The following is a 55,638-nucleotide window of genomic DNA, read 5'->3' as shown; positions in this document are numbered from 1 at the left end:
GATGAGGCGCCGATGATATGGACGTCATGCTGGACCGCCAGTTTCGCGATCTCTTCCGGTGTCTGGAACATCGCGCCGACAGTGACGTCGAAGCCGAGATCGGCGAAGGCCGTGGCGATCACCTTCTGGCCGCGGTCGTGGCCATCCTGTCCCATCTTGGCAACGAGGATGCGCGGTTTGCTGCCGTTCTTCTTCTCGAAAGCTGCGAGCTTGTCCTGCAGCCCGTCGACCAAGGGACTGTCGCCAAGCGCCTTGCGATAGACGCCGGAAATGGTCTGCACCGTCGCGACGTGGCGGCCAAAGGCTCTTTCGAGCGCAAACGAGATCTCGCCGACCGTGGCTTTGGCGCGCGCGGCGCGTATGGCGAATTCCAGCAGGTTCTCATTGCCCTGTGCGGCGCGGGTCAGCGCATCGAGCGCGCTTTCCACGGCAGCGACATCGCGCGTGCCCTTCAGCCGCTGCAGCTTCGACAATTGCCGGGCCCTGACCTCGGCATTGTCGATCTTCAGCACGTCGACCTCGATGTCGTTCTCGGGGCGATGCGCATTGACGCCGACCAGCATCTGCTCGCCGGAATCGATGCGCGCCTGCGTGCGCGCCGCCGCTTCCTCGATGCGCAGCTTCGGAATGCCTTGTTCGGTCGCGGCGGCCATGCCACCGAGAGCCTCGACTTCCTCGATATGGCTCAGCGCGCGCGCCGCCAGGTCGTGCGTCAGCCGTTCGAGATAGGCCGAGCCGCCCCACGGGTCGATGATGCGTGTGGTGCCGGATTCCTTTTGCAGGATGAGCTGCGTGTTGCGGGCGATGCGCGCCGAATGGTCGGTTGGCAGCGCCATCGCCTCGTCGAAGGAGTTGGTGTGCAGCGACTGGGTATGCCCCTGCGTCGCGGCCATCGCCTCGATCATGGTGCGGATAATGTTGTTGTACGGGTCCTGCGCCGTCAGCGACCAGCCGGACGTCTGGCAATGGGTGCGCAGCGACAGCGAGCGCTCGTCCTTCGGCGCAAAATTCTTCTTCATCAGCGTCGCCCACAGCAGGCGCGCCGCCCTGAGCTTGGCCACTTCCATGAAGAAGTTCATGCCGATCGCCCAGAAGAACGACAGGCGTGGCGCGAAACGGTCGATATCGAGCCCCGCCGCGACACCGGCGCGGGCATATTCGACGCCGTCGGCGATCGTATAGGCGAGTTCCAGATCGGCCGTCGCACCGGCTTCCTGCATGTGGTAGCCGGAGATCGAGATCGAATTGAATTTCGGCATGTTCTTCGACGTGTAAGAGAAGATGTCCGAAACGATCCGCATCGAGGGCTTTGGTGGATAGATGTAGGTGTTGCGGACCATGAACTCCTTCAGAATGTCGTTCTGAATGGTCCCGGCCAGATCCTTCTGCGCCACGCCCTGTTCTTCCGCCGCGACGATATAGAGCGCCATGATCGGCAGCACCGCGCCGTTCATCGTCATCGACACCGTCATGTCACCGAGCGGAATGCCGTCGAACAACTGCCGCATGTCGAGGATCGAATCGATGGCGACGCCCGCCATGCCGACATCGCCGGCAACGCGCGGATGGTCGCTGTCATAGCCGCGATGCGTGGCGAGATCGAAGGCGACCGACAGGCCTTTCTGGCCGGCGGTAAGATTGCGCCGGTAAAACGCGTTGGACTCCTCGGCCGTCGAGAAACCGGCATATTGCCGGATCGTCCAGAGCTGCTGGACATACATGGTCGGGTAGGGGCCACGCACGAAAGGTGGCAGGCCCGGATAGGTGTCGAGATGCGGCAGACCCTTGAGATCGCCCTGATTGTAGAGATGCTTGACGACAAGGCCTTCTGGCGTCACCCGCTGGCCCTTGACCTCGACCGGCGCGCGGCGCGGCGGCGCCCAACCGACCTGACTGAAATCCGGAATCAAGAGGCGGCCCCGATGGATTGGTCGATGCGAACAGGAGGGAGAGGTTCGCACAGCACGACGCCTTCGGTGAAGGCAGGCCGCTGCTGTGCGTCCAGCGTCTCGACCGGACGCTCGGTCTTCTGCGGATAGAGCGTTGTGCCGATGATCGCTCGCTCACCGGACTTGAAGGCGGCGTCGCGACGAGCGGCGGCCGCGCGAACGCGCTTTTGGATATGCCCGTCCCGAAGGCTGGACAATACGCCTCCTTCGGCCTCGATCGTCTGCAGTTCCGCCCAGGCGGCTTCGCAAAGGTCCGCTGTAAGCGCTTCGACCGCACCGGACCCATAGGCGGGATCGGCGACATGATCGACATGGCTTTCATTGGCGATGATCAGCTGCGCGTTGCGTGCGACGCGGCGGGCAAAAGGCGCTGGCAGGCCGTGCGCGATCGTGTGCGGCAGGATGGAGATCGAATCGGCTCCCCCCGCCGCCGCGGCGAAACAGCCGATCGTCGTGCGCAGGATGTTGGTCTCCGGGTCGAGTGCCGTCATCATGCGAAAGGAAGTCTCGGCATGGATGTTGGCCGTGGAATTGGGGATAGAGCAGGCCTCCTGCACCCGTGCCCACAGCCTGCGCAACGCCCGGACCTTGGCCATGGAGAGGAACTGGTCCTGGTCGACGCTGAGCGCGAAGCCGATATGGGGCGCGGCATAGACGAGTGGCTGCCGCGCCTTCTCGAACATTCTGAGATAGGAGACCGCCGAAGCCAGCATGATGCCGAGTTCCTGCGCCTCCGTGGCGCCGGCATTGTGGAAGACGCGACCGTCCGCCTCCAGAAGCACGCCGGGAACGCCCATCGAGAAGAAATGCGCCAGCGATTGCGGCATCGATTCCTGCAGCGCCTCGATGGACATGCGCAGCCGGCCGGTGCCGGCAAGGATCGCCGCCGGGTCGATGCCGAAGGACAGGTTGAGTTTTGCCGGATCGGAGCGGCGCTTGCTCAGGAACGCCACCAGCCAGTCGGCCATGGGGCGGCTCCACGGATGGGTGTCGATGCGGATCTGGACCCGGTTGAGGGGCACGCCCTCCAGCACCGTCTCCAGCGCCTGCGCGGTTCTCGGCAGGCCGTAGCCGAATGCGTTCGGGGCGCCTTCGAAGACGAGCGACAGTCCCGTCGCGCCCTGTGCGATATCATCCAGGACCTGCGCCTTGGCGCGATCGACATCGGGATCGTCGACGCGCTGGCTGACGATCCAGGGCGATCGGGGATTCGCGCGCACGATCGGCTCGGCCCCGGTAGAACGGTCGTAGAGCGGCTCGATGCGGATGGCGTCGTCGGTGTGCGAAACCAGCTTTTCCTCAAAGGATGCGCCGGCCAGCGCCTTTTCCGCCAGGGCCAGCCATCGCTGGCGCTCCGCGTTCACAGGTTCAGCATCCCTAGTCAAGGCTCCGGCGCCCATCCATCTTCCTCATTCATGTGGCCGCACCAGCCGGGCGGTTCAGTCTACGGTCCCCGGTCGGTTATCGCAATGCACGTCCGGGGTCCGAATGCGATCCATTGGATATAGGTCGGCTTGCGTGGACGAACCATGAACGATTGCCAAACACCAGCGAAATCCGCAAGTTCCAAAATCCGATTTGAGCGATTGGCCCGCTTTGGACGATAGGCCCCAGTTTGGACAATTGTCATTGTCGCTGTGCGACAGCCTCACTATACCTTCGGGCAAAGGCTGGCTTTTGACACATCAATTTGCGGAGACCCTGGATATGGCTGACGACACCAGTATTTTCATCGGCGCCAGCCGCAAGCCCGACGACAGCTATCAGCGCCCCGAGGAATTGCTGCTGCAGTACGGGAATCGGCATGGTCTGGTGACCGGAGCCACCGGCACCGGGAAGACCGTCTCCTTGCAGATTCTGGCCGAAGGGTTTTCAAATGCCGGCGTGCCGGTGTTCTGCGCCGATATCAAGGGCGATCTGTCGGGCATCGCGATGATGGGCACGGCGCAGGATTTCCTGGTCAAGCGGGCCGCGCAGGTCAAGCTCGACCCCTACGACTTCCAGGAATTCCCGGTCATCTTCTGGGACCTGTTCGGCGAGCAGGGCCACCCGATCCGCGCGACCATTTCGGAAATGGGGCCGCTGCTCCTGTCGCGGCTGATGAACCTGACCGACGCGCAGGAAGGCATCATGAACATTGCCTTCCGCATTGCCGATGAAGAGGGCCTGCTGCTTCTCGATCTCAAGGACCTGCAGGCGCTGCTGGCCAACATCGCCGAGCGCGCCGAAGAGATCAGCGCCCGCTACGGCAATGTCACCAAGCCATCGGTGGGTGCCATTCAGCGCACGCTGCTGGTGCTGGAGCAGCAGGGCGCGGCCAACTTCTTCGGCGAGCCGGCCCTGCGCATCTCCGACATCATGCGCACCACGCGTGACGGCCGGGGCGCCGTCAGCGTGCTGGCCGCCGACAAGCTGATGATGAACCCGCGGCTCTACGCGACCTTCCTGCTCTGGCTGATGTCGGAGCTGTTCGAGGAACTGCCCGAGGTCGGCGATCCCGACCAGCCGAAGCTGGTGTTCTTCTTCGACGAGGCGCATCTGCTTTTTGACGAGGCGCCGAAAGTGCTGATCGACCGTGTCGAACAGGTGGTCCGCCTGATCCGCTCGAAGGGCGTCGGCGTCTATTTCGTCACGCAGAACCCGCTGGATATCCCGGAAAAGGTGCTGGCCCAGCTCGGCAACCGTGTTCAGCACGCGCTGCGCGCCTATACACCGCGCGAGCAGCAGGCGGTTAGGACGGCGGCCGACACGTTCCGGCCGAATCCCGATTTCGACTGCGCCACCACCATCACCCAGCTCGCCACCGGAGAGGCACTGGTCTCGACACTAGAGGACAAGGGCATTCCGTCCATGGTTCAACGCACCTTGATCCGTCCGCCGTCGTCGCGGCTCGGGCCGATAACCCCCGCCGAGCGGCAAAAACTGATCGCGGAGAGCCCGGTCGCCGGCCAGTACGATCAGGTCATCGACCGTGAATCGGCCTTCGAGATCCTGCAGAAGAAGGCCAAGGAGGCACAGGACGCCGAAGCGCAGGCGCAGCAGGCCGGCACTGGCGGTTCGCGCTGGACGATTCCGGGCTTCGGCAATGATGATCCCGCGCCGCAGTCCGGCGGCCGGCGCGCGCCGGCGCCACGCCCGTCCAATCGCCAGACGGTGGCCGAAGCCGCGATCAAGTCGGTGGTGCGCTCGGTCGGCTCGTCGGTCGGACGCGCCATCGTGCGCGGGATTTTAGGAAGCCTGTCGCGGGGGCGTTGAGCCCCAGGCCGACAGCGTGTCGGGCGCTGCCCCCTAGATGTTTTCGCGGGTGTAGATCTCGAAGGGCAGGATGTTTGTAAAACTCCCGCCTTCGTTCGGCGCTGAGACAGCGCGAATCATGCCAGCCAAGGTCTCTTGCGCGATGCGGGCGAGGGGGTGTGAGATGATGAAGGTCAGCGTGCCGTCGAGCAGCGCCGGGCGGGTCGACTCCATCAGTTCATAGCCGACAACGACGAGGCTTCCGGCCCTGCCGGTGGAGCGCAGGGCGGCAATAGCGCCGGTGATGCCGCCGCCGGCGACATAAAGCCCGGACAGATCGGGATTTTCGTTCAGAAGCTTTTCGGTCATTTCCTGCGCGATGGCGCTCGATTCGAAGGTCAGCAGCGGCTCGAGCAGGGTGAAGCCAGGGGCGTGCTCGCGAAAATAGGAGCGAAAGCCACTCTCGTTCATCTCCTGGCAGCGGTAGCGGTGGTTGCCGACAAGGATGCCGAGCTTGCCGGGCGCCTTGCAGACATGCTCGAACACCCAGGCCGCCGTGCGCCCGACCTTCCAATTGTCCAGTCCGATGTAGCGCACATGTCCGGTCGCCGAAATCTGCGAGATCAGCGCAAACACCGGCACGTTGCGGGCATGCAATGTGTCCACCGCCTGGGTGACGAGAGGATGCACCGCTGCAACGACGCCGACGGCATCGCATTCGGCGCCGAGCGCCAGCATGCGCGAGGCGACGTTCTGCGGTGACAGATCGTCCAGAAACTCCGTGCGCAGCTCTATCTCGCAATCGGGTATCGTTTCGGTTGCCAGGCGCAGCGCCTCGGCCATGTTGCGGTAGAAGGCGCGGCCAGGCTGGTGCAGCAGGAAACCGAACCGGTAGCGCTGCCGGGCGGCCGCCACGCGGCTGCGCAGCGCGCCCATGCCGTAGAAGCCGATTTGCTCCGCCGCCAGCCGGACGCGCTCGCGCATGCCCTGGCGGACGGCGCCCGAGCCGCTTAGCACGCGGTTGACGGTGGCCACCGAAACATTCGCCTCGGCAGCTACATCCTTGATCGTTGGCCGCTTGTTCTGATCCATTTCGTTTCATCCGCTTGGTGCAATTGATACTAAAATATCATTTATCGTGCCAGATTGATATAAATGACACAATCCAATTGGAACAAACATTCTATTCTTGCTTCATTTTGGATCAAGATGTTTATCTCGTCAAAAGCGAGCAAGGCGGACGCACCGCCAGCCCAAGGATAGCAGCAGCGCAGACGGTTTTTCGCCCACCGCTCACAGGCGGTGTGAGGCAGCGTGCGCGTGTGGCCCATCCCAAGGCGTTGCGGGTGCGGCATTGCGGGTGGAGGAATTGCATGGACGATCTCAAATATGGCGTGCGCGACAAGCGCGGCGACTGGAAGCCGAACGGACGCGTCGAGGGGGCGCCCTTATGGAACTGGCCGCCCAAACTGCCGAAGATACTGGCGTGGCTGCCCGGCTATATCTGGCCGTGGAATGCCTTCCACATGGCCACCGCTCTGCTCTACTGGTTCTATGTCGTCCCGAGCGTCGAGACGATGAAGGCCATCGGCTGGGGTTGGGCGCTATGGCTCTATGCCGTCAACGCCGCGGCGATCCTCGTCTTCTACGGCATCTTCGAGCTGCGCTACTACATCAAGCGCGCCCAGGCGACGCGGTTCAAATACAACCACAAATTCCCCGCCGATGCGCCCTCCGACGTGTTCTGGTTCCAGAGCCAGAACCTCGACAATTTCCTGCGCTCGTTCTTCATCACCATCCCGTTGTGGACGCTGGTCGAAGTCGTCTTCCTCTGGTGCTTTGCCAATGGCTACGTGCCGTGGGTCGGTTGGACGGATCATCCGGTCTACCTCGCGGCACTGGTGCTGGTCGCGCCGGCCATCCACGAGGTGCATTTCTTCTTCATCCACCGGCTGATCCACTGGGGTCCGCTCTATCGCTGGATCCATTCGGTCCATCACAATTCGATCAACCCGTCGCCCTGGTCGTCGCTGTCGATGCATCCGGTGGAGGGGTTCCTCTACCACGCGGTCGCCTTCTGGCACCTCGTCATCCCGTCCAATCCGATCGTCGCGCTGTTCCAGCTGCATGTCGCCGGCTTCGGCGCCGTCAATGGCCATCTCGGCTTCGACAAGCTCGAGGTGACCGAGGACATGGCCGTCAACAGCCACGCCTACACGCATTACCTGCACCACAAATATTTCGAGGTGAACTATGGCGGCGACGGGCTGATCCCGCTCGATCGATGGTTCGGCACCTGGCACGACGGCACCCGGGAGGGCGAAGCCATGATGGACGCCCGCTTCCAGAAAAAGAAGGAACGCATGAACGCCAGGGCGTGAGCAACGCCGCATTCGCAACGCGCGCAATCGGGAGAGAGGCGCGATGGAGCGAGCCACTGTTTTTCTAACCCGTCTGACGACGGCAACCGGGAGGAATGAAATGAAAACGATCACGAAACTGCTGACGGCGATCATGCTTGCGGGCGTGGCGGCGACATCGGCCACGTCGGCAATGGCTGACGGGGCGAAAATCTTCGTCATCGGCGGCAAGGCGGACGATCCGTTCTGGTCGAAGGTCAAGAAGGGCGCCGACGATGCCGGCAAGGTTGCAGAGTTGACCGGCGGCTCGGTGACCTGGCTCGGTCCGCAGAACTACGACAATCTCGGTCCGGATGCGGCCAAGCTGATCCGCACAGCGCTCAGCCAGAAGCCGAGCGCCATTGTCGGCCCCGACTGGGTGCCGGAGGCCATGGACGAGGCCTTCAAGGAAGTCGTTGCGGCCGGCGTGCCGCTCATCATCTACAATTCCGGGGGGATGGACGCGGCCAAGCGCCTTGGTGCCATGAACTATGTCGGCAACGAAGAATACGCCGCCGGCCTCGGTGGCGGCAGCTATTACGGCAGCCACGGCGCCAAGAACGTTCTGTGCGTCAACACTTTGCCGGGCGCCACCAACACAGAAGACCGCTGCAAGGGCATTGCCGATGCCATCGCCAAGAGCGGTGGCAAATCCAGCCAGTTGCCGCTGCCCTCATCCAGCTTCGGCAACCCGACCGCGGTCGCCGAGGCGATCAAGGCCGCCGTGCTGAAGGACAACAGCATCGACGGTGTCATCACCATCAGCGCCGGCGACGCCAACAGCGCCGCCAACGCCATCAGCCAGGCCAATGCCGGCGACAAGGTCAAGCTCGCTTCCTTCGACATGGACGAGACCGGCCTGCAGCGCATCAAGGCCGGCACGCAGATGTTCGCTGTCGACCAGCAGCCCTATCTGCAGGGCTATCTCGCGGTGTCGCTGCTGAATGGCTTTGTCAATTACGGGCTCGACCTGCCGACCAGACCAGTGCTGACCGGACCGGGGATCGTCGACGCCGCCAATGTCGACGCGACAATGGCCGGTGCGACTGCCGGCGCCCGCTAGCGCTGAGCCTCCCCTTCTCCCCTTGTGGGAGAAGGTGGATTGGCGCGCAGCGCCGAGACGGTTGAGGGGTGCGTGACGGAGCGCCGTCATTGCCAAGCTGGAACACCCCTCATCCGTCGCCTGTGGCGACACCTTCGCCCACAAGGGGAGAAGGGGGAGCCTTATCTCAAGCCACAATGCCAGGGACATTTCGATGACATCCCAAGCCCATCACCAACCCGCCATGGCTGCCACCGCGCCGCCCTCCCAGCGCTCTTCGATGCCCTCGATCGGCAGCCTCGTACGCCGGCCCGAGGTCGGCTCGCTGATCGGCATGATCGTCGTTCTGGTCTTCTTCTCGATCTTCGGCGGCGCCAATTTCATGTCGGCCGGGGGTGCCGCGAGCTGGCTCAACGTTGCTTCGGAACTCGGTATCATCGCGCTTCCCATCGGGCTGCTGATGATCGCCGGGCATCTCGATCTCTCCGTCGGCTCGATGGTTCCCGCCAGCTCGATGACCATTGCCATCCTGTCGGGCCATTACGGCCTGCCGATCATCGTCGGCATCCTTGCAGCACTTGGCCTGGGGCTCGGCGTCGGCTTCATCAACGGCGTGCTGGTGATCCGCACCAAGGTGCCGTCCTTCGTCGTTACGCTGGCCACGCTGTTCGCACTGGCCGGACTGACGCTCGGCCTCTCGGTCATCCTGTCCGGCAGCACCAGCGTCGCGCTGAAGAGCGGCCCCACCGCCAAGCTCCTGTTCGGCGACTATCTCGGCGGCAAGTTCGAGGTGACACTGTTCTGGTGGATCGCAGCCATCCTGATCGTCGGCTTCATCCTGAACTTCTCGCGTTTCGGCAACTGGATCCTGGCCATGGGCGGTGACGCCGTCAGTGCCCGCAACGCCGGCATCCCGACCGACCGGGTGACCATAGCGCTGTTCATGAGCAGCGGCCTTTGCGCCTCCTTCGTCGGCATGTCGCAGGCGATCCTCTACAACAGCGCCCAGGTGGCCGCCGGGCAGTCCTTCATCTTCAACTCGATCATCGCGGTGGTCATCGGCGGCGTGCTGCTTACCGGCGGCTATGGTTCGGTGGTCGGCATCGTCTTGGGCACGCTGACTTTCGCCATCGTCAACCAGGGCATTTTCTACACCGGCTTCGACGCCAACTGGGCGAGCCTGATCATCGGCGTCCTGCTGCTCGCCGCCGTGCTGATGAACAACACCTTCCGCACCGTGGCGCTGACCTACGCACCACGTGCCAAACCGAGGGCACGCTGATGACCACGCCCCTGCTCAAACTAACCGCAATCAACAAGTCGTTCGGCCCGATCGACGTGCTCCACGACATCTCGCTCGAGGTCAACCGAGGCGAGGTGCTGTGCCTGCTCGGCGACAATGGCGCCGGCAAGTCGACGCTGATCAAGATCCTCTCCGGCGTCCACAGGCCGACATCGGGCACGATGGAAATGGACGGTAAATCGGTCGCCTTCGACAGCCCCCGTGATGCCAGCGACCATGGCATCGCGACCGTTCACCAGTTCGGCGGCACGTTCCCGCTGATGAGCATAGGCCGCTCCTTCTTCGTCGGCGCCGAGCCGACGCGGCGCTGGGGGCCGCTCATCATCTACGACCGCAAGCGGGCCAATGAGATCGCCGTCACCGAGATGCGCCAGCTCGGCATCACCCGCATCGACGACGGCGATCGCCTCGTCGGCGGACTGTCGGGTGGCGAACGCCAGGCGCTGGCGATCGCACGCGCCGTGCATTTCGGCGCCAGCGTGCTAATCCTCGACGAGCCGACGGCGGCGCTTGGCGTCAAGGAGGCGGCGCATGTGCTGCGCATTGTGCTCCAGGCGCGCCGCAAGGGCATCGCGGTGATCTTCATCACCCACAATGTCGTCCATGCGCTGACCGTCGGCGACCATTTTGCCGTGCTCATCAGAGGCGCCAAGGCCGCCGATTTCCGCAAGGGCGAGAAAAGCCGCGAGGCGATCACCGACCTGATGGCCGGCGGCGAGCAGATGGCCGAGCTCGAAGCCGAGATCGAGAGCTTCTCCGCCACCGATGACGGGCATGCACCGCAGGGCGCGAGCCATGCATGACCAGCGAAGACGCCCATCTCTCCTCCTCCCGGGCATCTTCCTGTGCGGTCGGCGGAAATCCCGCCGGCCGCCCTTTTTCAACCAACCAAAGAACAGACGGCAGAGTGACAATGGCAAAGTGGATTGATGCGTGCGCGACCGATGACATCGACGAAGAGGACGTCATCCGCTTCGATCACGAGGGCCGGACATTCGCCATCTACCGCAGTCCCGACGACGCGTTCTTCTGCACCGACGGGCTGTGCACGCATGAGAAGGTGCATCTGAGCGAAGGGCTGGTTATGGAACACAGGATCGAATGCCCGAAACACAGCGGTGTGTTCGATTACCGGACTGGCGAGGCGCTGCGCGCACCGGTCTGCGTGAACCTGAAAACCTACACCACCAAGGTCGAGGACGGCCGCGTGTACATCGAGGTCTGACATGTCCGATACTTTCACCCTTGCGGCTTGCGTCGAAATGCTCTGGCGCGACCGGCCGATGGAATGGCGCGTCAAGCGCCTCACCGAAATGGGTTTCCAGGTCGGCCTCTGGAACTGGCCCGAGCACGATCTCGCAATGCTGGAGAAATCCGGCGCGACCTTCTCGATCATGAACGGTTATTTGCGTGGCCGGCTGGCCGATGACGAGGGTGCCACCGAACTTTTGAAGACGGCGAAGGAGACGGCGGCGGTCGGCAAGCGCCTCGGCGTCGCCCGGCTCAATCTGCACGGCACCGGGCTTGGCGATGGCGGCCTGCCTGTCACGCCCTGCGAGACCGTCACCGGCGCCATGTGGCTCAAGGCGCGCGACACGCTGAACCGCATCGCCGACCTCGCCGAGGCGGAAGGCGTGACCTTTACGCTGGAGAATCTGAACCTGCCGGTCGACCATCCCGGCGTACCATTCGGGCGCGCGCAGGATACGCTGGCGCTGGTCTCTGATGTCGACCGGCCTGGCCTGCGCCTCAATCTCGATCTCTACCATGCGCAGATCGGCGAAGGGAATCTGATCGAGCTGTGCCGCGCCTGCCTGCCATGGATCGGCGAGGTTCAGGTGGCCGACGTGCCCGGACGCATGGAGCCCGGCACCGGCGAGATCAATTACCGGGGCATTGCCCATGCGCTGAAGGACATGGGCTATCGCGGGCCGGTGGGCATGGAGGCATTCGCCTCCGGTGACCCCGAAGCGGCCCTGCAGGCCTTTCGCGAAGCTTTCACTGTCTGAGGGAAAAAGAATGGTCACCAAGAACAGCCGGCCCACCGTTGCCGACATCCGCGCCATGAAGGGCCGCGGCCAGAAGATTTCCATGCTGTACGTCACCTCGCTCGAAGAGGCTGCGGCAGCCGACGCCGCCGGCATCGACATGCTTTCGATCGAGGGCCGCTTCTTCTCGCCCGAGATGCGTGAGGCGGCCGGCCGCTGCTTCGTGCAGGTCGGGCTTCCCTACGGTCCCGCGGGCAATCTGGTCACGGCGGAGGACTATCTGAAAACCGCCTACCACTTCATGCGCATCGGCGGCGACTGCTTCTACTGTGCCGCCTCGCTCGACATCCAGAAGACGCTCTGTGACAACGCCGTGCCGGTCGTCGCCCATGTCGGCCTGATCCCCTCGCAATGCACCTGGACCGGCGGCTTCAAGGCCGTCGGCAGGACGGCCGAGAGCGCGCGTGCTGTGTGGGACCACGTCAAGCGTCTCGAAACCATCGGCTGCTTCGGCGCCGAGCTGGAAGTGGTGCCGGACCGGATTGCCGAACTGATCACCCGGAGCACGCCGATGATCATGCTTGGCATGGGCGCCGGACCGCATGCCGACGCGCAGTACCTGTTCAGCGAGGATGTGCTCGGCCACACCGCAGGCCACAGACCGCGCCACGCCAAGACCTATCGCAACTTCGCCGCCGAATATGAGCGGCTGCAGCGCGAGCGCATCGCCGCCTATCGCGAGTTCATCTCCGACGTGAAGACCGGCGCCTATCCCGAGCCGCAGCACCTCGTCTCGATCGCCGACGAAGAACTCGCGGCTTTCAAGGCTCCGCTTGGCCTCTGACTGAAATCGTTTTGGGCGCCGACAGGCGTGGCAGGAGCGACGGCTGTCCGCCGCTCCTTCAATCGGATCAGAAGATCGCGTTCGTGACCGCTTTGACCGGCCCGAGCAGCACCGATCCGTCGGGCACGCCGGCGTCGATCGGGATGGCCTTGTGGTTCGCCGTCGCTGCCGCCACCTGCGGTTGGCTGGCATCGCTGGTCACGATGACAGGAGTCTTCGACGGCACGCGGTCGTAGAGATCGATGATGTCCTGGTTCATCAGGCGCACGCAGCCGGATGAGACCGACTTGCCGATCGACTTCCATTCCGGCGAGCCGTGCAGGCGGTAAAGCGTGTCCACATTGCCCTGGAAGAGGTAGAGCGCTCGGGCGCCGAGCGGGTTTTTCAGCCCGCCGGGCATGCCGCCATTGTCGGCGCTGTACTGCTTCAATTCCGGCTGCCGGGCGACCATTTCATCCGGCGGCGTCCATTTCGGCCATTTCTGCTTCCACTGGACGACAGCGTCGCCCGACCATTCGAAGCCGGCGCGGCCGAGGCCGACGCCATAGCGGATCGCCTGACCGCCTGGACGAACCAGATAGAGGAAATGGCCTGTCGTATCGACGACAATGGTTCCCGGCTTCTGCCCGGTCGGGTCGGGAACGATCTGGCGCAGGAACTGCGGATCGATCCTGTCGACGGGGATGGCCGGCAGGTCGAAGCCGCCATCGCTGACGGCCGCGTACATCGACGCATAATCGGCAAGCGGCGGCTCGACATAGGTTGGCGGCGGTGGCTCTACCGGGCCCGGCCCGGTGGTGGCGCATGCGGAAACCGCGATCGAGGCGGCGCCCAATGCTGCGGCGTTGAGGAAGCCGCGACGGCTCAGGCGATAGGATTCGATTTCGGTTATGGACATGACTGCCTTCTTTAAGACTCAAATCGCAACAAAGCGTCAATACGCCGATCGCCGTTGCAGGTGCCTGACAACACCTGGGGCGATAGGCGGTTCCGATTCTGGCCCGAACGTGGACAAACAAAGGCGAAGCTGTGACTGCGCCGCCACTGTGGCGCCAGGGCCACAGGCCTAGCTGCCGGACACCAATGCTTCGAGGGTCGGCAGGATCAGGGCCGGTGGGAAGTCCCGATATTCCTCGGGCTGGTTGGAGCGGTTGATCCACACCGTGCGAAAGCCGAATTTGGTGGCGCCCGCAATGTCCCAGCGATTGGAGGACTGGAAGGACACCGCACCGGGATAGAGCCGCCAGCCGGTGGCGACCATGTCGTAGACCGCTGGATCGGTCTTGAAGCGGCGTACCGCATCGACGGAATAGATGTCGTCCAGAACCTGGTCGAGCGCGGCCGATTTGACCGCCGCTTCCAGCATTTCGGGAGAACCGTTGGAAAGGATCGCCAGCCTGGCTCCCGAAGCCTTGAGCGCCTTCAACACGGCCGGCACTTCCGGGTAGCAATCCAGTCGCCAATAGGCTTCCAGCAATTTTGATCTGAGACCGGGATCTGCCGAAGGGACCTTGCGCAAGGCGAAGTCGAGCGCCTGTTCTGTCAGTTGCCAGAAGTCGGCATAGGCGCCCATCAGTGTGCGCACCCAGGAATATTCGAGCTGCTTGGCACGCCAGATTTCGGACAGCAACTGGCCGTCGGGTCCGATCTGGTCGGCATGGCGGCGCACGGCGGCATGCACGTCGAACAGCGTGCCGTAGGCGTCGAAAACATAGGCGGCGTATTGCATGGCAACAGTTTTGAGGCGAGGCGGGCCAAGGTGCAAGCCTTGATTGCATCGCGCCCGCCGCTGGCCTCAACAAAACTCCCCTATGCCCGTTGACGGCAGCCGCCAAAGCGTCATCCAATGTTGTCACACAAGATTGATCGGAACGGGATAACGCAATGACACTGGCGGCAGCGGCGCAATCCGCGACATGGACCTTCGTCGATGGTGACTGGTACGAGGGCAACGTCGCCATTCTGGGGCCGCGCAGCCACGCCATGTGGCTCGGCACCAGCGTGTTCGACGGCGCGCGCTGGTTCGAGGGCGTGGCGCCCGACCTCGACCTTCATGCCAGGCGGGTGAACGCCTCGGCGATCGCGCTTGGCCTCAAGCCGAACATGTCGCCCGAACAGATCGTCGGGCTGACCTGGGATGGATTGAAGAAATTCGACGGCAAGACGGCGGTCTATATCAGGCCGATGTACTGGGCCGAGCATGGCGGCTATATGGGCGTGCCGGCCGATCCCGCCTCGACGCGTTTCTGCCTCTGCCTCTATGAATCGCCGATGATCTCGCCGACCGGGTTTTCGGTGACGGTGTCGCCGTTCCGGCGCCCGACAATCGAAACCATGCCGACCAACGCCAAGGCCGGATGCCTTTATCCCAACAACGGCCGCGCGATTCTCGAAGCCAAGATGCGCGGCTTTGACAATGCGCTGGTGCTGGACATGCTCGGCAACGTCGCCGAGACCGGAAGCTCCAACATCTTCCTGGTCAAGGACGGCCACGTGCTGACGCCGGCGCCGAACGGCACCTTCCTGTCCGGCATCACCCGCTCGCGCACGATGACGCTGCTCGGGGAGTACGGCTTCAAGACGACGGAAAAGACGCTGTCCGTTCGCGATTTCCTCGAGGCGGACGAAATCTTTTCGACCGGCAACCATTCCAAGGTGGTGCCGATCACGCGCATCGAGGATCGCAATTTGCAACCCGGGCCGGTGGCCAAGAAGGCGCGCGAGCTCTATTGGGACTGGGCGCATTCGACGTCGGCTGGCTGACGCGCCGGCCCGGCCTTTTTGTCGCTGCGCGGTTCGCGCGGGAAAACCGTGTGACAGTTTTCTGGAACCCGCTTAGAAAGGGTACCGGCGCTTCACTTCCGGAGTTGCCCCAGCTCAATCCAGACCTATCTTAATCCGGTATCCACACCGGATTTTTCCACGAGGGAGTACTACCCATGGCTTTTGAATTGCCCGCTCTGCCCTACGACTATGAGGCCTTGCAGCCTTACATGTCGAAAGAGACGCTGGAGTATCACCACGACAAGCACCACAAGGCGTATGTCGACAACGGCAACAAGTTGGCCGCCGAGGCGGGGCTTGGCGACCTGTCGGTCGAAGAGGTGGTCAAGCAGTCGTTCGGCAAGAATGCCGGCCTCTTCAACAATGCCGCGCAGCACTACAACCACATCCATTTCTGGAAGTGGATGAAGAAGGGCGGCGGCGGCAACAAGCTGCCAGGCGCGCTGCAGAAGGCAGTCGACAGCGATCTCGGCGGCTACGACAAGTTCAAGGCTGATTTCATCGCCGCGGGCACCACGCAGTTCGGTTCGGGCTGGGCCTGGGTTTCCGTCAAGGACGGCAAGCTGGCGATTTCGAAGACCCCGAACGGTGAAAATCCGCTCGTTCATGGCGCTTCGCCGATCCTCGGCGTCGACGTCTGGGAGCACTCCTATTACATCGATTACCGCAACGCCCGCCCGAAATATCTCGAGGCCTTCGTCGACAGCCTGATCAACTGGGATCATGTGCTGGAACTCTACGAAAAGGCGAAGTGATCGATCGTCAGAAAGGCCCCGGCAATCCCGGGGCTTTTCTTTTTCTGTAGCGATGTCGGTGGCTGCGAAGGCACGGCAAAAATCGCCCGGGGGAAGGGAATATTTAGCCCGCTGCTTCCGTTAACGCCCTGTCCCCAAATACCTTCATCATGGAGCCAAATGAATGAGAAAGCTTGTCATCGCCATCTCTATGCTCACCTTCGCCGGTTCGGCGGCCTTCGCCGACCCGATCCTCGACCGGCAGGCTCTGATGAAGGAGCGCGGAAAGATCGTCGGCGGCTTGGCGAAAGTGGCCAAGGGCGAGGATCCCTTTGATGCTGCAGCCGTGCTTACACAACTCCAGGCGTTGCAGGCGAATGCTGAGAAGCTCGACGTGGACGCGTTGTTCCCTGCAGGCAGCGATGCCGGCGACACCACGGCGGGTCCGAAGATCTGGGAAGATATGGCAGGCTTCAAGGCTACCGAGGACAAATATCTCGCCGACGTCAAGGCCGCGACCGCTGCTGCTCCTGCCGACGTTGATGCGCTGAAGGGGCAGATCAACACCCTCGGTGGCGATTGCGGCACCTGTCACCAGACCTACCGGGTCAAAAAGGGCTGATTGCCTGACATGGCATGGCTGAAGAAGCTCGTCGGCGCGGCCGTCGTCCTGGGCGGCGTCGGCGCGGCCGGTGGTTGGCTGCTGTCGGCGCCGGTCAAGCTGGATGCCGCGGCCCTGGGGCAACTCGGGCCGGGCGACGCGACCAAGGGCAAGCGCATTTTCTATGCCGGTGGCTGCACTTCCTGCCACGCGAAGCCGGGTTCGCAGGGCGATGCCCGGCTTCAACTGGTCGGTGGCCTCCAACTCAAGACCCCGTTCGGCACCTTTGTTCCGCCCAACATTTCGCAAGACCCCAAGGACGGCATCGGTGCGTGGTCGGTCGGGGACCTCGCCAACGCCATGCTCAAGGGCGTTTCACCGTCCGGCGAGCATTTCTATCCGGCCTTTCCCTACGCGTCCTACGCCCGCATGAAGCCATCGGACATTGCCGATCTCTACGCCTTCCTGAAGACGCTGCCGGCGGTCGCCGGCAAGGCGCCGGCCAATTCGCTCGGTTTTCCCTTCAACATCCGTCGCGGCATCGGCCTGTGGAAACGGCTCTATCTCAGCGACCAGCCTGTTGTTGCCTTGGCCGCTGGCACGCCTGAGCCCGTGATGGCCGGCCGCTACCTGGTCGAAGGGCCGGGCCATTGCGGCGAATGCCACACATCGCGCGACTTCGCCGGCGGCATCAAGAAAAGCGAATGGCTTGCCGGTGCCGTGGCCGCCGAAGGTTCGGGCATTGTGCCGAACATCACATCGGGCGCCGGCGCCGTCGCCAAATGGTCGGAAGCCGATATCGCCAACTACCTCGAAACCGGCTTCACGCCCGATTTCGATTCCGTTGGCGGCGCGATGGTCGACGTGCAGCGGAATATGGCTGAGTTGGCACCGGAGGACCGGGCCGCGATCGCCGCCTATCTCAAGTCAGTACCGCCGCACCCGAACGGTTATCCCGCACGCAAGCCGGCGAGCTGATTATCGACTAGAGGTGCCGGTCGCCGAGGAAATCGAAGCCCGTCTCGAAGAAATGATTGTAGTTGCACGTCAGTTCCTCGCCGGGCGCGATATCGCGCAGCGCAAAGGTTTCCTCGGGTGAGGAGACGTCGCAATTCGGCTCGTCGTCATGGTTCATGTAGCGGGCGTCGTCGGCTTCGAAGACGATGTAGGACGGATCGCGCCGGTCTGGGTAGGAATAGCGGTCGAGGTAGTTTTTCACCGGCCCGGTCTCGCCCTCATAGGTCTCGACGTCGATGATCCGGTCGAAGCGGGGGTCGAGCTTCCAGATCAGCGTGCCCCTGGGGATGTGGTGCTTGGCAAAGACACCGATGCCTTGAATGGGCGATTTGTCGAGATAGACGTCGACGAGCAGCATGATGGACCCTTGTGCGCGTGCGGGCTTCATCGCCCGAGAAAGTCGTGCATTGGGTAACGCGCGACCATCGCAATTGCGAGTGGAAATGAGCGAGCTGAATTCAAAAAGTCATGATCGCCAAATCCAAAAGTGAACGTGCTGTCCGGAGCCCTCAGCGTTGCTGCAGCGCCAGACGCACACCCAAGGCACAGTAGATGCCGCCGACCACCTTGCCCTGCCATTTCAGCACGGTCGGATTTCGGCGCAGGAAAGCGCCGAGGCGGCCGGCGCTCACGGCAAAGACGACCGTGCTGAAAAGACCGAACACCACGAAGACAATTCCCAATACGGCCAATTGAAGCATCACCGTTCCGTTTTCGGGCCGCACGAACTGAGGCAGGAAGGCGAGGAAGAAAAGCGCGGTCTTGGGATTGAGCACCTCGGTAAGGACAGCCTGTCGAAACGCCTTGCCGGCAGAAATCGCAAGCGCACCGGCAGTTGGATCGGCCGGCGCCCTCTCGATGATCGCGCGGATGCCGAGGTAAACGAGATAGGCCGCGCCGATGTATTTTACGATGCTGAACAATGTCGCCGACGTGGCGATGATCGCCGAGATGCCGACCATCGCCATGATCGTGTGAAATATGTCGCCGGCCGCGATCCCGGCACCGGTCGCGATCCCGACCTTCGTCCCCGAACTCGTTGCCCGGGCGATCGTCAACAGTGTGGCCGGACCCGGGATAAAGACAAAGCCGAGCACGACGGCGACATAGGCAATCAACGTGGACAGATCGATCATTTGAGCGTCTCCTCGGCAAGCTGCGCCTTGCCCGTCACCTTCAGCGCGAAGGAATAGGTATAAGCGATTTCCTCAAGCCTTGAGAACCGGCCGGACGCACCGGCATGGCCGGAGTCCATGTTGATCTTGAACAGCACTGGATTGTCGCCGCTCTTGCGGTCGCGCAGCCGCGCCACCCATTTGGCCGGTTCCCAATAGGTGACGCGTGGATCGGTGAGGCCGGCAAGCGCCAGGATCGGCGGATAGTCGAGGGCCGCGACATTGTCGTAGGGCGAGTAGGCGGCGATGGTGCGGTAATCGTCGGCCGACGCGATCGGATTGCCCCATTCCGGCCATTCCGGCGGCGTCAGCGGCAAGGTCGCGTCGAGCATGGTGGTGAGAACGTCGACGAACGGAACCTCGGCGACGATGCCGCCAAAGCACTCCGGCGCCATGTTGGCGATGGCGCCCATCAGCATGCCGCCGGCCGAGCCGCCTTGTGCGACCATGCGGTCATGCGCGGTATAGCGCTCGGCAACGAGGTGGCGCGCACAGGCGATGAAATCCGTAAACGTGTTCATCTTGTGCGCCCGCTTGCCGTCATCGTACCAGCCGTAACCCTTGTCCTTGCCGCCACGGACATGGGCGATGGCGTAGATGAAGCCGCGGTCGACCAGCGACAGGCAGTTGGTGTTGAAGGCCGCCGGCACGGTGATGCCGTAGGAGCCGTAGCCGTAGAGCAGGCAAGGTGCCGATCCATCGAGTGGCGTGTCGCGATGGTGCAGAAGCGAGATCGGCACCAGCTCGCCATCGGAGGCGGGCGCCATCAGCCGCCTTGTGACGTAATGGTCCGCATCATGGCCGGATGGCACTTCCTGGGTCTTGAGCAAGACCCGTTCGCGGGTGCGCATATTGTAGTCGAACACTTGCGCCGGCGTCGTCATCGACGAATAGGAAAAGCGCATGATCTCGGTGTCGTATTCATAGGAACCCGACAGGCCGAGCGAGAAAGCCTCCTCATCGAGCGACAGTAGATGCTCTTCGCCATTGGCGCGATCGCGCACGACGATGCGCGGCAGACCCTCCTTGCGCTCGAGCCGGACCATATGGTCCTTGAAGCCGATCACCGACAGGATCAGCCGGCCCGGCTCATGCGCCACCAGTTCCTGCCAGTTGGCGCGGACCGGATCGCTTGCCGGCGCCGTCATGATCTTGAAGTCCTTCGCCCCGTCCGCATTGGTCAGGATGAAGAAGATGTCGCCGCCTTCCTCCAGCTCATATTGCAGGCCGATCTCGCGCGGCGAAACCAGTCTGGGTTCGGCAAACGGATCGCTGGCGCTCAGCAGGCGATATTCCGAGGTCTCGTGATCGTTGATGCCGATCATGATCCATTGGTTGTTGCGGGTGCCATCGACATTCATGAAGAAGCCGGGATCGGTTTCCTCATAGATCAGGCGGTCGTTTTCAGGGTCTTGTCCGAGCGCGTGGAACAGCACCTTCGACGGCCGGTGGTTGGGGTCGAGACGCGTATAGAAGAACCCGTCATTGCCCGCGTCCCACACGCCCGAACCGCCGGTGGCGGGAATCTGGTCCGCCAGTTCCTTGCCGTTGGCAAGGTCGCGCACGCGCAGCGTATAGAATTCCGAACCCTTGTCGTCGAAGGCCCACATCAGCTTGCGATGATCGGCCGAATGATCGACGCCGCCGAGCCGGAAATAGGCTTTGCCTTCCGCCTCGAGGTCGCCATCGAGCAGGATCTGCTCGGCCCCGCCATCGCGCGGCAGACGGAAATAGCGCGGCTGCTCGCCGCCGAGCTTGAAGGAAGACCCATAGGCATACGGCCCGTCCTTCATCGGAACCGAAGAATCGTCTTCCTTGATGCGGCCTTTCATCTCCTTGAAAAGCTGCTTCTGGAGCTCGACCGTGTCGGCCATCAGCTTCGACTGGTAGGCATTTTCGGCTTCGAGTTCGGCGCGGATGCCCGCATCGAGCAGGGACGGATCCCTGAACATCTCCTGCCAGTTGTCGGCCCGCAGCCAGGCATATTCGTCGGTTCGCGTGATGCCGTGATGCGTGTCGAAGACCGGCCGCTTCTGCGGTGTTGGCGGGCTGACGATCGGAAATCGGGAAGTCTTGGTCATTGCGTCTCGCTTGGGAAATATCTTGAATGGTGAATGAACACGCCGATCAGGGTGGGTTCAAGGACCGCGGCCTAGAGGTGATGTCGGCTCCGGGAGATGGGCCGGGAGGAAAGATGATGACTGTTCGATCTCGGATTGCCGCGACTTTCGCCGTTGCTTCGCTGACTCTGGTCTTTGTTGGCCAGTCTCATGCGACCGTATTCGCGGCTTGGCAAGTGGCCAATGTGCCGTTCGGCGACACGCTCAATGTTCGTAAATATCCGTCCGGCACATCGCAGAAACAGGCCGCATACCCGAACGGGACCGTCCTGCAGATGACCGGACGATGCACCGGCGGCATAAACCTGCTCGACATCGCCAACCAACCGGCATGGAAGCAACAGCAGACGGTTCGCTATCGCTGGTGCGAGGTCTGGCACGACCCGGCCAAGAACGGCGCCTTCGTCACCGGCTGGGCCTACGGCAAGTACATCACCCCGTATTGATTGACCACCGACGATTAGCGCTGCAGCGGGCGGCCGGCGGCCATGTCGCCGGCTTGCTTGCGTGCGCGGCAACCTGCGGTTTTGTGGACAGGTGTGAACAACCAAGATTGGCGGTACTGTGGTCAAGCAAAATGAAGCATTGAAACCCGATTTGTGAGCTATCGCGAATGTAACGACGAGCTGACGTAACGTCACCGATCCCTGCTCTGGCAAGCGAAATATCGAAAAATTACATAGTGCACGAAAGGTTGAAGCTAATCCGCGAATAGTTGATCGACTTTCTTCAATATAGTGCAGTGAGAGAATTGACTTACTTGACATGTGGGCTCATTGATGTGCCCGCGACGCGAATCGCGAAAGCTCTGCCTGCGCAAAATTCGCGCAATGCCCTGCCTGTAAAAAAGGGCGCATACCGACGTAACTCTAGTTGGGGCCTGAAGACCATGGATATTGTCGAAACACCTTCCAGAAACAACGATGCGCTGATCGAGCTGACCGCCGATGTGGTGGCCGCCTATGTCAGCAACAATCCCGTACCGGTCGGCGAACTGCCGAACCTCATATCCGATGTCCATGCCGCTCTCGGGCGTGTGGGCGGAACCGCCGAACAGCCTCCTGCCGACAAGCAGAAGCCGGCTGTCAACCCGAAGCGTTCGGTTCATGACGACTACATTGTCTGTCTTGAAGACGGCAAGAAGTTCAAGTCGCTCAAGCGTCACCTGATGACCCACTATGATCTGACGCCTGACCAGTATCGCGAAAAGTGGAATCTCGACCCGAGCTATCCGATGGTTGCTCCGAACTATGCGGCAGCCCGCTCGCAGCTCGCCAAGAAGATGGGCCTCGGCCGCAAGCGCAAGGCGCGGTAATCGCTGCTTTGTCAGGTCGAACCGACATCAACGGCGCCTTCGGGCGCCGTTTGATTTTGGACACAGGGTTATCGGCCGACCGGAGGGGCGTCAGGCCGTCTGCTTGAGTGCCATCTCGGCATCGCGCTTGATGCGCTTGACCATCGAGCGAAGGCCATTGGCGCGCTGCGGCGACAGGTGCTCGTCCAGGCCGAGTGTCTTCAGCGTCGCTTCCGCATCGGTTTTCTGGATTTCGCTGGCAGTCCTTCCGGAAAACAGCGCCAGCATGATGGCGACCAGTCCGCGCACGATATGGGCGTCCGAATCGCCCGTGAAGGTGATGACCGGATCGCTGCCCGGTCCCCGTTCGGTGGTCAGCCAGACCTGGCTTACGCAACCCGGCACCTTGTTGGCGGCATTGCGCTCCTCATCTGGAAACGGCGGCAGAGCCTCGCCCAGTTCGATCACATAGCGGTAGCGGTCTTCCCATTCGTCAAGGAACGAAAAGTCGTCGCGGATCGTCTGGATCGTGGTCGTCATAACCCGGATATAGTCACGCAGCGGCGCCGCGTCACGGAAAAAACAAGGACACCGCGGGCGTCGAGAGGGCAGACGACCCGCGGTGCGCCGTCGAAACGGCTTAATTCTTTATCGGCAGCCTAGTTCTTTATCGGCAGGTTGACGGTCTCGGGCAGGACAACCTCTTGCGGCACGCTGCCCGTCAATGTCGAGGTGTCGGGGCCAGCGGACTTGTCGTCCAGCATGGCGGCCGCGATCTTGGCGGTTTCCTTGGCGCGGGCGGTGATGGTGTGCATCGCCGACTTGCCGGTTTCACAGACATCGGGCTTGCGTTCGCAGATGCCGGCAATGTCGCCCACCGCGTCGCGTGCCGCGAACAGGGCCTGGATCGGCCCGACGCTTTCCTGGCCCGGCTCGTCAGAACCGACGCTCAGCGGCAGCGCCAGCAGCACCAGTGAAAACCAGAAAGCCATTCTTATCAGGAAGAACATGCCTTGCCTCTCGTCGTGACCGGATCATGCATCACACGGCATGACCTCTTTTATGGGCAGGATGTTGGCACACAGGCACAAAGGACGGCTTGCACGTTCGCAGAGAATTTTCCTCAAATTTTAGGCAAATTCGAAACGAAGCGTTTTGCCGTGGATTTGTTTCATATCGGGACGATTTTCGACACCTTTTGATAACCATCTATCGGATTGTTTCTATTGCGGTTTTCTGAAATTTGGGCGGTTCTCCCTCCGTACGTGGTCCGCTCCCGGCAGGCGTCAGGAGATAACCCTCCATTTACTATGGCGGCATTTGCCCGGGTTTTCGGCCCCTGCCATCCCGATATTTGCCACAGGCCGGGCTTTGGTCGGCGCTGCCTTATCCATTCCTTAAACGCTGGATGAGAGTTTCAGAGCCAATCAAAACAATCTGCAAAAGCAGAGCTGTTCACGACGAGTGCGAGTGCGTTGAGTTGATGCCGATCAAGGCCAGATACGCTGAATTGCCTGGCGCGATTGCCGCCGGCTGCGAACGTATGGTCCATCCCTCGATTCTTGGGCAGAGCGGCCGCGAGCGCCAGCGCCGCTTCATCGGCGTCATGCTGGCGGCGCCGTTCTTTGCCGCCGGTGCCGCGGTCACGCTGGTGACATCAGGCATGGGTGCCGCGGTGACCGTGGCCGCCATCTTCGCGGCCTTCGGTCTGTGCTGGTTCGTCGCCTTGCTGGTGGCGGCGACCGGCAAGATGGCCGCGGCGGCGCCGATCGCCCTGGCGATGGCGGCTGTTGCGCTTGGCGGGCTGATCGCCGCCGCCGGCGGGTTGAGTTCTCCTGTCGCCATGCTTGCCGTGGCGCTGCCCTTCGAAGCCTGGTGGATCGGCGGCTCGCGGCGCGCGGCCCTGTGGGGAGCGGTCTCGGCCATTGTCGCCATTGTCCTTCAGCCTCTGGCTGCGGCCTTCCTGCCCTTCGCGGGCGCGCAGATCGCCGCCTGGCATTGGCTGGTGCCGTTGGCCTGGGCGCTGACGCTGATCCCGCGCCTGTCGGCGTTTCGCGATAGCGCCGGTGCGGCTGATGCGCTGGATACCGGCGACCGGCTGGAAGACATTATCGACGCGGTGGTCCTGCGGATCGCTCGCCATGGTGAAGTCCTGGACGCCTCCGCCAAGGCGCGCACGCTTTTGAAATTGCCGCCGGAACTGCTTTCCGGAACCGGCCTCTTCGACCGCGTCCACCTGTCGGACCGTGTCTCCTATCTCAGCGCCCTGGCGGACATGCGCGACGGTGCTGCCTCGCGCCGCCTCGAATTGCGCATCAGGCTGCCGCAGAGCGGCAATGGCCAGAATGACACGCGCTCGATGGCCGACAATTATCGGCCGTTCCTGCTCGAGCTGCTGCGTGGCGAGGAACAGAGCGACGTCTTCACGCTGGTCCTGCGTGAGAATGACGAGACGGCCCGGCTGCGTGAGGACCTCGCGCAGGCCAATGAGACGGCGGCTGCCGCCGAAGTGGCCAAGGGCCGGTTCCTGGCGGTGGTCAGCCATGAACTGCGCACGCCGTTGAACGCCATCATCGGCTTCTCGGACATGCTGCTGCATGAGATGTTCGGCGCCTTCAAGGATCCGCGCCAGAAGGAATATGTCACCCTGGTGCGGGATTCCGGCCAGCATCTTTTGGCCGTCGTGACATCCATACTCGACGTGTCGAGGATCGAGTCGGGCGCCTACACGGCGGAACCGGAGCCGTTCCGGTTCATGGAAGCCGTCGACATGTGCCAGTCGATGATGCGGCTGCAGGCGCAGGCCAAGAACATCGATCTGCAGACGCAGATCGCTCCTGACGCCGGTGACATCAATGCCGATCGCCGCGCCGTGCAGCAGATCCTGATCAATCTGGTCTCCAATGCCATCAAGTTCACGCCCGACGGCGGCGATGTCGTCGTCGGCGCCAAGCGGATCGGCTCGCGCCTGCATTTCTGGGTCAGGGATACCGGCATCGGCATTGCCGAGGAGGACTTCGCCAATCTCGGCAAGCCATTCACGCAGATCCACAACGACTATACGCGCCGTTTCGAGGGGACCGGCCTTGGCCTGTCACTGGTGAAGGGGCTGGTGGCGCTGCACGAAGGCACCATGTCGATCGAAAGCATGCCGGGCGAGGGCACCACGGTGACCATCAGCCTGCCGGTCAACGGGCCGAAGGGGCGCCCGGCGAACCAGGCAGGGGTGCTGACGATGCCGGTGACGAGGGCGAAAGGGGACAGAAATGGCTCGCTCCGCAAAACAGCCTAAGGCGGTCAAACGCCGCAGCAACGCCTTTCAGGACGGCGCCATAGCCGTCGGCGGGATGATTTCGCGCAATCCCGTCCTGGTCGGCGGATCGACGGCATTCCTGGTGACGCTGTTCTATGTCTCGGCCAATGCGCTGTGGTATCAGCCTTTCCCGCATGCCGGGGCGTTCTTCGCCACCCGCCACTTCCAGGGATTTCCGCACACTGCCTCTGACGAACCGGAGACCACGATCAACATCGTGCGGCCCAATGCGGCGCCCGCCCCGATGAAGGGCGATCCGGTGGTCGAGCAGGTGCAAGGCATATTGAAGGACCTCGACTTCTATCCCGGCACGGTCGACGGCATTTCCGGCCCCAACACGCGCAAGGCCATCCAGGCCTATCAGCAGAAGGTCGGGCTCAACGCTTCCGGCGAAATCGATGCGCTGCTGCTGGATCAGCTTGGTGCAACGCCGAAGACAGCTTCGGTGCCAAAGCCGCAGCCGCGTCCCGACGTGCCGCCGGCCGCCGTTCCGGTGTCCTTGCAGACAAATTCTGGGCAGACAAATTCCGGGCAGACGGATGCCGCTCCGACCCAGGGACCCGACCCCCGCATCGTCAAGATCCAGGCCGGTCTCAAGGCCTTCGGCAATGACGACATGCAGTTGGATGGTGTCGTCGGCGCGCGCACCAAGGCGGCGATCAAGGAATTCCAATCGCTGTTCGGCCTGCCGCAGACCGGCGAGCCCGACGAGATCGTCTACGTCAAGATGCGCGAGATCGGCCTGACCAACTGAGGCCTGAAAACGACGGCTCGCGGAGTGGCGGAAATATCGGCAAGCAATTCCAGGAAAAGTGTGAACGGTTTTCCCGGGAAAAGCGCGTAGCGCTTTCCCTTGGGAATTGCGTCAAAACAAAGAGTTAGAGCAGATGGCCGTTTCCTTGAAACGGCCATCTGCTTTAGATAGCCCGCACGCTTTGCGGAGTTCTTTCATGCGCGTCACATCGGATCTGTGGGTCTCGGCCCTGGTGCGCCGGGTTTTCGGCGCCGGCGGCTTTGCCGCCGTGGTCAACCGTGGCGCGACCGAGGCCGGTGCTGTTTTCGTGCTGACGCGGGGCAGGCTTGGCGACGTCGCCCTCTATGGGCCGGCGCCGCAGACAAGTTACGATTCAGCCAAGCCCGACGACCGTTTCTTCAGCCTTCTCGCCGCCGGCGATGATCCGGCCGTGCTCGATGCCCGTCTCGAGAGGGAAAAGAAGTTCGATCCCGACATCTGGGTGGTCGAGATCGAGGCTGGCACCGTTCCCGTCGAGGAGCTTATTTCCGTGAAGACGCCCTGAGGCCGGAAGCCGTGGCTTCGTCGCTGTTCGAGGCCTTGCGGCTGTCGCCGTTTGCGGGCGAAGCGTCACGAACCATCCAGGACAAGGTCTCGGCCTTCCAGCTCCGAACCCGGTCCAGCGCCACATCGCGATGCAGCAGGCGGTAGCGGTCGAGATAAGTGCGGATGGCCTGCGGATGCGGGAACAGGCCGGGATAGATGGCGACCGTGATCAGGAAGGCCCGGTCCTCGCTGAAGTCGAGCGAGCGCAGTGCTGCAAGCAGTGAGGCATAATTCTGGTTGGCGATCAGCGATCGCGCGGTCGAGAAATCAATGTCGAGGGCGTCCGCAAGCGCGGTCTGGAAGAAGGCGGCGTTTCCCGTCAGCGCCGTCTCGCGCAGTTTGACGTAGGTATCCGCGCCAGGGAACGCATCGACCTTCGCCGCCGATGCTTCGTCGCCGGTGCGCATCATGGAGCGTAGCCTGCGCCGCGCATTCTCGGCGGCAATGCCGGCGGACTGTTGCCCTGTCGCACTGTCTTTGGCCGCTTCCACTTCTGCGACTGCGACGGTTGGTGCCGCGGGGGCTTGAACCTCCGGATCGCGCACCCGCACCAGTGTCGGCCGTTCGAGCACCCTGATCAGATCGGCGATAGTCGGGTTCAGGTCCTTGCGGCGCGCTATGGCGCGCGCATGCGGCAGCCCATGCCGGCCAATCAATGCGATCAGGTCGATATCGCTGACCGCGCGCGAGCGGATCAGCAGCGGCGCGGCAATGTCGACCGGTTCTTCGCAGAGGCGCCGCACGAGTGCCGCGGGGGCATGTTCGCATTCGGAAAGGGCGGCGGCCACGTAGCGCCGCGATTCGACGGACACATCGTCGAACAGCGGCAGCGTCAGGTCTTCTAGCTGGCCGATCTCGCGGCGCGACGGGCGGGTCAGCGAGCAGAACGCCGACACCGCGGCGCGGAACAGCCTTTCGGCCTTGCCCGATTCCGTCCGTATCGCGATTTGCCTGAAGTCCGAAGATGACACGAAGGATACCCGATACTCGACACACAGCCTTGATCGCGCTCAACCGGGACTATGTCGGTTTCGCGATTGCCCCGGTCAGAACGTCCTGACCCCAAGACAAAGATCAAGTTAGCGACGATCCGTTAGCGCTCCGTTAACCCTCTGCCTGCCTTAATGATATTGGAGGCGTTGCGTTGTGCTCCGGGGAAACCGAGAGGAATGCGCGAATCATGGGCATGGTACTGTCTTTCGTGCCGCGTGCGGCACCGACCAATCGAGCCAAGCAAACCACCGAAATACCGGCGGCGGTGATCATCTTTCCCGGCATCCGCTATGAGCGGTCCAGCACCGGCGAGACGCGGCCTGTCGGGCCCGACAAGCCGGGATCGCCACGGACACCGGTGCCGCACCACTGAGCCTTGCTGAAGCCGCGACCTGATCCGTCAGGCCGTTGGCTCTAGGCCCTGATGAACCGACCTAGAAATCCTGCAGCTCGCAGGAACTCTGATCGAGAAAGCGCGACACGATCGGCTTCCAGCTGTCGTCCGGCACGAAGCTGCGGATGACGAAGATGCCCTCGTCGATCGGCGCTTCGACGAAGATCGCTCCTTGCAGATCCTCGGGCAAGTCCTTGCGCACGTCGATCATCTGCGCCGGCGTTAGCACGACCGCATCAAGCTTGCCGCCGGTCGCGGTATGGTCGTTGAAGGAATAGATGTTGTGGCCGTTGCGGTCATAGACCGACACCGACCAGAAGGGGACATTGCCCGGCGCCTTGATGCGGACCATGCCTTCCTCGAGGTCGAAACGGCAGGCCGTGGCATAGAACAGCGGGTCGACCGATTTCACCACCGGCGCGCCGCCCGCCTCGGCATCGAGCCGGTTCATCCGGTAGAGATCCGACGCCATGGACAGCCGCGACCAGGCATCGCGTTCGGAAAATTCCGGCACCAGGAGCAGCACTACGATGTGCACGATGCCGGCGCCGACCAGGCCGAGCAGGACAGCATGGAAAAGACGGCGCAGCGCGGCCAGGACATTACGCATCGCAGCCGGCCTTCACGATCCTCGGCAGCGACACGTCCGACAGGCCGGTGCTGCTGGCGATCGGCGTGTCGTAGAAGGTCAGGACGAAATACATCCGCCCGGAACCGTCGGTCAGGAGCCAGTTGCCGGACATCGGGTGATGGCCGACCGAAATGATCACCGAATTGTCGGGCTGGCGCAGCACCTCGTAGGACTGAAGTGCTGCAAGCCGCGGCTTGCCGGTTTCGACGACGCCGAGCGATTGGTCGGCGGCGTATAGCGTCCAGAAGCGGGCGGTCGGGAATCCGCCCTCTATCCTGTAGTTGCATTCCCGCTTGAGCTGGTCGCCGGCCGCGTCATTTTCCGCGACGAAGGACAGGCCCTCGGCGCGGCCGAGCGCAAGCACCCCCTCTCGCGCCACGCGCGCCTTGGAGTAGGGGTCGGCGGCCGGCGTGCCGATGTCGGGAAAGGCGGTCCATTGGCCGATCCTGATCGCGCCGACGCCGTCCTGGATCTTCAGCGCATACCAGACGCTGGCGCCGCCGCCGCCAATGGCTATGGCAAGCGAAAGCAGCATCAGGAAGACATTCTTGAGCATGAAGGGCCGCGTGCGCGAAGGATTGCCGTTCGGGGATATCGCGGCGTGGGGCCTTGTGGCAAGCGGAGGCATCCGATTTGGATGTAAGAGCTGTGGTTAGGAGCGGTCTTCCCTTCTCCCCTTGTGGGAGAAGGTGGCCTCGCGAAGCGAGGTCGGATGAGGGGTGCTCCAGCTTGGCACCGACAGCGATCCGTCACGCACCCCTCAACCGTCTCGGCGCTTCGCGCCGATCCACCTTCTCCCACAGGGGGGAGAAGGAAGAGGCGCTAAAGTCACAACGCCGAAAGCGTTTCGGGCGGGGTGGGGGCGTTAAGTTTGGGTGCCGACTGGAACAATTGCGTCATGTCCCTCAGCGTCTGCGTGGTTCGGCTGGACAGCACCGCTGGCCGTTCGGCGGCAGCGTCGGCCGCAGCCTGTTCCTCGCTCTTCTTCTGCGCTTCCGCGGCCTTGGCTGCGGTGTCCTCGTCGACGAAGGGTTTGTCGATGCCGGGGATCGGCTTCAGGTCGATGTTCTGGTGCGCGTAGACCATCAGGCGCTGCCACACCATCGCCGGCAGCGAGCCGCCGGTCATGTTCTTGGTCGGGGTGAAGTCGTCATTGCCCAGCCATACGGCCGCCGTGTAGTTGCCGGTGAAGCCAACGAACCAGGCGTCGCGATAGGATTGCGTCGTACCGGTCTTGCCGGCGACGACGATGTTGGGAATCTGCGCGCGCCGGGCCGTGCCCATCACCGGCACGGCCGCCAGCATGGTGTTCATGGATTTCAGCGCCTGCTCGGAGAGCACCCGGTGCGGCGGCGGCGCATCCTTGGTCCAGTCATACACCACGTCGCCGGTGCGGGTGACGAGCTGGGTGATGCCGTGCCGGGAGCCGACGAAGCCGTTCTGGGCGAACACGCTGTAGCCCGTCGCCTGGTCCATCACGGTCATGCCCGAGGTGCCGAGCACCATCGTCTTGTGCGCTTCGAGCGGCGATTCCACGCCCATCGCCTCGGCCATCGCCTTGATCGGCGCGATGCCGAGATGGTCCTTGGCCAGCCGCACAGGTACGGTGTTGATCGACTTGGCCATCGCCATGATCAGCGTAATGTTGCCGGCCGACTCGCCGCTGTAATTGTGCGGTGACCAGTTGCCCCAGCTGATTGGCCCGCCTGATATGATCGAGTTCGGCGTAAAACCGTGTTCCATCGCCGTGGCGTAGACATAGGGTTTGAACGAAGAGCCGGTCTGGCGGAGCGCTTTGGTGGCGCGGTTGAACTGGCTAGCGCCGTAGTCGCGGCCGCCGACGATCGCCCGCACCGCGCCGTTGGTCTCGATAACTACCACGGCACCTTCGGTGACGTTGTACTCCTTGCCGAACTGGCGCAGGTGGAACTCGACGGACTCCTCGGCCGCCTTCTGGATGTTGGCGTCGAAGGTGGTGTGGGCAACCAGCGAATGCTGCCCCGGTTTGGCGATCTTCTTGACCTCGTCGAAGGCCCAGTCGAGGAAATAGTCGGGGCTCTTCTGTTCGCCGCGGTCGACGACGTCGGCCGGATGCAGCCTGGCCTGCAGCACCTGGCCCTCGGTCATGAAGCCGGAATCGACCAGGTTGGACAGCACCACATTGGCGCGCGCACGCGCCGCCGGCAGGTTGATGTGCGGGGCATATTTGGTCGGCGCCTTGAACAGGCCGGCCAGCATCGCCGCCTCGGCAAGGTTGAGGTCCTTGACGCTCTTGCCGAAATAGAAATCCGCCGCCGCCTCGATGCCGAACGTGCCGCCGCCCATATAGGCGCGGTCGAGATAGAGCTGCAGGATCTCCTTCTTCGACAGATTGGCTTCGAGCCACAGCGACAGGAAGGCTTCCTTGATCTTGCGCTCGAACGTGCGCTCATTGGTCAGGAACAGGTTCTTGGCCAATTGCTGGGTGATGCTGGAACCGCCCTGAACGACGGAATTCGCCCGCACATTCTCGAAGATGGCGCGCGAAAGGCCGAGCACGTCGATGCCGTAGTGGTCGAAGAAACGCCGATCTTCGGTGGCCAGCACCGCCTTGATGACATGGTCGGGCATCTCGTCGACCGGCACGGAATCGCGCTGAATGATACCGCGCTGGCCGATCTCGTTGCCGTAGCGATCGAGGAAGGTGACGGCGAAATCGCCCTGGGCACGCCAGTCGCCGGCCGTATCCTGGAAAGCCGGAATGGCCAGCGCCAGCATCACCACGATGCCGCCGGCGCCCAGCGTGAAACCTTCGCTCAAAATCTCGATGATGCCGCGCCGCCAGCCCTTGAGACGGAAGCGCCGCGAGAAGATTGTCGCCGCTTCCCAGAACTGCCGCGCCTTGAACCCGATCTCGTAGAGCGAGGAATCGAGCCACGCGTCCAGCGCCAGAAGGCGCGACGCGATCGGACCTCTTCTCTTGCGCGGTTCAGGGCTGACCATTCAAAAACCCGGCTCGGCTGTGGCGTGACCTGAAAACCGCAAGCCGGCAATTTCAGGGCAGCGCCCTGTCCCGACTATTCATCCATTTTATGGGCGCCCACAAGGGCGACAAGGACACAGCTGCAAGGTTTGTCGACAAGAGGGCAGGGAACGGTCCTATCCGATCGTCCGCCCGCCTGATCACAGCAGGCGGGCGGACTGATAGGAAGGGTCTGGGCAGTTCAGGCCGCTTCGCGCTTCAGCGCCTGCGCCATGCAGTGGATGCCGCCGCCGGTCTTGGAGATCTCGCTCATGTCGACGGCCGCGACCTCGAAGCCGCGCGCCTTGAGCTGACCGATCAGCGTTTGGCTCGAGGTCGGCGCGATCACCCGGTCCCTGCCGAGCGACATGAAGTTGCAGCCGAGTGCCATCGTGTCCTGGAAGGGCACGTCGATGATCTCGTGGCCCTTGCCCTTCAGCCAGTCGACGATGCCGGGTTCGGTGCAGGCGAGGCAGACGGCTGTGAGTTTCTCGGCGATCGGCACCACCATCAGGTCGATATGGACATAATATTCGTCGATAAAGGCGAGCCGCGTTTCCCAGCCCTCTTTCTCGAACCAGGACTGGACCTGGCGGGCGCCTTCTTCCTGCGTGCGGGCGCCGCCGCAGCCGATCAGCACCACGCCCTCCTCGATGACGTTGAAGTCGCCGCCCTCGAAGGTGCCGGCCGTGACCATGTCGTAGATCGGGATGCCAAGCTTTTCATAGGTGCGGATCGCCGCGTAATTCTCGCCGCGCCGCCACCAGTTGGCCATGGCGGTGATGAAGGCGCCATAAGGCGTCATGACGCTGGAATCGCGGGAATAGACCTGCATCGGCAGTTCCGGCGTCGGCTCGTGCCAGTGGATGTTGACGCCGAAATGCTCGTAGGCGGCGACCAGGTCCTTGTGCTGCGCCTGCGCGATCTGGACATTGCAGGGCGCCTCGCGCAGATGTTTCCGCGACAGCGAACTGGTCGACAAATGCCGTAGGAAGTTCGGCGATCCGAGCAGCACGTCGGTCAACACATCGGTTTCGTTGGCGAAACCCCATGATGTGAGCGGCTTGGTGCCGCCGGCCGGATTGCGGCGCTGCAGCGAAAACGGCTCGGCGACGATGCGATCATGAACGGTCATGCGGTTCTCCTCATGGGCTTGTTCTCAAGGGTTGGTCGGGTCATGCATGGCTTGGGATCCACCAGTCGCGGCCGCGCGCGGTGGTGACATATTCCGGCCAGCGGAAATGGATCGGCGGCTCGTAGTCGCAGAGCGGCGCGATCCAGTTCGAACCGCCAACGCCGCCGCCGGTGCGAGAGACGAACTCGTCCATCGCCGTATCACGGGCGGTTCTGTCCTCGAGCAGGCGCAGCGCCGCCAGCGCGACGGTCTTGGCTGCGCAGGTGACCATCGGATCGATGGTGGCCGAAATGCCGCCCAGCGCATTCATCACCCAGGAGGGATAGGTGTGACCGCCTGCCGAGCGTAGCGCCGGGCGCGCGACATAGAAGCGTGCCGTCGGCGCGTGCCAGCTCATGTCGGTGTAGTCGTCGGAAGTTGAATTCACCTGTGAGGGCGGCAGGTCGCGGCGCAGGATCGCTTCCGCTTCCTTTGGTGCGATCAGCCGCTCCAGCTCATCGATGAACGGGTTTTCGGTTGCGGTACCGCCGGCGTTGACCTGGATTTCGCGACCGATCGCCCTGGCGGCCTCGTCCCAGCGTGGCGGCCCGACCGTCGACAGCGCCTCATAGGCGATCTCGGCCATGGCGTGATTGGCCAGCCCCGGCCGCGACTTCGACACCCAGTGACGTTCGTATCGGCAGCCGCTGATCGCGGCGGCAGCCGCCGCATTGCGGTCGAGTACGGCTGTCACCTGCTCGGCCATGCCGATGGTCGGCACGCGGATCATGTACTGGATCTCGGCCAGCCCCGCCGGCAGATTGTCGGCGGTCGCCTGGCCCGCCGTCAGGATCGCCTCGCTGATCGACCAGCCGCCCTGATGCGGCAGCATGGAATCGCGCAGCGCCTTGGAGGCCATGTACATCGTCATCAGCGCGTCGTTGGCACCAGGCGCGCGGACCGCCGAATGCGCCTGCGGGATCGGCGCGCCATCGCCTGCGCGAACCCAGTTTTCGGGTTCGTCGCAGATGAAGCGGTAGATCATGGCGTAGGCGGCACCGCAATGCGTGTCCCAGCGCGCCGTGTTGCAAAGCGGCAGCATGTAGAAGGGATGGAAGGAGATCATGCCGGCAAGGCCGTCATAATAGCCTTTTGCCGCATGGATCGGCTTCGAGCCGCGCACCTTTTCGGCCGGTTCGCCGGTAAAGCGCAGCGTGCCTGGGATGCCGTGGCGCTGCATCGCTGCCTTGGTGGCGAGCAGGCCGCCAAGGCTTGCCATGCCCAACCCCGAATGCGGGTCGGTGTGACCGCCGGCCTCGACGCCAAGGCCGGGCCGGGGCTGCTTCACCGTCACCGCATCCTGGCAGTTGCCCGGCACCGCGTCATATTCGGCATACATGCCGATGGTCGGTCCGGCGCCATTCGTCCAATGGGCGCAGAATGCGGTCGGCATGCCGCCGGAACCTTCCTCGACGGCAAAACCTTCCCGCTTAAGTCGCTCCACATACCAGGCGGCAGACTGGTATTCGCGCCAGGCGGTCTCGCCGAAATCGAAAATGGTGCGCGTCCACGCCGACAGCAGCGGCTGGATGCCGTCGAGGCAGGCAAGGGCCGTCTCTTGCGCCGATGTCGTCACCGGTTTGTCCATGCGTCAAAGAAAGCAGTGAAGCGGCTCGCCAAAAAGTGATATGTTTTCCCGGTTCGTGCAAATTCGGTTCACCTCTTGAGAATTCCATCCACACAGGCGCTGCGCGCCCTCGACAGTTTCGCTCGTCACGGCAGCGTCTGGCGTGCCGCCGACGAACTGCACCTCACCCGCAGCGCGGTGAGCCACCAGTTGCGGCTGTTGGAGCGCGATCTCGGCTTCGATCTGCTGCAGCGCATCGGCAAGGGAGTGGCGCTAACGCCGCGCGGCCAGCGCTATGCCGCCGACGTCAGGAAGGCGCTGACCGTGCTCGGCGACGCGGGGGCGCAAAACAGCGGCGCCGGCGTCGGTGGTTCCTTCGCCATCTCCTGCCCTCCGGGCTTTGCCTCGATGTTCCTGTGCAGCCATATCGGTGAATTCCAGCAGATGTATCCTGACGTGGCGCTCTCGGTGCTGACGCCGCGCCGGCTCGACGACGTCTCGAATCCGGACGCCGATGCCTTCATCGCCTTTGGCGTCGGCAACTGGCCGAACCGGGCGGTGGAATTGCTTTGCGAAGTCCATTTTACGCCGCTTTGCAGCCCGACACTGCTCAACAAGGTGGGCGGATTTTCCAAACCCGCCGACGTGTTGCGCGCCAACCTGCTGCACCTCGGCGATACCGAGGACTGGGCGCGCTGGCTGGCGCTGTCCAAGGTGGAGAACCCCGATACCGAAGGCGGTATCTTCTTTTCCGACATGAACCTCGTCTTCTCGGCGGCGGTCGCCGGACAGGGAATTGCCATGGGCGACGAGCTGACCGGCCGCCGGGCGCTGAGCGAAGGCCGGCTGGTCAAGCCGTTTGAAGCTTCCGTGCCCTCGCCACGCTCCTATTTCCTGGTCTTCGAGCACGCCAAGGCCGGCCATCCCGTGCTCAACGCCTTCAGCGACTGGCTGAGGGCGAAGCTGTCGGAGAACAGACTTTAATCTCCCTCGATGGAGAGATTTGACGCTCCCCGACGTCCAGACGTGAATCAAATTTGCCGATCAGGCGAAAACTATTCGGTTGCGGTGAGCCGCGACCCTGCCTACGATTTCACTCGGGACTGAGGAAGAGGCAGGATGCAGCAACCCGGCCGGGCCGCAGAGATCAAGGCAATCGGAATCGGCAAGAGCTTCGGCTCGTTCCGTGCGCTGGACAATCTGTCGCTCAATATCGGCCGCGGCGAGTTCCTGACGCTGCTTGGGCCGTCCGGCTCGGGCAAGACCACCTTCCTGATGATCCTGGCCGGCTTCGTGCAGCCGACCGAAGGTAAGCTTTTCAGCGACGGCACCGACATCACCGACCGCCCGGCCGAACAACGTGCCGCTGGCATGGTGTTCCAGGGCTATGCGCTGTTCCCGCATATGAGCGTCGAGGCCAACATCGCTTTCCCGCTCAAGGTGCGCAAGAAATCGGCCGCCGACATCAAGAAACGCGTCGGCGAGATGATCGAGCGCGTCGGTCTGGTCGGCCATGCGAAGAAACTGCCCTCGCAGCTCTCCGGCGGCCAGCAGCAACGCGTGGCGCTGGCCCGCGCGCTGGCGTTCGAACCGGGCGTGCTGTTGCTCGACGAGCCGTTCTCGGCGCTGGACAAGAGCCTGCGCGGCCAGATGCAGGCCGAGATGAAGCGCCTGCACCAGGAAACCGGCACCACTTTCGTCTTCGTCACCCATGACCAGAGCGAGGCGCTGGCGCTGTCCTCGCGCGTCGCCATCTTCAATCACGGCAAGCTGCTGCAGGTCGGCGCGCCGGATGAAGTCTATGACCGGCCGGACAACCGCTTCGTCGCCGAGTTCCTTGGCGAGATCAACATGCTGCCGCTGAAAGGGGTCAAACCCGCCGACAACGGCTCGACGGGCCTTTGCGAGGACCGCGCGGTCAACATGCACTGCAAGGCCGAGAAGGTCCGTGGCGACGCCATCCTGGCGATCCGGCCGGAGCACATGTCGATCGCCCGCGAGGCGGCGGCCGGCGAAAACGGCATCGCCGCGACCGCCATCGCCTCGACCTATCTGGGGGCGGCGACCAAGCTAGACCTGACCACACGGCAAGGCGCGAAGGTCACCGTGTCGGTGCCGAACGAGGTCGCCGCCGCCGCACTCAGCAAAGGCAATTCCGTCTGGCTGACCTGGCCGGCGGAGAAGGGTTTCCTCCTTCCGGACGGAGGACAATGAACACCGGCGCGGCCTGACCCGCCGCACCGGCTTGCTGACTGAAATCAACGAAAACAAAGGGGAACTAACATGAACGACACCAAGAAACACGCGATTGAAACGCTGTCCGAAAGGACCAGACGCGGCGAGATTTCGCGCCGCCAGTTCACACAGCTCGCGGCCCTCGTGCTTGCCGGCACGCCGATGCTGCTGCGCTCGACCGGTGCCTTTGCCGCGGCCAAGGAGCTGGTGCTGGTCAACTGGGGCGGCGACGCCATTACGGCTTATGACGCGGCGTACGGCCAGGCTTTCACCAAGGACACCGGCATCACCGTCAAGATGGATGGCTCCGGCCCCACCGAGGGCGCCATCTCGGCGCAGTTCAAGAGCGGCGCGCCGACCTGGGATCTGGTCGACGTTGACCCGTTCTCGGCCATTACGCTCGGCGCCCAGGGCGCGCTGGAGCCGATCGACTATAAGATCGTCGACAAGACGAAGATGCGGCCCGGCTTCGGCTGGGAGTATGCGGCTTCGACTTATTTCTTCTCCTATGTCATCGCCTATGATTCCGAGAAATACGGCAAGGATGCCCCGACCGGCATGGCCGACTTCTTCGACGTGAAGAAGTTCCCCGGCAAGCGTTCGCTCTACAAATGGGGCGTGTCGAGCTGGGAAGCGGCGCTTTTGGCCGACGGTATCGCGCCGGCTTCGCTCTATCCGCTCGACCTGAAGCGGGCGCATGACAAGATCGCCGCCTTCAAGGAAAACGTCGTCGCCTATTGGGGCGGCGGTGCCGAGAGCCAGAGCGTGCTGCTCAACGGCGAAGCCTCGATGGCCATCGTCTGGTCGACCCGCGCTTCGCTGATCGAGCAGGATTCCGGCGGCAAGATCAAGTTCATCTGGGACCAGGGCCTGATCTCGCCCGGTGCGCTGGCCGTGCTCAAGAACAACCCCGGCGGTAAGGACGCGGCGATGAAGTTCATCGCCAGCGCACAGGATCCGCAAAAGCAGCTCGTCATGTTCGACAAGCTCGGCCAGGGCCCGGCCAATCCGGCAGCCGACGCGCTGATCCCAGCCGACAAGAAGCGCATCAACCCTGTCGATCCCGAGAACATGAAGAAGCAGATCCCGCTCGACATGGATTGGTACGCCAAGAACTACGGCGCCGCGCTCGACGAATACACCAAGATCATCTCCGCCTGACCGGCGGCGATGCTGATCTGAGATGAGAGGCGTTCTCTCCGACAGGATGGGCGCGGCGCTGTTGATGGCGCCGCTGCTCCTGTTCCTCATCCTGGCCTATGCCTGGCCGTTCCTCGGCGTGGTGAAGTGGAGTTTTACTCTGCCGACGCCTGGGCTAGGCCAATATGAAGCGTTGCTCACCGACGATCTGGTGCAGTCGGTGTTCATCCGCACGCTGCGCATCGCGGCGATCGTCACCGTGGTTTCAGTGGCCGCCGCCTATGCCATCACGGTCGTCTGGGTGCGCGGCAGCCCGGCGCAGCGCCTCATCGCCGAATTCTGCATCCTGGTGCCGTTCTGGATCTCGGTGCTGACGCGCGCCTTCGGCTGGGTGGCGCTTTTGTCCAATCGTGGCCTGATCAACACCTGGCTGCAGTCGATCGGCTTCATCTCCGAACCGCTCACGCTGGTGCGCAACGAATTCGGCGTCATCGTCGGCATGACGCATTTCCTCATTCCGTTTGCTGTTTTCCCGCTGGCATCCGCCATGCGCAGCCTCGACGACCGCGTGCTTCTGGCGGCGCGCGGGCTTGGCTCCAGCCGCATGCGCACCTTCTGGACGGTGTTCGTGCCGATGACGCGCTCCGGCATCATCGGCTCGGCGCTGATCGTCTTCGTCTTCTCGCTCGGCTTCTTCGTCACGCCGGCGATCCTTGGCGGCGGCCGCAGCGTCATGATCGCGGAACTGATCTATCTCAGGATTTTCCAGAGCCCGGACTGGGGGCTGGGGGCTGCGATCAGCGTCGTGCTGGTGCTGTTCGTCGGCGCGCTGATGGCACTGCTGTTCCGCTATGTCAGACCGAAGCAGTTGATCTGATGCCGACCTATCGCCCCGGTTCCGTCTCGCTGATCCTCGCCGCCCTTGTGGCGCTGTTCCTGCTGATGCCGCTGCTTGCCGTCATCCCGGTCTCGCTGACGCCGAGCCGCATGCTGGCGATGCCGTCAGGCGAACTGTCGCTGCGCCACTACCGGGCGCTGATCGAGGATCCGCGCTGGATCGACTCCATCCTGCTCTCGATCCGCATCGGCGTCGTCAGCAGCGCTTTTTCCACCGTGCTGGCGCTTTGTTTCAGCCTCGGCGTCTGGATGTTTCAGCCGCGCTTCACCGCGGCCCTCGTCGGTTTCGTGCTGCTGCCGATGGTCGTGCCGCCGGTGGTCTCGGCAATCACGCTCTACTTCCTGCTGACCTCGGTCTCGGGCATGAGTTCCTTCTTCGGCTACGACACCTGGCTCGGCGTCGCCATGGCGCATTCGGTCATGACGGTGCCTTTCGCCACGGTGCTGATCCTGGTCTCGCTCAGCCAGCTCGATCGGCGCATCGACCTTGCGGCGAGGGGGCTTGGCGCCAGTGTCTGGGAGCGCGCCACCCGCATCATCATGCCCAACATCAAGTTCGGCATCGTAACCGCGGCGCTTTTGTCCTTCGTGCTGTCCTGGGAAGAGATTGGCGTCACCCTGTTCATCACCTCGGTCAACGCCATCACGCTGCCGCGTCTGATGTGGATGGGCCTGCGCGACAACATCGACCCGGCGATCGCAGCACTCTCGGTGATCCTGATCATCATCACGGTGCTGGTGCTGGCGGTGAGGAGTGTGATCACCAGGCAGCGCGCCGGGCACTAGACCAAACGCACCGAAACGCGGCCGAATCTGCCCGACGCGGAATGCCGTCTTCTGACGCCAGGCGTCCATCCGTTCTCCTCGACTTCACTCACGATGCGGCGCTAAATAGACAAGGCACTGGCGTTTCATGGAGGTGATGATGTCGGTGACGTATGACTTTGCGGGCCGAACAGCCATCGTCACAGGCGGCGCCCGTGGCATCGGCCGAGCGATTGCTGACAAGCTCGCGTTGAGTGGGGCGGACGTCTGGATCTGGGATATTGAGCCCGTCGACCTTGAAGGCACACGTTCCCTTTCAGTGGACGTGACGAAACGCGACAGCGTCATGCAAGCGCTAGCCACTATGGGCGAAAGCGCGATCGACATTCTCGTGAACAATGCGGGGTGGCTGGGCAGCTACAAGCCGTTCGAGGATTTCGAACCAGCGGAATGGCAGCGGATCCTGCAGGTCAACCTCCTTGGCACGTTCGAAGTGACGCATCGCGTGCTCCCGCTCATGCGACGAGCGGGCAAGGGTCGTATCGTCAACATGGGATCCCTTGCCGGGAAAGAGGGACTGCCGAGCCTTGCGGCCTATTCCGCCGCCAGCGCCGGTGTCATCGCTTTTACCAAAGCCCTGTCGCGTGAGGTCAGCGACACCGATATTCGCGTCAACTGCATCGCTCCGGGGCCGATCGATACGCGCCTTATCCGCGATCTCGGCAATGAGACCGTCGACGCGATGATCTCGGCAAGCCCGCTGAAGCGGCTCGGCGATCCGGACGAGGTAGCTGCGCTCGTGGTCTGGCTTTGCTCGGATGCCAGTGCGTTCAACACTGGCGCTGTCTTCGACATGTCGGGCGGCCGAGCCCGATACTAGCAGAGATTGCGGAGACAAAGCTTCGACTTCGCCGAGGGCTGCCGTTCGGTATTTCGGTCCTTAATCCGAGGAATTCCGACATGGCTCTGCTGTCCCTTTGCCGCAAGGCGCTCGGGCAATCCGCCGGCTGAGCGGGTCGGATCTGCAAGGCTGTCCGGCACGGCAATCTGTTCACAACAGAGTCGTATTTTCGAGATGATCGGCGATCATGATCGTCGTGAGACGAATCATGCGGTATGGCGTGGACTTGTCGAGCCGGCTAAGTTACCCGCGAATTTGCCAGTATGGCGAACGGCTTGCACAAGGCGTGACAGGCGAGGGGGGGACGACAAATGACCGCGCCCGGCGATTTGCTGCAGGCACTTTTTCTAAGGCTCAAGAGCGATGCGTCGCTGTCGGCGTTGCTGGGTGGCGCTGGCCTGCTCGAACAGGCAACCGACAACGCCGCCTTTCCCTATGTGACCTGCGGCCAGACCAGCGCCTTTGACTGGAACACCGGCGCCGACAACAATGACGATCAGCTGATCACGCTGCATGTCTGGTCGAAAGCCAATGGCGATGCTGAGACACTCGCCATCATGGATGCCATCAAGGCCCGCCTCGCCGACGCGGCGCTGGTGATCGGCCCGCGCGGCCAGACGCGGCTGTCGCTTGAATTCACCGAAGCCCGTTACGACGAAGATCTCCTTGTGCACCACGGGTTGCTGCGGTTTCGTGCGCTGACGCAGGAAAGTGCCTGACACGCTTTCAATCTGACCGAAACGGAGTCTAGACTGGCATTTGCGGGATTTCGTCGGTTCGGAGCGACGAAATCCCCGCCGATCGTCTCGCGTTTCAGGGGTGTAGCGAACATGGTTTTCGCATCGATCACCGTTCATTTCACGTTCAGCACCGATGCGTTACAACGCCGACCATGAAAACGCTTCGCTCCCACTTTCGAACCGCGACCCTGGCGCTCTGCGCTGCCGGGCTGTTCGCGTCGCAGGCAAGCGCCGCGTCGGTCGCGGCGTCCGACCAGGACGATCCGATCGTCGTCGCCGGGAATGACTGCTACGCGATCGGCCAGCAGGTGGCCGAGCAGAATGGCGGAACGTTGGCCAAGGCCTCGCAATCGACACGCGGTGGCCAGCCGGTCTGCGTCATCGTCGTGCTGGTGCCGGGCAAGGACGGGCAGCGTCCGCGCCGTTCCGAGATCGTCGTTCCGCAGAACTGACCCAATCTTCCATCGTACAGGGGCCACGTTTCCCAGGCCGCGGAATCGGCCTATATCTGCCCAGTCTTCAATCTGCCCAAGTCTTCAATCTGACCAAGCTCTTCAACAGGTATCGATCTCCGCATGCGTGTACTCGTCGTCGAGGATGACAAGGATCTCAACCGGCAGATAGCGGACGCGCTGGTCGACGCCGGCTATGTCGTCGACCGCGCCTTTGACGGCGAGGAGGGCCATTTCCTCGGCGACACCGAGCCTTACGACGCTGTCGTGCTCGATATCGGCCTGCCGCAGATGGACGGCATCAGCGTGGTCGAGCGCTGGCGCCGCGGCGGCCGCAAGATGCCGGTGCTGATCCTGACGGCGCGTGACCGCTGGAGCGACAAGGTCTCCGGCATCGATGCCGGCGCGGACGACTATGTCACCAAGCCGTTCCACATCGAGGAGGTGCTCGCCAGGGTAAGGGCGCTGATCCGCCGCGCCGCCGGCCATGCCTCGTCGGAACTCTCCTGCGGGCCGCTTCGCCTCGACACCAAGGCCTCGAAGGCCGACGTCAACGGCGTGCCGCTGAAGCTGACTTCGCACGAATTCCGCCTGCTCGCCTATCTGATGCACCATATGGGCGAGGTCGTCTCGCGCACCGAACTGGTCGAACATCTCTACGACCAGGATTTCGACCGCGATTCCAACACCATCGAGGTGTTTGTCGGGCGGCTGCGCAAGAAGATGGGCATCGACATGATCGAAACCGTGCGGGGCATGGGCTACCGCATGCGCGAGCCGGAGGCGTAACTCGGAACCGCTCAAAACAACCGCAAGGGCGCCGCTTTCGCTGCGTTTGTGGCCGCGTTCGCTGACGTTCCGCGTCATCGCCTTTTCCACGGTCTGGGCGATCCTGACCCTTGTCGTCATCTTCACCCTAATCACCACGCTGTATCGCCAAGCCAGCGAGCGCGGCTTCGACAGCCTGTTGTCGGCGCATCTGTTCAACCTGATCGGGTCCATCGGCATTTCCGACACGGGAGCGCTCACCGGCGCTCCCGACCTTGGCGACCTGCGCTTCTCGGAGCCGAATTCAGGTTGGTACTGGTCGGTCGAGCCGGCCTCGGAAGGCGTGCATGGCGACCTTCATTCGTCGTCGATGACGAGCAAAATCCCGTCGCCAAGCGTCGCCGAAGTGCCCTTCAATGCCAGCTTCCAGCGCAGCTATTCGGCCGAAGGCATCGACGGCGAGCAACTCGAAGTGTTCGAGAGCGAATTCGTGCTCGACGCCAAGAACCGCGCCGCGCGTTTTCGTGTCATGGGCAACCAGAGCGAACTCGAACAGGAAATCGCCACCTTCCAGCGCCGCCTGCTGACCTATCTCAGCCTGTTCGGCGTCGGCATGATCGCCATCAACGCCATCGCCATCCTGCTCGGCCTGCAGCCGCTGCGCCGGGTCCGCAACGCCCTTGCCATGGTGCGCGAAGGCACAGCGCAGCGGCTCGATGGCCGCTTCCCGGCCGAGATCGAACCATTAGCCAACGAAACCAACGCCTTGATCGAAAACAACAAACGCATCGTCGAGCGTTCGCGAACCCAGGTCGGCAATCTCGCCCATTCGCTGAAGACGCCGCTGGCCGTGCTGCTCAACGAAGGCCGGGCGCTTGGCGGCGCCAAGGGACAATTGATCGCCGAGCAAGCCGCCTCGATGCAGAAACAGGTCGACCATTATCTGCAGCGCGCCCGCGTCGCGGCGCAACGCGACAGCGTCGTCTACCGCACGCCGGTGGCGCCGCTGGTGCAGCGCATGGTGCGGGTCTTGCAAAAGCTCAACCCGCAGACCAGCCTGTCGCTGTCGCTGCCGGCCACCGAGATCGTCTTTGCCGGCGAGCGCGAGGACCTCGAGGAACTGCTCGGCAATCTTCTCGAAAATGCGATGAAATGGGCAAAAAGCACAGTGTCGGTCACAGTGGCGCCGTCGGCCGGCAAGGATGACAATCTGTTCGAGATCAGCATTGACGACGACGGTCCCGGCATTCCCGAGGACAAGGCACGCGACGCGCTGAAGCGTGGAAGGCGCCTGGACGAGACAAAACCGGGAACAGGTCTGGGGCTTGCCATTGTCGCCGACCTCGTCAACGAGTATGGAGGCGTTCTCGCACTCGAACGGTCCGGCCTAGGCGGATTGAAGGCGGTGGTGCGATTGCGGAGCCTTCAGTAACGCTTTGTGGGCCAATCGACAGCGGTGGACGGCATATGTTATGGCGGCATATCGATTGATCCCTGAGCAATATCAATTGCTCCTGATGCGGCCGGCAACGGCCAAATTTCCGACAAATATCAATACTATGGCCACGCCTACTTCTCGATGACGCGGCCCCCGGCGCATCCATGGCAGGCTCCAACTCAAGAAAACCGGTTGTTGGCATGAAGATTCGCGTCGCGCTTGTTTCCGCCCTGCTGGCCTTATCCGGCTGCGGCACCTTGAGCGGCAAGGGCCCAACGCTCGCGCCGACACCGGCCTCGACGCCTCCGTCAAGCGGCAAGGTCACCAAGTCGATCATTTCGGCGATGGACGGCGGCCTCATTGGCGGCTCGATTGGCAACGGCCTCAGCGAATCGGAAAAACGCAGCGCTCTCGAGGCGGAATACAAGGCGCTCGAATATACGACGAGCGGCCAGAAAGTGGCGTGGAAGGGCGATCAGGCATCGCACTATGGCGAGGTGGTTCCGGCCCAGCCCTATCGCGTCGGTTCGCAGGATTGCCGCCAGTACACGCAGACGGTGTTCACCGGCGGAGCAGGCGTCACGGCGCGCGGAACCGCTTGCCGCAACGCCGATGGCAGCTGGACGCCGCTGACCTGATATCCAGACCGGCTCCGGCCGGTTGATGTCGATCAAGGACTTCAGGCGCGGCGGCCGTCAAAGCGTCGCAGGATGCTTGTGTTGGCAGGGCAGGGCTCTGTCGTTATTGGAAGAACCATGCTGTTCTGGGTCATAGCCGCGATACTGACGCTCGGCGCGAGCCTGGCGGTGCTGCTGCCGCTGGCCGCAGGAGCCAAGGGTGCGTCGTCGAGCGGCGATCACGACCTGGAAGTCTATCGCGATCAATTGTCCGAGCTTGACCGTGACGCTGCGCGCGGCCTGATCCAGCCGGCGGAAGCGGCCGAGGCGCGCGCGGAGATCGCGCGCCGCATCCTTCGCCTCGACAACGCGGATTCTACGGGCAAGGCATCGACCAGGCAGGTCTCGGTCACCGCGCGGCTTGTCGCGACCGTGGCCGTGCTGGCGGTGCCGCTGGTGAGCTGGGGCCTTTACAGCCAGATCGGCTCACCTGACCTGCCATCGCAGCCGCTCAGCGAACGTCTGGCCAAGAACCCGGCCGACAGTTCGGTCGACGAATTGGTGGCGCGGGCCGAGGCCCATCTTGCCGCCAACCCTTCCGACGGCAGGGGATGGGACGTGCTGGCTCCGGTCTATCTGCGCATGCAGCGCTTTTCCGACGCTGTGACCGCCTATCGCAACGCCATCCGCCTCGATGGCGACAGCGCTGTTCGCCAGGCCGGCCTCGGCGAGGCGATCGCCGGCGCGGCGGGCGGTATTGTCTCGGCCGATGCCCAGGAGGCCTTCGAGGCGGCGCTGAAGCTCGATCCGGCCAACGCGAAAGCCAGCTTCTATCTGGCCATGGGCTTGGCGCAGGAGGGACGCAACAAGGAAGCGGTCATGGCCTGGCAGGCGATGCTGGGCACTTTGCCGCCGGGTTCGCCATGGCGCGGCGCCGTCGAACAGGCACTGGCCAAATCCGCCAGCCCCGAAGTCGCATCCGGCGCGGCCGCGAAAGGTCCCGATGCCGCGGATGTCGACGCCGCGTCCTCTATGTCGCCGCAGGATCGCGAAGCCATGATCAACACAATGGTCGCCGGCCTCGACGAAAAACTGCGGCAAAATCCGCGTGACCCGGAAGGATGGATGCGGCTCGTTCGTTCCTATGTCGTGCTGGGCAAGGCCGATCAGGCGCGCGAGGCGCTGGGTCGCGCCATCGCCGTCTTTGGCGCCGGCAGTGACGAAGCCAAGAAATTCACCGCCTTTGCCGCCTCGCTCGGCCTGACGGTGACGGAGTAGAACTGGACATGACGCGCAAGCAGAAACGGTTGTCGGTGATTGTCGGTGGACTGGCTTTCCTAGGCGCCGCCACCGGGCTGACCTTCTACGCGCTTGGCCAGAAGGCGTCCTATTTCTACATGCCTGCCGACCTCACCACGGCAAGCGTCCAGCCCGGCCAGCGTATCAGGCTCGGCGGGCTGGTCGAAAAAGGCACGATCCAGCGCGGACAGGGCGCGACGGTCGCCTTTTCGGTCACCGACACGCACAAATCGGTCAAGGTCACCTATACCGGCATCCTGCCCGACCTCTTTCGCGAGGAGCAGGGCGTCATCACCGAGGGCAGTTTCGGCCCGGACGGCGTCTTTGTTGCCGACAGCGTGCTGGCCAAGCATGATGAGCGCTATATGCCCAAGGAAGTGGCCGACGGGCTGAAGGCCAAGGGCGTCTGGCAGGAGAGCAAAAGTGAGTGAGGGGCATGGTTGAGACCGGACATTTCGCGCTGGTCCTGGCGTTCGCGCTTTCGCTGGTGCAGATGATCGTGCCGCTGTTCGGCGCGCGGCTGAACAACCAGCGCCTGATGGCTGTCGGCGGTCCCGTCGCGATAACCGGCTTTGCGTTGACGGCGCTGTCCTTCGCAGCACTGGCGACTGCCTACGCCAACTCCGACTTCTCCGTGGCGAGCGTCTGGGAAAACTCGCATTCGCTGCAGCCGATGATCTACAAGATCACCGGAACCTGGGGCAATCACGAAGGCTCGATGCTGCTCTGGGTGCTGATCCTGACCTTTTTCGGCGCGCTGGTCGCTGCTTTCGGCTCCAATTTGCCGGCGACGCTGCGCGCCAATGTGCTGGCCGTGCAGGGGGCCATCGGCGCTGCCTTCTTCCTGTTCATCCTGGCGACGTCCAACCCCTTCATCCGACTCAATCCGGCGCCGATCGAGGGCCGCGACCTCAACCCGGTCCTGCAGGATCTCGGCCTCGCCATTCATCCGCCGCTGCTCTATCTCGGCTATGTCGGCTTCTCGATCTGCTTTTCCTTCTCGGTAGCCGCCTTGATCGAGGGGCGCATCGACGCCTCCTGGGCGCGCTGGGTGCGGCCATGGACGCTGGTCGCCTGGATGTTTCTGACCGGCGGCATCGCCATGGGCTCTTACTGGGCCTATTACGAGCTCGGCTGGGGCGGTTTCTGGTTCTGGGATCCGGTCGAGAACGCCTCCTTCATGCCGTGGCTGGCGGGCACCGCGTTGCTGCATTCGGCCATCGTCATGGAAAAGCGCTCGGCGCTGAAGATCTGGACGCTGCTGCTCGCCATCCTCACCTTTTCGCTGTCGCTGCTCGGTACCTTCCTGGTGCGCTCGGGCGTGCTCACCTCGGTGCATGCCTTTGCCACCGATCCGGCGCGCGGCGTCTTCATCCTGTGCATCCTGACGCTGTTCATCGGCGGCTCGCTGGCGCTGTTTGCGCTGCGCGCCTCGCGGTTGACAGCCGGCGGCTTGTTCCACCCGATCTCGCGTGAAGGCGCGCTCGTCCTCAACAATCTGTTTCTGACCACGGCGACCGCCACCGTGCTCGTCGGCACGCTCTATCCGCTGGCGTTGGAGGCGCTCACCGGCGGCAAGATCTCGGTCGGGGCGCCGTTCTTCGACCTGACCTTCGGCCCCTTGATGCTGCCGCTTCTGGTCCTCGTGCCGTTCGGCCCGCTGCTGGCCTGGAAGCGCGGTGACATCATTGCCGCATCACAGCGCCTGATGGCGGCCTTCGCGGTGGCGCTGGCGGCAATGTTGGTCACCGGCCTCTTTATCGACGGCGCGTCGGTGTTCGCCGCTCTCGGCATCGGCCTGGCTGTCTGGCTGGTCGCCGGCGCGCTCACCGACCTTGCCGTGAAGTCAGGCGTCGGATCGGTTGCACCGGCCGTCATGGTCAGGCGCTTCGCCGGCCTGCCGCGCTCCGTCTTCGGCACGGCATTGGCTCATCTCGGCCTCGGCCTGACCTTGCTCGGCATCGTCGCCACGCTCTCCTTCGGCACCGAGAAGATCCTCACCATGCGCGCCGGCGAGACGGTGGAATTATCAGGCCATACGCTGCGTTTCGTTGGGCTTTATCCGGCGCAGGGGCCAAACTACAGCGAGGACCGTGGCCGCTTCGAACTGATCGGCGTCGGCGGCAGTGCCGTCGGCGAAATCAGTTCCGCCAAGCGTTTCTTTCCGGTGCGGCAGACGACGACGACGGAGTCCGGCATCAAGACCCTCGGTCTTTCCCAGCTCTACATCTCGCTTGGCGACGAAGCTAAGGACGGCTCGGTCGTGGTGCGCCTCTGGTGGAAGCCGCTGGTGACGCTGATCTGGGGCGGCGGCCTGGTGATGATGGCGGGCGCTGCCATGTCGCTGATGGACAGGCGCCTGCGTGTCGGCGCACCCTCGCGCCGGCGCAAGCAGGCGAGCGCCGCGGCGCCCGCGGTCCTGCCATGAAGGCAAGGTTCTCCGCCGCGTTGCTCGTCCTGATGCTGGCGCTCGGCTTTGCCGGCACCGCGCTGGCGGTGAAGCCTGACGAGATGCTGGCCGATCCGGCGCTCGAGGCAAGGGCGCGGGCGCTGTCGGAAGGCCTGCGCTGCATGGTCTGCCAGAACCAGTCGATCGACGAATCCGATGCCGATCTTGCCCGCGACCTGCGCATCCTGGTGCGCCAGCGCCTGGTCGCCGGCGATACCGACCAGCAGGTCATGGACTATGTCGTTTCCCGCTACGGCGAATTCGTGCTGCTGAAGCCGCGCTTCGACCTGCGCAACGCACTGCTTTGGGGCACGCCGGCGATCCTGCTTTTTGCCGGCGCCATCTTCATTGTGCTTAGCGCGCGGTCGCGTCGCCCGGTATCGACCGCGCTTTCGTCCGACGAGCAGGCGGAACTGGACAAGATGCTGAGAGACTAATTCGGCCATTCCTCCGGCGGCCAGTCCCGCGACGTGTGGATGACACGCAGGATGACAACGCTTTCGCGGCTGCCGATCGGCCGCAACGCATAGGCAATGACGTAAGGCAGGCGGCCGAGGGGCTTCTCATACGTGCCTGTTACCCGACCGGGCCGGCCCGTCGCCATGTCGCCAAGGTTCCGGCCCGCGTCACGAATGCGATCCGCGAGGTGTCTGGCAGCGGAGGGATTGTCTTGCGCAATGAAGGCGACTTGCCGCTTAATATCGTCCAGTGCGTCCCGCGACCAGGTGACGAACCGCTTCACCTATTGCCTCTGCGATTGGCTTCCACGCCTTCGATAACGGCATCGATTTCCGCCATGGCATCGTCGTGGGGCACGACACGGCCAGCCGACGCATCGGCCATGCCGCGTTTGATGCCTTCGATGATCTCCAGTTCGCGGTCGACATAGGCAGAGACCGCCTCGGCTGCGAGGAAGGATTTGCTGCGACGGGTATCGGCGGCGATCCTTTCAAGCTTCAGCTTGGTTTCGGACGAGACGCGAATTGTCATGGTGGTGCTGGTCGTCATGGTGAAAGCCTTGTGCTGAGTTGTGTACAACATAGGCCAGCAAACGAACGCCAACAAGGATTTGTGCATCCTCGTTGCCGATACATTACCAAAGTTTCATGTGTCGGAAATGGCGCTGTAATGTGCGCCTCTCTAATTCTCTCTCCTCGAGGATGCCGATCAAGCTGCGTCCGTCTGAAAGAGGATAAGAGACCCATGAATATTGCCCCCAATTCATATTCCCGCACCCGCAAGCGTCTTCTGGCCGCCGCCGCTTCCGTCGCCGTCGCCGGCGCGATCGGCGTTGGCGCGCTGACCAGCGGAACCAGCCCTGTTCTGGCCGATGCCGTGCGTGTCGAGGCGCCACAGGTGCAAGGCTTCGCCGATGTCGTCGAACGCGTTTCGCCGGCCGTGGTCAGCGTCAAGGTGAAGGCAAAGATCCAGCCGACCGCCGATGATGGCTCCGATGACCAGGACGGCTTCGACAATCTTCCCAACAATCCGCAACTGCGCCGCTTCTTCAAGGAGTTCCGTGGCTTTGGCGACCAGAACGGTCAGAATGACGACGGTCATCGCCGCTTCGGTCACCGCGACCGCAGCAACAACGACCAGCCGCGCCCGGTGGCGCAGGGTTCCGGCTTCTTCATTTCCGAGGACGGCTACCTCGTCACCAACAATCACGTAGTCGAGGAAGGCACCGCTTTCACCGTAGTGACCAGTGACGGCAAGGAACTCGACGCCAAGCTTGTCGGCACCGATCCGCGCACCGACCTCGCCGTGCTCAAGGTCGATGGCGGTGGCAAGTTCACCTATGTCGATTTCGCCGACGATTCCAAGGTTCGCGTCGGCGACTGGGTCGTGGCCGTCGGCAACCCGTTCGGTCTCGGCGGCACCGTCACTGCCGGTATCGTCTCGGCGCGTGGCCGCGACATCGGCGCCGGCCCCTATGACGATTTCCTCCAGATCGACGCCTCGGTCAACCGCGGCAATTCGGGCGGCCCGACCTTCAACCTCAACGGCCAGGTGGTCGGCATCAACACGGCGATCTTCTCGCCCTCGGGCGGCAGTGTCGGTATAGCCTTCGACATTCCTGCCTCGACCGCCAAGCAGGTCGTCGAGGACCTGATGAAGAGCGGTGCGGTGCAGCGCGGCTGGCTCGGCGTCGAAATTCAGCCGGTCACCTCGGACATCGCCGAATCGCTCGGTCTGAAGTCCAACAATGGCGCGTTGGTGTCGAGCGCCCAGGATGATGGCCCCGGTAAAAAGGCCGGCATTACGGCTGGCGACGTCATCACCCAGGTCGAGGGCAAGGATGTCGCTTCGCCGAAGGAACTCGCCCGCCTGATCGGCGCCTATTCACCGGGGAAGTCGGTCGACGTCACGGTCTGGCGCGATGGCAAGAGCCAGACGATCAAGGTCGATCTCGGCAAGTTGCCGGCCAGCGACAAGCAGGCCTCGATCGATCAGCAGCAGCAGCCCGCTGCTCCGGCCAAGCCCGACACGCTGGCCGATCTCGGCCTCACCGTCACCAAGTCCGAAAACGGCAAGGGTCTTGTGGTGACCGATGTCGATCCCGACAGCGCTGCCGCTGACCGCGGCATCCAGCCGGGCGACATCATCACTGCGGTCAATTCGAACGAGGTGAGCGGCACCGACGACGTCACCAAGGCAATGACCGACGCAGTGAAGGCCGGCCGCAAGGCGGTGCTGATGCAGATCACTCGTGACAACAACAACCGTTTCGTCGCGCTGCCCGTCGCCAAGGGCTGACAACGACTTTTCCGGTGCTGCGGTTTCAAACACCCCCGAGCCGCCGCATGGGAAAGCATGGAGCCGGGTACGTTAGTCAGTCATCGTGCTCTCCTCCAGCGGCAGCGGGCCTCCCATCGCCCGCTGCCGCACATTTTGAAAGCCGCCCAAAAACACTTCCTCGGGCTGGGCCGAGAGGATGTGGTGATTGCAGGATCATGCCCCGAAACAGGCCCCGAAACAGGCTTGTCGGGGATGAAGACAACCAGAGAACAAGATTTTATCGCGCGCGATCTCGATCATCTTGATCGCGACGCGCTTTGGCAAAGGCTAAAATGCAGATGCCGGCTACTCAACCTCCCAGCGAAATCGCGTATAACGGCCCAATGAAGATTCTCGTCATAGAAGACGATCGGGAGGCTGCCGATTATCTGCAGAAAGCCTTTGCCGAGGCCGGTCATACCGCGCATGTCGCCGGTGACGGCGAAACCGGTTTCGCGCTTGCCGACGCCGGCGACTATGACGTGATGGTCATCGACCGGATGATGCCGCGCCGCGACGGCCTGTCGGTCATTGCCGGCCTTCGCTCCCGCGGCAACACCACGCCGGTGCTGATCCTGTCGGCGCTGGGCGAGGTCGATGACCGGGTTACCGGCCTGCGCGCCGGCGGCGACGATTATCTGACCAAGCCCTATGCGTTTTCCGAGCTTCTGGCCCGCGTCGAGGTGTTGAACCGCCGCGCCAGCGCCAAGGAGGCCGAAACCGTCTACCGGGTTGGCGACCTTGAACTTGACAGGCTGTCGCACTCGGTTCGACGGGCGGCGCGCGAGATCACGCTGCAGCCGCGCGAATTCCGCTTGCTCGAATATCTGATGCGCCACGCCGGCCAGGTCGTGACGCGCACCATGCTGCTCGAAAATGTCTGGGACTATCATTTCGACCCGCAGACCAATGTCATCGACGTCCACGTCTCGCGGTTGCGCGGCAAGATCGAAAAGGGCTTCGACAAGCCGATCCTGCATACGGTTCGCGGCGCCGGCTACATGCTGAAGGGCGGCTAGGCGACAGCATGGCTCTTTCCGTGCCGGCCATCATGAGGACGACGGCAGCGCGGCTTTCGGCGCTCTACCTTCTGCTCTTCGCGCTCTGCGCCGTGCTGCTTGTCTTCTACATGACCTCGCTATCGGCGCGCATGCTGACAGCGCAGACACAGGAGACCATCAACGACGAAGTGCTCGGCCTCGCCCGTGCCTATCAGCGCGGCGGCCTGCCGGTACTGGTGCGCGTGGTCGAAAACCGCTCCCGCCAGCCTGGCGCCAACCTCTATTTGATCGCCGACGCCAACGGCCAGATCCTTACCGGCAACGTGCAGAGCCTGGAACCGGGGGTGATCGACACGGAGGGTTGGACGACCGAGCCGTTCTCCTACAAGCGCTTCGGCGAAGGCGAGCTTGACCGCCTGCGCAGCGGAACGTCCGACCAGACGACAGCTCCCGCAACTGGTGACAACGCGACACCGCAGGCCGAAGGCGAGAAGGGGCACAACGCCATTGCGCTGGTGCTGCGACTGCCCAATCAGATGATCATGCTGGTCGGCCGCGATCTTGGTGAACCAGAGCGCTTCCGCGCCGTCATCCGCCGTGCGCTGATGCTGGCGCTTGGCATGATGGGCCTGGGCGGCATCTTGATCTGGTTCTTTGTCGGCCGTGCCGCGCTGAAGCGCATCGACAGCGTGTCGGAGGCCAGCCGCCGCATCATGGGCGGCGATCTATCGGGCCGGCTGCCTGTGACTGGCGCCGGCGACGAATTCGACCGGCTTTCGGAAAACCTCAATTCGATGCTGGCCAGGATCGCCACGCTCAACGAAGGCCTTAAGCAGGTTTCCGACAACATCGCGCATGACCTGAAGACTCCGCTGACCCGGCTGCGCAACCGCGCCGAAGCGACACTTTCCGGCAAGCACAAGCCCGCCGACTACCGCCAGGCGCTCGAAGGCACCATCGCCGAGTCCGACCAGCTGATAAGGACCTTCAACGCGATCCTGATGATCTCCCGGCTGGAGGCCGGATATTCGTCCGAACACACCAACCGGGTCGATCTGGCGGCGGCGGTGCGTGATGTCGCCGAGCTCTACGAGCCGGTGGCGGAAGAGGCCGGCGTTTTGCTCGAAGCCGAGGTGAATGGTGCTTTTCTCGTTGACGGCAACCGCGAGCTGATCGGCCAGGCGCTGTCCAACATCGTCGACAATGCGATCAAATATTCGACGGACTCCACGTCCAAGCCGGCGGTTCGTGTCACACTCGAGCGGACCCATGGCGAGATCAGGCTTTGCGTCGCCGACAACGGCCTGGGCATTCCGGACGATGCCGATCGCGCGCGCGCAACCGAACGTTTCGTTCGGCTGGAGAAGAGCCGTTCGCAGCCCGGCTCCGGCCTTGGCCTCAGCCTCGCTAAGGCGGTCATGACTTTCCACTATGGGCGGCTTGATCTTCTGCCTGGCAATCCGGGATTATCCGTGGTCATGAGTTTCCCCGCACGGGAGGATCATTGATGGCTGCGGTTGCGAAACGGACGGTCACGGACTGGCTGCTGAAACCAATGGCCGGGCTTGCTCCGCTCGACAAAGACCGGGCGCGGCAAGAACTGGCCGAAATCACTGCTGTGGCACGCGAAGAAGGGCTGGCGCGGCTGGTCAAATTCCTGGCCGACAAGGGGGAGGGCCAGGATTTCCTGGCCGCCGCCTTCAACCTCTCGCCCTTCCTGCGCGATACGGCACGGCGCCGGCCTGGGATTCTGGACGCCCTTTTCGATCAGCCGATCGAAGTGCGCCTGACAGCGATCACCGCCGCCATCGAGTACGCGCCTCTTGCTGAGGCGGTTTCCGAATCCAGCCTGATGATGGAGCTGCGCCAGTGCAAGGCAGAGGCGCATTTCCTGATCGCGCTGGCCGATCTCGCCGGTGAGGCGGAAACATCACTGACGGTGCGGCGGTTGAGCGATCTTGCCGATGCCTGCACCCGCGCGGCTGTCGACTTCCTGCTGCGCGACGCGCATGGCCAGGGCAAGCTCAAACTGGCCGATCTCGACAATCCGTCGCGGCAGTCAGGCTGGATCCTGCTAGGCATGGGCAAGCTCGGCGCTCATGAGCTGAATTTCTCCTCCGACATCGATCTGGTCGTCTTCTTCGATCCGGAAGCGCCTGCCGTGGTCGATCCGCTCGACGCCACGGAGCTGTTTTCGCGGCTGACGCGACGGCTGGTGCGCATTCTCCATGACCGCACCGAGCACGGCTATGTCTTCCGCACCGATCTGCGGCTGCGCCCCGATCCCGGTTCGACCCCGCTGGCGATCCCCGTCGAAGCGGCGCTGCGTTACTACGAAGCACGTGGCCAGAACTGGGAACGTGCGGCGATGATCAAGGCGCGTCCCGTGGCCGGCGACCTGGCCGCGGGCGCTGCCTTTCTCAAGGAGTTGCAGCCCTACATCTGGCGCAAATACATGGACTACGCGGCGATTGCCGACGTCCATTCGATCAAGCGCCAGATCCACGCTCACAAGGGCCATGGCGAGATCGCTGTGAAGGGCCACAACGTCAAGCTCGGCCGCGGCGGCATCCGCGAGATCGAGTTCTTCGTCCAGACCCAGCAGCTCATCGCCGGCGGCCGTTTTCCGGAACTGCGCGGTCGCGAAACCGTGCCGATGCTCGGCCAGCTCGCCGCGCGCGGCTGGATCACCGCCGATGCGCGTGACGCGCTTGCCCGCCAGTACTGGTTCCTGCGCCGCGTCGAGCATGCCGTCCAGATGGTAGCCGACGAGCAGACGCATACGTTGCCGGAAGACGATGAAGGGCTGGAACGGATCGCCCGCATGCTGGGTTTTGCCGATGCGGCCGCATTTTCCCAGGCATTCCGCGCCTCGCTGCAGCAGGTCGAGCGCCACTATGCGGCGCTGTTTGAAACCGCTCCGGAGCTTTCGGCTGGGATCGGCAATCTGGTCTTCACTGGCGATGTCGATGATCCCGACACGCTGCGGACCTTGCTCGGTCTCGGCTTCCAGCGGCCGAGCGACATCTGCCGCGTTATTCGCGGCTGGCATTTCGGCCGCTATCGCGTCACCCGGTCGGCGGAGGCGCGCGAGCGGCTGACGGAATTGACGCCGGCGTTGCTGCGCTCTTTCGGCCAGACGCGCCGGGCGGACGAAGCTTTGATCCGCTTCGACGAGTTCCTTGCCGGTCTGCCGGCCGGCATCCAGCTGTTTTCGCTGCTGCAGTCAAACCCGGCGCTGCTCAAGCTGATGGCGACGATC

At 63.3% G+C, this 55,638-nt stretch carries 55 protein-coding genes (2 of these 55 only partly in view); 37 read left to right on the top strand and 18 right to left on the bottom strand.

The features are described 5' to 3' along the window. Positions 1-1,910, bottom strand: the 5' portion of a protein-coding gene (gene scpA / locus JN279_RS28355) for a methylmalonyl-CoA mutase (RefSeq protein WP_202350810.1). The gene continues 214 nt to the left of window position 1, outside the view; only the first 1,910 of its 2,124 coding nucleotides appear in the window; it begins with the start codon at positions 1,908-1,910; its stop codon lies off the left edge, out of view. Then, entirely contained in the window at positions 1,907-3,349 is a 1,443-nt protein-coding gene (locus JN279_RS28350) for a methylmalonyl-CoA mutase subunit beta (RefSeq protein ID WP_202350809.1), read from the bottom strand. Before JN279_RS28350 ends, scpA begins: the two co-directional genes overlap by 4 nt. A 307-nt stretch (positions 3,350-3,656) precedes the next feature. Between JN279_RS28350 and JN279_RS28345 the strand changes: the two genes are divergently transcribed. Beyond that, positions 3,657-5,204 carry a helicase HerA-like C-terminal domain-containing protein gene (locus tag JN279_RS28345; RefSeq protein ID WP_202350808.1) on the top strand — a complete coding sequence of 516 codons (1,548 nt, stop codon included), beginning with the start codon at positions 3,657-3,659 and terminating at the stop codon, positions 5,202-5,204. Between the two features lie 33 nt (positions 5,205-5,237). Here JN279_RS28345 and JN279_RS28340 read toward each other — a convergent pair whose 3' ends face one another. Continuing rightward, the gene (locus tag JN279_RS28340; RefSeq protein WP_096456179.1) at positions 5,238-6,275 is read right to left on the bottom strand and encodes a LacI family DNA-binding transcriptional regulator; all 1,038 of its coding nucleotides are present in this window, start codon (positions 6,273-6,275) and stop codon (positions 5,238-5,240) included. 281 nt (positions 6,276-6,556) lie between these two features. Between JN279_RS28340 and JN279_RS28335 the strand changes: the two genes are divergently transcribed. The 7 genes from JN279_RS28335 to JN279_RS28305 all read left to right on the top strand — a co-directional run bounded on the left by JN279_RS28335 (position 6,557) and on the right by JN279_RS28305 (position 12,759). Continuing rightward, positions 6,557-7,564, top strand: a complete 1,008-nt coding sequence (locus JN279_RS28335) for a sterol desaturase family protein (protein WP_096456181.1) — start codon at positions 6,557-6,559, stop codon at positions 7,562-7,564. Positions 7,565-7,664: 100 nt separating this feature from the next. Continuing rightward, the gene (locus tag JN279_RS28330) at positions 7,665-8,645 is read left to right on the top strand and encodes a sugar ABC transporter substrate-binding protein (RefSeq protein WP_096456183.1); all 981 of its coding nucleotides are present in this window, start codon (positions 7,665-7,667) and stop codon (positions 8,643-8,645) included. 259 nt (positions 8,646-8,904) lie between these two features. Then, positions 8,905-9,906 carry an ABC transporter permease gene (locus tag JN279_RS28325; protein WP_096459019.1) on the top strand — a complete coding sequence of 334 codons (1,002 nt, stop codon included), beginning with the start codon at positions 8,905-8,907 and terminating at the stop codon, positions 9,904-9,906. Then, positions 9,906-10,730 carry an ATP-binding cassette domain-containing protein gene (locus JN279_RS28320; RefSeq protein WP_096456185.1) on the top strand — a complete coding sequence of 275 codons (825 nt, stop codon included), beginning with the start codon at positions 9,906-9,908 and terminating at the stop codon, positions 10,728-10,730. Before JN279_RS28325 ends, JN279_RS28320 begins: the two co-directional genes overlap by 1 nt. A 110-nt stretch (positions 10,731-10,840) precedes the next feature. Continuing rightward, positions 10,841-11,152: a MocE family 2Fe-2S type ferredoxin gene (locus JN279_RS28315; protein ID WP_096456187.1), complete on the top strand. Its 312-nt coding sequence runs from the start codon at positions 10,841-10,843 to the stop codon at positions 11,150-11,152. Between the two features lies 1 nt (position 11,153). After that, on the top strand, positions 11,154-11,936 hold the full coding sequence (locus JN279_RS28310; protein WP_202350807.1) for a hydroxypyruvate isomerase family protein: 783 nt from the start codon (positions 11,154-11,156) through the stop codon (positions 11,934-11,936). A 10-nt stretch (positions 11,937-11,946) separates the two neighbouring features. Then, the gene (locus JN279_RS28305; RefSeq protein WP_096456191.1) at positions 11,947-12,759 is read left to right on the top strand and encodes a 3-methyl-2-oxobutanoate hydroxymethyltransferase; all 813 of its coding nucleotides are present in this window, start codon (positions 11,947-11,949) and stop codon (positions 12,757-12,759) included. 67 nt (positions 12,760-12,826) lie between these two features. Here the strand turns inward: JN279_RS28305 and JN279_RS28300 are convergent, their stop codons facing one another. Both JN279_RS28300 and JN279_RS28295 read right to left on the bottom strand, forming a co-directional pair. Continuing rightward, positions 12,827-13,657 carry a L,D-transpeptidase gene (locus JN279_RS28300; protein ID WP_096456193.1) on the bottom strand — a complete coding sequence of 277 codons (831 nt, stop codon included), beginning with the start codon at positions 13,655-13,657 and terminating at the stop codon, positions 12,827-12,829. 168 nt (positions 13,658-13,825) lie between these two features. Continuing rightward, positions 13,826-14,488 (bottom strand): haloacid dehalogenase type II, encoded by a 663-nt coding sequence (locus JN279_RS28295; protein WP_096456195.1) that lies wholly within the window; start codon positions 14,486-14,488, stop codon positions 13,826-13,828. A 155-nt stretch (positions 14,489-14,643) separates the two neighbouring features. On the opposite strand from JN279_RS28295, the gene JN279_RS28290 reads away from it, so the two are divergent. The 4 genes from JN279_RS28290 (at position 14,644) to JN279_RS28275 (ending at position 17,856) form a co-directional block, all read left to right on the top strand. Next, complete coding sequence (locus JN279_RS28290) at positions 14,644-15,522, top strand: branched-chain amino acid aminotransferase (protein WP_096456197.1); 879 nt, start codon at positions 14,644-14,646, stop codon at positions 15,520-15,522. A gap of 176 nt (positions 15,523-15,698) precedes the next feature. After that, entirely contained in the window at positions 15,699-16,298 is a 600-nt protein-coding gene (locus JN279_RS28285; protein WP_013532667.1) for a superoxide dismutase, read from the top strand. 163 nt (positions 16,299-16,461) lie between these two features. Continuing rightward, positions 16,462-16,899 (top strand): c-type cytochrome, encoded by a 438-nt coding sequence (locus tag JN279_RS28280; protein ID WP_096456199.1) that lies wholly within the window; start codon positions 16,462-16,464, stop codon positions 16,897-16,899. 9 nt (positions 16,900-16,908) lie between these two features. Beyond that, a complete protein-coding gene (locus JN279_RS28275) occupies positions 16,909-17,856 on the top strand; it encodes a cytochrome c (RefSeq protein WP_096456200.1) in 948 nt (315 codons plus the stop codon). 7 nt (positions 17,857-17,863) lie between these two features. Here JN279_RS28275 and JN279_RS28270 read toward each other — a convergent pair whose 3' ends face one another. The 3 genes from JN279_RS28270 to JN279_RS28260 form a co-directional block, all read right to left on the bottom strand. Continuing rightward, a complete protein-coding gene (locus JN279_RS28270) occupies positions 17,864-18,253 on the bottom strand; it encodes an SET domain-containing protein (protein WP_096456202.1) in 390 nt (129 codons plus the stop codon). A 151-nt stretch (positions 18,254-18,404) separates the two neighbouring features. Then, entirely contained in the window at positions 18,405-19,031 is a 627-nt protein-coding gene (locus JN279_RS28265; protein ID WP_202350806.1) for a LysE family translocator, read from the bottom strand. Further along, positions 19,028-21,151 (bottom strand): S9 family peptidase, encoded by a 2,124-nt coding sequence (locus JN279_RS28260; RefSeq protein ID WP_202350805.1) that lies wholly within the window; start codon positions 21,149-21,151, stop codon positions 19,028-19,030. The genes JN279_RS28265 and JN279_RS28260 overlap by 4 nt, the downstream gene beginning before the upstream one ends. Positions 21,152-21,267: 116 nt before the next feature. Here JN279_RS28260 and JN279_RS28255 point away from each other — a divergent pair, with 116 nt between their 5' ends. Both JN279_RS28255 and JN279_RS28250 read left to right on the top strand, forming a co-directional pair. Then, positions 21,268-21,636 (top strand): SH3 domain-containing protein, encoded by a 369-nt coding sequence (locus JN279_RS28255; RefSeq protein ID WP_202353810.1) that lies wholly within the window; start codon positions 21,268-21,270, stop codon positions 21,634-21,636. A 443-nt stretch (positions 21,637-22,079) separates the two neighbouring features. Next, positions 22,080-22,505: a MucR family transcriptional regulator gene (locus JN279_RS28250; RefSeq protein WP_010915014.1), complete on the top strand. Its 426-nt coding sequence runs from the start codon at positions 22,080-22,082 to the stop codon at positions 22,503-22,505. 90 nt (positions 22,506-22,595) lie between these two features. On the opposite strand, the gene JN279_RS28245 is transcribed toward JN279_RS28250, so the two are convergent. Continuing rightward, positions 22,596-23,024: a SufE family protein gene (locus JN279_RS28245; protein WP_095204285.1), complete on the bottom strand. Its 429-nt coding sequence runs from the start codon at positions 23,022-23,024 to the stop codon at positions 22,596-22,598. Positions 23,025-23,143: 119 nt separating this feature from the next. After that, on the bottom strand, positions 23,144-23,494 hold the full coding sequence (locus JN279_RS28240; RefSeq protein WP_202350804.1) for a DUF5330 domain-containing protein: 351 nt from the start codon (positions 23,492-23,494) through the stop codon (positions 23,144-23,146). 533 nt (positions 23,495-24,027) lie between these two features. Between JN279_RS28240 and JN279_RS28235 the strand changes: the two genes are divergently transcribed. The 3 genes from JN279_RS28235 (at position 24,028) to JN279_RS28225 (ending at position 27,095) form a co-directional block, all read left to right on the top strand. Continuing rightward, positions 24,028-25,776: a sensor histidine kinase gene (locus tag JN279_RS28235; protein ID WP_202353809.1), complete on the top strand. Its 1,749-nt coding sequence runs from the start codon at positions 24,028-24,030 to the stop codon at positions 25,774-25,776. Next, the gene (locus JN279_RS28230) at positions 25,751-26,551 is read left to right on the top strand and encodes a peptidoglycan-binding domain-containing protein (RefSeq protein WP_095204287.1); all 801 of its coding nucleotides are present in this window, start codon (positions 25,751-25,753) and stop codon (positions 26,549-26,551) included. Before JN279_RS28235 ends, JN279_RS28230 begins: the two co-directional genes overlap by 26 nt. Positions 26,552-26,747: 196 nt before the next feature. After that, complete coding sequence (locus JN279_RS28225; RefSeq protein ID WP_032929456.1) at positions 26,748-27,095, top strand: DUF1491 family protein; 348 nt, start codon at positions 26,748-26,750, stop codon at positions 27,093-27,095. Here JN279_RS28225 and JN279_RS28220 read toward each other — a convergent pair. Beyond that, positions 27,073-28,107, bottom strand: coding sequence for a hypothetical protein (locus JN279_RS28220; protein WP_202350803.1), 1,035 nt, complete (start codon positions 28,105-28,107; stop codon positions 27,073-27,075). The two genes, JN279_RS28225 and JN279_RS28220, sit on opposite strands and share 23 nt — an antisense overlap. Before the next feature lie 209 nt (positions 28,108-28,316). Here JN279_RS28220 and JN279_RS28215 point away from each other — a divergent pair, with 209 nt between their 5' ends. Next, positions 28,317-28,502 (top strand): hypothetical protein, encoded by a 186-nt coding sequence (locus JN279_RS28215; RefSeq protein ID WP_096456218.1) that lies wholly within the window; start codon positions 28,317-28,319, stop codon positions 28,500-28,502. A 61-nt stretch (positions 28,503-28,563) separates the two neighbouring features. Here JN279_RS28215 and JN279_RS28210 read toward each other — a convergent pair whose 3' ends face one another. The 5 genes from JN279_RS28210 to JN279_RS28190 all read right to left on the bottom strand — a co-directional run bounded on the left by JN279_RS28210 (position 28,564) and on the right by JN279_RS28190 (position 34,917). Then, positions 28,564-29,133: a DUF1254 domain-containing protein gene (locus JN279_RS28210; RefSeq protein WP_027034350.1), complete on the bottom strand. Its 570-nt coding sequence runs from the start codon at positions 29,131-29,133 to the stop codon at positions 28,564-28,566. Beyond that, positions 29,126-29,710, bottom strand: coding sequence for a DUF1214 domain-containing protein (locus tag JN279_RS28205; protein WP_202350802.1), 585 nt, complete (start codon positions 29,708-29,710; stop codon positions 29,126-29,128). The genes JN279_RS28210 and JN279_RS28205 overlap by 8 nt, the downstream gene beginning before the upstream one ends. 272 nt (positions 29,711-29,982) lie before the next feature. Continuing rightward, entirely contained in the window at positions 29,983-32,136 is a 2,154-nt protein-coding gene (locus JN279_RS28200) for a transglycosylase domain-containing protein (RefSeq protein ID WP_202350801.1), read from the bottom strand. A gap of 221 nt (positions 32,137-32,357) precedes the next feature. Further along, entirely contained in the window at positions 32,358-33,290 is a 933-nt protein-coding gene (locus JN279_RS28195; protein WP_202350800.1) for a dimethylarginine dimethylaminohydrolase family protein, read from the bottom strand. A 40-nt stretch (positions 33,291-33,330) separates the two neighbouring features. Continuing rightward, a complete protein-coding gene (locus JN279_RS28190; protein WP_202350799.1) occupies positions 33,331-34,917 on the bottom strand; it encodes an amidohydrolase in 1,587 nt (528 codons plus the stop codon). Positions 34,918-34,992: 75 nt separating this feature from the next. Here JN279_RS28190 and JN279_RS28185 point away from each other — a divergent pair, with 75 nt between their 5' ends. The 15 genes from JN279_RS28185 to JN279_RS28115 all read left to right on the top strand — a co-directional run bounded on the left by JN279_RS28185 (position 34,993) and on the right by JN279_RS28115 (position 49,034). Further along, entirely contained in the window at positions 34,993-35,880 is an 888-nt protein-coding gene (locus JN279_RS28185) for a LysR substrate-binding domain-containing protein (protein ID WP_095203162.1), read from the top strand. 135 nt (positions 35,881-36,015) lie between these two features. Continuing rightward, positions 36,016-37,110 (top strand): ABC transporter ATP-binding protein, encoded by a 1,095-nt coding sequence (locus tag JN279_RS28180; protein WP_202350798.1) that lies wholly within the window; start codon positions 36,016-36,018, stop codon positions 37,108-37,110. A 69-nt stretch (positions 37,111-37,179) separates the two neighbouring features. Beyond that, positions 37,180-38,292, top strand: coding sequence for an ABC transporter substrate-binding protein (locus tag JN279_RS28175; protein ID WP_202350797.1), 1,113 nt, complete (start codon positions 37,180-37,182; stop codon positions 38,290-38,292). A 22-nt stretch (positions 38,293-38,314) separates the two neighbouring features. Next, positions 38,315-39,148 carry an ABC transporter permease gene (locus tag JN279_RS28170; protein WP_202350796.1) on the top strand — a complete coding sequence of 278 codons (834 nt, stop codon included), beginning with the start codon at positions 38,315-38,317 and terminating at the stop codon, positions 39,146-39,148. Continuing rightward, positions 39,148-39,954, top strand: coding sequence for an ABC transporter permease (locus JN279_RS28165; RefSeq protein WP_096456232.1), 807 nt, complete (start codon positions 39,148-39,150; stop codon positions 39,952-39,954). Before JN279_RS28170 ends, JN279_RS28165 begins: the two co-directional genes overlap by 1 nt. Positions 39,955-40,081: 127 nt before the next feature. Then, positions 40,082-40,813: an SDR family NAD(P)-dependent oxidoreductase gene (locus JN279_RS28160; protein WP_244734172.1), complete on the top strand. Its 732-nt coding sequence runs from the start codon at positions 40,082-40,084 to the stop codon at positions 40,811-40,813. A 332-nt stretch (positions 40,814-41,145) separates the two neighbouring features. After that, positions 41,146-41,553 carry a DUF3168 domain-containing protein gene (locus JN279_RS28155; RefSeq protein WP_096456234.1) on the top strand — a complete coding sequence of 136 codons (408 nt, stop codon included), beginning with the start codon at positions 41,146-41,148 and terminating at the stop codon, positions 41,551-41,553. Positions 41,554-41,726: 173 nt separating this feature from the next. Next, positions 41,727-42,026 carry a hypothetical protein gene (locus tag JN279_RS28150; RefSeq protein WP_183457707.1) on the top strand — a complete coding sequence of 100 codons (300 nt, stop codon included), beginning with the start codon at positions 41,727-41,729 and terminating at the stop codon, positions 42,024-42,026. A gap of 123 nt (positions 42,027-42,149) precedes the next feature. Beyond that, positions 42,150-42,815, top strand: coding sequence for a response regulator transcription factor (locus tag JN279_RS28145; RefSeq protein WP_095203169.1), 666 nt, complete (start codon positions 42,150-42,152; stop codon positions 42,813-42,815). Positions 42,816-42,855: 40 nt separating this feature from the next. After that, a complete protein-coding gene (locus JN279_RS28140) occupies positions 42,856-44,226 on the top strand; it encodes an ATP-binding protein (protein WP_202353808.1) in 1,371 nt (456 codons plus the stop codon). Positions 44,227-44,432: 206 nt separating this feature from the next. Next, positions 44,433-44,870 carry a hypothetical protein gene (locus tag JN279_RS28135; protein WP_096456239.1) on the top strand — a complete coding sequence of 146 codons (438 nt, stop codon included), beginning with the start codon at positions 44,433-44,435 and terminating at the stop codon, positions 44,868-44,870. Positions 44,871-44,987: 117 nt separating this feature from the next. After that, positions 44,988-46,127, top strand: a complete 1,140-nt coding sequence (ccmI, locus tag JN279_RS28130) for a c-type cytochrome biogenesis protein CcmI (RefSeq protein ID WP_202350795.1) — start codon at positions 44,988-44,990, stop codon at positions 46,125-46,127. A gap of 8 nt (positions 46,128-46,135) precedes the next feature. Continuing rightward, entirely contained in the window at positions 46,136-46,579 is a 444-nt protein-coding gene (ccmE, locus tag JN279_RS28125; protein WP_010915048.1) for a cytochrome c maturation protein CcmE, read from the top strand. Between the two features lie 5 nt (positions 46,580-46,584). Beyond that, complete coding sequence (locus JN279_RS28120) at positions 46,585-48,576, top strand: heme lyase CcmF/NrfE family subunit (RefSeq protein WP_202350794.1); 1,992 nt, start codon at positions 46,585-46,587, stop codon at positions 48,574-48,576. Beyond that, positions 48,573-49,034, top strand: a complete 462-nt coding sequence (locus JN279_RS28115; protein ID WP_202350793.1) for a cytochrome c-type biogenesis protein — start codon at positions 48,573-48,575, stop codon at positions 49,032-49,034. The genes JN279_RS28120 and JN279_RS28115 overlap by 4 nt, the downstream gene beginning before the upstream one ends. Here the strand turns inward: JN279_RS28115 and JN279_RS28110 are convergent. Continuing rightward, positions 49,031-49,339, bottom strand: coding sequence for a type II toxin-antitoxin system RelE/ParE family toxin (locus JN279_RS28110; protein ID WP_202350792.1), 309 nt, complete (start codon positions 49,337-49,339; stop codon positions 49,031-49,033). The genes JN279_RS28115 and JN279_RS28110 overlap by 4 nt on opposite strands. Then, positions 49,336-49,605 carry a CopG family ribbon-helix-helix protein gene (locus JN279_RS28105; RefSeq protein ID WP_096459034.1) on the bottom strand — a complete coding sequence of 90 codons (270 nt, stop codon included), beginning with the start codon at positions 49,603-49,605 and terminating at the stop codon, positions 49,336-49,338. The genes JN279_RS28110 and JN279_RS28105 overlap by 4 nt, the downstream gene beginning before the upstream one ends. 195 nt (positions 49,606-49,800) lie before the next feature. On the opposite strand from JN279_RS28105, the gene JN279_RS28100 reads away from it, so the two are divergent. The 4 genes from JN279_RS28100 to JN279_RS28085 all read left to right on the top strand — a co-directional run. Then, on the top strand, positions 49,801-51,354 hold the full coding sequence (locus tag JN279_RS28100; protein WP_096456249.1) for a Do family serine endopeptidase: 1,554 nt from the start codon (positions 49,801-49,803) through the stop codon (positions 51,352-51,354). Positions 51,355-51,719: 365 nt separating this feature from the next. After that, positions 51,720-52,394 carry a response regulator transcription factor gene (locus JN279_RS28095; protein ID WP_027041628.1) on the top strand — a complete coding sequence of 225 codons (675 nt, stop codon included), beginning with the start codon at positions 51,720-51,722 and terminating at the stop codon, positions 52,392-52,394. A gap of 8 nt (positions 52,395-52,402) precedes the next feature. Further along, a complete protein-coding gene (locus tag JN279_RS28090) occupies positions 52,403-53,884 on the top strand; it encodes a sensor histidine kinase (protein WP_096456253.1) in 1,482 nt (493 codons plus the stop codon). Then, a protein-coding gene (locus JN279_RS28085; protein WP_202350791.1) for a bifunctional [glutamine synthetase] adenylyltransferase/[glutamine synthetase]-adenylyl-L-tyrosine phosphorylase crosses the window boundary here: on the top strand, positions 53,884-55,638 show its 5' portion. The gene runs 1,200 nt beyond the window's last position; only the first 1,755 of its 2,955 coding nucleotides appear in the window; its start codon is at positions 53,884-53,886; its stop codon lies off the right edge, out of view. Before JN279_RS28090 ends, JN279_RS28085 begins: the two co-directional genes overlap by 1 nt.

The sequence above is a fragment of the Mesorhizobium sp. 113-1-2 genome, from assembly GCF_016756475.1.
In the GTDB taxonomy this organism is placed as follows: Bacteria; Pseudomonadota; Alphaproteobacteria; order Rhizobiales; family Rhizobiaceae; genus Mesorhizobium; species Mesorhizobium loti_C.
Note: the sequence above shows the minus strand (reverse complement) of the source record. Positions and strands in the feature narration are given on the sequence as shown.

What these genes read in the sequence shown, in the direction of transcription:
- JN279_RS28265 (WP_202350806.1), bottom strand. Translation starts at nt 19,031, where the DNA reads ATGATCGATCTGTCCACGTTGATTGCCTATGTCGCCGTCGTGCTCGGC.
- ccmI (WP_202350795.1), top strand. Translation starts at nt 44,988, where the DNA reads ATGCTGTTCTGGGTCATAGCCGCGATACTGACGCTCGGCGCGAGCCTG.
- JN279_RS28245 (WP_095204285.1), bottom strand. Translation starts at nt 23,024, where the DNA reads ATGACGACCACGATCCAGACGATCCGCGACGACTTTTCGTTCCTTGAC.
- JN279_RS28135 (WP_096456239.1), top strand. Translation starts at nt 44,433, where the DNA reads ATGAAGATTCGCGTCGCGCTTGTTTCCGCCCTGCTGGCCTTATCCGGC.
- JN279_RS28090 (WP_096456253.1), top strand. Translation starts at nt 52,403, where the DNA reads ATGGCTCTTTCCGTGCCGGCCATCATGAGGACGACGGCAGCGCGGCTT.
- JN279_RS28235 (WP_202353809.1), top strand. Translation starts at nt 24,028, where the DNA reads ATGGTCCATCCCTCGATTCTTGGGCAGAGCGGCCGCGAGCGCCAGCGC.
- JN279_RS28095 (WP_027041628.1), top strand. Translation starts at nt 51,720, where the DNA reads ATGAAGATTCTCGTCATAGAAGACGATCGGGAGGCTGCCGATTATCTG.
- JN279_RS28325 (WP_096459019.1), top strand. Translation starts at nt 8,905, where the DNA reads ATGCCCTCGATCGGCAGCCTCGTACGCCGGCCCGAGGTCGGCTCGCTG.
- JN279_RS28310 (WP_202350807.1), top strand. Translation starts at nt 11,154, where the DNA reads ATGTCCGATACTTTCACCCTTGCGGCTTGCGTCGAAATGCTCTGGCGC.
- JN279_RS28275 (WP_096456200.1), top strand. Translation starts at nt 16,909, where the DNA reads ATGGCATGGCTGAAGAAGCTCGTCGGCGCGGCCGTCGTCCTGGGCGGC.
- JN279_RS28145 (WP_095203169.1), top strand. Translation starts at nt 42,150, where the DNA reads ATGCGTGTACTCGTCGTCGAGGATGACAAGGATCTCAACCGGCAGATA.
- JN279_RS28295 (WP_096456195.1), bottom strand. Translation starts at nt 14,488, where the DNA reads ATGCAATACGCCGCCTATGTTTTCGACGCCTACGGCACGCTGTTCGAC.
- JN279_RS28205 (WP_202350802.1), bottom strand. Translation starts at nt 29,710, where the DNA reads ATGCTCAAGAATGTCTTCCTGATGCTGCTTTCGCTTGCCATAGCCATT.
- JN279_RS28120 (WP_202350794.1), top strand. Translation starts at nt 46,585, where the DNA reads ATGGTTGAGACCGGACATTTCGCGCTGGTCCTGGCGTTCGCGCTTTCG.
- JN279_RS28280 (WP_096456199.1), top strand. Translation starts at nt 16,462, where the DNA reads ATGAGAAAGCTTGTCATCGCCATCTCTATGCTCACCTTCGCCGGTTCG.
- JN279_RS28305 (WP_096456191.1), top strand. Translation starts at nt 11,947, where the DNA reads ATGGTCACCAAGAACAGCCGGCCCACCGTTGCCGACATCCGCGCCATG.
- JN279_RS28105 (WP_096459034.1), bottom strand. Translation starts at nt 49,605, where the DNA reads ATGACGACCAGCACCACCATGACAATTCGCGTCTCGTCCGAAACCAAG.
- JN279_RS28115 (WP_202350793.1), top strand. Translation starts at nt 48,573, where the DNA reads ATGAAGGCAAGGTTCTCCGCCGCGTTGCTCGTCCTGATGCTGGCGCTC.
- JN279_RS28290 (WP_096456197.1), top strand. Translation starts at nt 14,644, where the DNA reads ATGACACTGGCGGCAGCGGCGCAATCCGCGACATGGACCTTCGTCGAT.
- JN279_RS28200 (WP_202350801.1), bottom strand. Translation starts at nt 32,136, where the DNA reads ATGGTCAGCCCTGAACCGCGCAAGAGAAGAGGTCCGATCGCGTCGCGC.
- JN279_RS28210 (WP_027034350.1), bottom strand. Translation starts at nt 29,133, where the DNA reads ATGCGTAATGTCCTGGCCGCGCTGCGCCGTCTTTTCCATGCTGTCCTG.
- JN279_RS28335 (WP_096456181.1), top strand. Translation starts at nt 6,557, where the DNA reads ATGGACGATCTCAAATATGGCGTGCGCGACAAGCGCGGCGACTGGAAG.
- JN279_RS28100 (WP_096456249.1), top strand. Translation starts at nt 49,801, where the DNA reads ATGAATATTGCCCCCAATTCATATTCCCGCACCCGCAAGCGTCTTCTG.
- JN279_RS28260 (WP_202350805.1), bottom strand. Translation starts at nt 21,151, where the DNA reads ATGACCAAGACTTCCCGATTTCCGATCGTCAGCCCGCCAACACCGCAG.
- JN279_RS28240 (WP_202350804.1), bottom strand. Translation starts at nt 23,494, where the DNA reads ATGTTCTTCCTGATAAGAATGGCTTTCTGGTTTTCACTGGTGCTGCTG.
- JN279_RS28330 (WP_096456183.1), top strand. Translation starts at nt 7,665, where the DNA reads ATGAAAACGATCACGAAACTGCTGACGGCGATCATGCTTGCGGGCGTG.
- JN279_RS28320 (WP_096456185.1), top strand. Translation starts at nt 9,906, where the DNA reads ATGACCACGCCCCTGCTCAAACTAACCGCAATCAACAAGTCGTTCGGC.
- JN279_RS28215 (WP_096456218.1), top strand. Translation starts at nt 28,317, where the DNA reads ATGGGCATGGTACTGTCTTTCGTGCCGCGTGCGGCACCGACCAATCGA.
- JN279_RS28340 (WP_096456179.1), bottom strand. Translation starts at nt 6,275, where the DNA reads ATGGATCAGAACAAGCGGCCAACGATCAAGGATGTAGCTGCCGAGGCG.
- JN279_RS28160 (WP_244734172.1), top strand. Translation starts at nt 40,082, where the DNA reads ATGGAGGTGATGATGTCGGTGACGTATGACTTTGCGGGCCGAACAGCC.
- JN279_RS28155 (WP_096456234.1), top strand. Translation starts at nt 41,146, where the DNA reads ATGACCGCGCCCGGCGATTTGCTGCAGGCACTTTTTCTAAGGCTCAAG.
- JN279_RS28300 (WP_096456193.1), bottom strand. Translation starts at nt 13,657, where the DNA reads ATGTCCATAACCGAAATCGAATCCTATCGCCTGAGCCGTCGCGGCTTC.
- JN279_RS28165 (WP_096456232.1), top strand. Translation starts at nt 39,148, where the DNA reads ATGCCGACCTATCGCCCCGGTTCCGTCTCGCTGATCCTCGCCGCCCTT.
- JN279_RS28175 (WP_202350797.1), top strand. Translation starts at nt 37,180, where the DNA reads ATGAACGACACCAAGAAACACGCGATTGAAACGCTGTCCGAAAGGACC.
- JN279_RS28150 (WP_183457707.1), top strand. Translation starts at nt 41,727, where the DNA reads ATGAAAACGCTTCGCTCCCACTTTCGAACCGCGACCCTGGCGCTCTGC.
- JN279_RS28250 (WP_010915014.1), top strand. Translation starts at nt 22,080, where the DNA reads ATGGATATTGTCGAAACACCTTCCAGAAACAACGATGCGCTGATCGAG.
- JN279_RS28170 (WP_202350796.1), top strand. Translation starts at nt 38,315, where the DNA reads ATGAGAGGCGTTCTCTCCGACAGGATGGGCGCGGCGCTGTTGATGGCG.
- JN279_RS28345 (WP_202350808.1), top strand. Translation starts at nt 3,657, where the DNA reads ATGGCTGACGACACCAGTATTTTCATCGGCGCCAGCCGCAAGCCCGAC.
- JN279_RS28225 (WP_032929456.1), top strand. Translation starts at nt 26,748, where the DNA reads ATGCGCGTCACATCGGATCTGTGGGTCTCGGCCCTGGTGCGCCGGGTT.
- JN279_RS28195 (WP_202350800.1), bottom strand. Translation starts at nt 33,290, where the DNA reads ATGACCGTTCATGATCGCATCGTCGCCGAGCCGTTTTCGCTGCAGCGC.
- JN279_RS28255 (WP_202353810.1), top strand. Translation starts at nt 21,268, where the DNA reads ATGACTGTTCGATCTCGGATTGCCGCGACTTTCGCCGTTGCTTCGCTG.
- JN279_RS28350 (WP_202350809.1), bottom strand. Translation starts at nt 3,349, where the DNA reads ATGGGCGCCGGAGCCTTGACTAGGGATGCTGAACCTGTGAACGCGGAG.
- JN279_RS28180 (WP_202350798.1), top strand. Translation starts at nt 36,016, where the DNA reads ATGCAGCAACCCGGCCGGGCCGCAGAGATCAAGGCAATCGGAATCGGC.
- JN279_RS28285 (WP_013532667.1), top strand. Translation starts at nt 15,699, where the DNA reads ATGGCTTTTGAATTGCCCGCTCTGCCCTACGACTATGAGGCCTTGCAG.
- JN279_RS28230 (WP_095204287.1), top strand. Translation starts at nt 25,751, where the DNA reads ATGGCTCGCTCCGCAAAACAGCCTAAGGCGGTCAAACGCCGCAGCAAC.
- JN279_RS28270 (WP_096456202.1), bottom strand. Translation starts at nt 18,253, where the DNA reads ATGCTGCTCGTCGACGTCTATCTCGACAAATCGCCCATTCAAGGCATC.
- ccmE (WP_010915048.1), top strand. Translation starts at nt 46,136, where the DNA reads ATGACGCGCAAGCAGAAACGGTTGTCGGTGATTGTCGGTGGACTGGCT.
- JN279_RS28190 (WP_202350799.1), bottom strand. Translation starts at nt 34,917, where the DNA reads ATGGACAAACCGGTGACGACATCGGCGCAAGAGACGGCCCTTGCCTGC.
- JN279_RS28315 (WP_096456187.1), top strand. Translation starts at nt 10,841, where the DNA reads ATGGCAAAGTGGATTGATGCGTGCGCGACCGATGACATCGACGAAGAG.